Origin of the sequence: Isoptericola croceus, from assembly GCF_029382255.1 — a bacterium.
Classification (GTDB): Bacteria; Actinomycetota; Actinomycetes; order Actinomycetales; family Cellulomonadaceae; genus Isoptericola; species Isoptericola croceus.
The window spans coordinates 1-56664 of record NZ_JARLLG010000009.1; the positions used below are offsets into that span (position 1 = coordinate 1).

Genomic DNA, 56664 nt, shown 5'->3' on the forward strand with positions numbered 1-56664 from the left:
GGCCGCCGATTGGCGGGTGGGGGGGGGGGGGGGCGGGGCGCCCCCCCCCCGCCCCGCCCGCTCACCGCACACCGACCGACCAGCACGGAGGACATCCCCCATGGCGAACTACACCGCCGCTGACATCAAGGCCCTGCGCGAGCGCACCGGCGCCGGCATGCTCGACGTCAAGAAGGCGCTCGACGAGGCCGACGGCAACGCCGAGAAGGCGCTGGAGATCATCCGCGTCAAGGGACTCAAGGGCGTCGCGAAGCGCGAGGACCGCACCACGTCCGAGGGTCTCGTGGCCGTCAAGATCGCTGACGTCGACGGTGGCCAGGCCGCGACCATGATCGAGCTCAACTCCGAGACCGACTTCGTCGCGAAGAACGAGACGTTCGTCTCGCTCGCCGAGTCCGTGCTCGAGGCGGTCGCCGCGTCCGGCGCCGCTGACCTCGAGACCGCTCTCGCGGCGGCCGCCGGCGACGACACCGTCCAGACGCTCATCGACGGCCAGGCCGCGACGCTGGGCGAGAAGATCGTCCTGCGCCGGGTCGCCCGCGTCGAGGGCCCGAAGGTGACGGCGTACCTGCACAAGACCGCCAAGGACCTGCCGCCGTCGATCGGCGTCCTGGTGGTCACCGACGCCGCCGCCGAGCCGGTGGCGAAGGACGTCGCCCAGCACGTCGCCGCCATCGCGCCGACGTACCTCACGCGTGACGACGTCCCGGCCGAGACGGTCGCGAAGGAGCGCGAGATCGCGCTGGAGACCTCGAAGAACGAGGGCAAGCCCGAGGCGGCTCTGCCCAAGATCGTCGAGGGTCGTCTGAACGGCTTCTTCAAGGAGGTCGTCCTGCTCGACCAGCCGCTCGCGAAGGACCCCAAGACGACGGTCGCCAAGCATGTCGCCGCCACCGGTGGCGAGCTGCTCGGCTTCGTCCGCTTCCGCGTCGGCAACTGACGCGCCCCGGCCCGGCCGTACTCTCGTGGTACGGCCGGGCCGTCGCATGCTCGCTCGCGCCCGGCGGTGGAACGTCGGGGAGCGGGCGGGCGCATCCGGTGCCAGGATGCGCGAGGAAGACCGACCCGGGCCGACTGCCGCCCGGGCAGCACAGAGACGGACGGTGGCATGACCCAGATCGACCAGGACCAGCTCGCCGCGACGGACGTCCCGTTCAAGGACTCGGGAACCCGCCGTGTGCTGCTGAAGTTGTCCGGAGAGACGTTCGGTGGCGGGAAGGTCGGGCTCGAGACAGACGTCGTGCGCCGTGTCGCCCAGGAGATCGGTGACGCGGTCCGTCAGGGCGTCCAGGTCGCCATCGTCGTCGGTGGCGGCAACTTCTTCCGTGGTGCCGAGCTGTCGCGCGCCGGTCTGGACCGTGCCCGCGCCGACTACATGGGCATGCTGGGCACGGTCATGAACTGCCTGGCCCTGCAGGACTTCCTCGAGCAGGACGGCGTCAAGACGCGCGTGCAGACCGCCATCACCATGGGCCAGGTCGCCGAGCCGTACATCCCGCTGCGCGCCATCCGGCACCTCGAGAAGGGTCGTGTGGTCATCTTCGGTGCGGGCGCAGGCATGCCGTACTTCTCGACGGACACCGTCTCCGTGCAGCGTGCCCTGGAGACGCACTGCGACGAGGTGCTCATGGGCAAGAACGGGGTGGACGGGGTGTACACCGCGGATCCGCGCACCGATCCGGCCGCCGAGAAGATCGATCACATCACCTACACCGATGCGCTGGTGCGGGGTCTGAACGTGATGGACGCCACCGCGCTGTCCCTGTGCCGCGACAACGACGTGCACATGCGCGTCTTCGGGCTCGAGGAGACCGGTAACGTGACCCGTGCACTGCTCGGCGACCAGATCGGGACCTCGGTCACGACCCGCTGAGCCGTCCTGACGAAGCCACACCTCACGAACAAGGAGCACCGGGTGATCGACGACACCCTCCTCGAGGCCGAGGAGAAGATGGACACGGCGATCGAGTTCGCCAAGGAACAGTTCGCGGGCATCCGGACAGGCCGCGCGAACGCCGGCATGTTCGCCTCGCTCGAGGTGGACTACTACGGGGCCCCCACGCCGCTGCAGCAGCTCGCCTCCTTCAACATCCCGGACGCGCGCACGGTGCTGATCACGCCGTTCGACAAGGGTTCGATGGCGGCGATCGAGAAGTCGCTGCGCGAGTCGGACCTCGGTGTGAACCCGTCCAACGACGGCAACGCGATCCGTATCGTCATGCCGACGCTGACGGAGGAGCGCCGGCGCGACTACGTGAAGCTGGCCAAGACGAAGGCGGAGGACGCCCGCATCTCGGTGCGTGGCGTGCGTCGCAAGGCCAAGGAGCAGATCGACCGCCTGGTCAAGGACGGTGACGTCGGGGAGGACGAGGGCTCGCGCGCGGAGAAGGAGCTCGAGTCGCTCACCAAGAAGCACGTCGATCTCGTGGACCAGCTCCTCGCCGGCAAGGAGAGCGAGCTGCTCGAGGTCTGATGTCACCTGTCGAGGCGCAGCGCGGCCCGTCCCGCGCCGGGCGCAACCTTCCGGCAGCCGTCGCGGTCGGTGTCGGCCTGCTCGTGGCGCTGGGCGCCTCGCTCTGGTTCCGGCCGGAGCCGTTCGTCGCTCTCGTGGTCGTGGCGCAGAGCGCAGCGCTCTGGGAGCTGCGCACCGCGTTCGCCCGGCGCGACATCGCGATCCCGTTGACGCCGCTGCTGGTCGGGGGCGCGGGGATGTCCGTGTCGGCTTACGCGGCCGGCTCGGAAGCACTGCTGGTGGCGTTCGTGCTGACCGTCGGCGCCGTGGTGGTCTGGCGGGTGCTGGACGGGTCGGGCCCCCGGGCCCTGCGGGACGCCGCAGCGGGCGTCTTCGCCGCGACGTACCTGCCGTTCCTCGCCGGCTTCGTCCTGCTGATCCTGGACGGGCCCGACGGCGAGCTGCGCGTGGTGCTCTTCGTCCTCCTGGCGGTGGCGAACGACGTGGGCGGCTACGCCGCGGGCGTCTTCCTCGGGCGTCACCCGCTCGCGCCGTCGGTCAGCCCCAAGAAGAGCTGGGAGGGACTGGGCGGCTCGGTCGCGCTGGCTGTGGCGGTCGGCGTCGCCGGATCGTTGCTCGTGCTGGACGCGCCCTGGTGGGTCGGTGTCGGTCTCGGGGTGCTCACCGCGGTCACGGCGACGGCCGGGGACCTGGCCGAGTCGCTCATCAAGCGCGACCTAGACTTGAAGGACATGGGTTCGCTGCTCCCGGGCCACGGGGGCGTGCTGGACCGACTCGACTCGCTCGTGGTCACCGCACCGTTCGTCTATCTCGTCCTGCAGGCGACCGTCTGAGCCCCGAAGGAACTGTCATGGCCACACCCCCCGTCCGCACCGCGACCGAGCTCGGCGTCCCCGCTGTCAGGCCTTCGGATGAGACGAAGCCCATCCCGCTGCAGATGGCGCCGAGGCGCCGCGGCAAGCCGCCGAAGCACTTCGCGGACCTCACGCCCGACGAGCGGGTCGCGTCCGTCGTGGAGATGGGGGAGAAGCCGTTCCGCGCCAAGCAGCTCGCGGCGCACTACTTCACCCACTTCACCTCGGACCCTGCCGAGATGACGGACCTGCCGAAGGCCACCCGCGAGAACCTCGCCACGACGATGTTCCCGCCGCTGATCCGCCCGACGCGGCGCATGGAGGCCGACGGCGGCACCACCGTCAAGACGCTCTGGCACCTCTTCGACGAGGCCAAGGTCGAGTCAGTGCTGATGCGCTACCCGAACCGGACCACCCTGTGCGTGTCCTCCCAGGCGGGGTGCGGCATGGCCTGCCCGTTCTGCGCCACGGGTCAGCTCGGGCTGACCCGCAACCTGTCCACCGCGGAGATCCTGGAGCAGGTGCGGGCGGCCTTCCGGTCGCTGGACCGCGGGGAGATCCCGGGTGGCCCCGCGCGGTTGAACAACCTCGTGTTCATGGGCATGGGTGAGCCGCTGGCCAACTACAAGGCGGTCGTCGAGACGGTCCGGGCGCTCGTGGCGCCGGCGCCGCAGGGGCTGGGCATGTCCGCCCGCAACATCACCGTCTCGACGGTCGGCCTGGTGCCCGCGATGCGCAGGCTCACCGACGAGGGCATCCCCGTGACCCTGGCCCTGAGCCTGCACGCGCCGGACGACGACCTGCGCTCGGAGCTGGTGCCGATCAACACGCGCTGGAGCGTCGACGAGACGCTGGACACCGCCCGTCGGTACTTCGAGGTGACCGGGCGGCGCGTGTCGATCGAGTACGCGCTGATCAAGGACATGAACGACCACGGCTGGCGCGCCGACCTGCTCGGCGAGAAGCTCAACGCCCGCGGCCGGGGCTGGGTGCACGTCAACCCGATCCCGCTCAACCCGACGCCCGGCTCCATCTGGACTGCGAGCGAGCGTTCCGTCGAGGACGAGTTCGTGGCACGATTGCGCGGGCACGGCATCCCTACCACGATCCGTGACACCCGCGGGAGCGACATCGATGGCGCCTGCGGACAGCTGGCCGCCGAGGAGGACGACGAGTGAGCAGCACGCTCTTTTCCACCGTCTCGAAGATGCGTTCCGGGTACGACCCGGACGAGGTCGACGAGTTCTTCGACCACGCCCGTCAGGCGTACGAGGGGCGGACGCCGGAGCCGATGACGAACGCCGACATCGCGACGTCGACGTTCGAGCTGGTCCGCGGTGGGTACAACACGCACGAGGTCGACGCCGCGCTCGACCGGCTGGAGGGCGCATTCATCGCCCGGCAGCGGGCCGACTTCGTCAACCAGCACGGCCAGGAGGCGTGGATGGGCGCGCTCGCCGAGCGCGCCCGCACGCTGTACGGCCGCCTGGGCCGCCCGGACGGTGCCAAGTTCGCACCGGCGGAGCGCGGCAAGCAGGGGTACGACGTGGACGACGTCGACGCGCTGTGCGATCGCCTGGTGGGCTACTTCGACCGCCAGGAGCCGCTGACCGCGGCTGAGGTGCGGTCGGCCACGTTCGGCCGGGCGAAGGGCGCCGACGCCTATGCCGAGGCGCCCGTGGACAAGTTCCTCGCGCGAGCCATCGAGGTGCTGCTCGGCGTCGAGTGACTGCGAGGATGACGCCCATGACTTCCTCGCGCACCGTCACGCTCCTCGGGTCCACCGGATCCATCGGCACCCAGGCGATCGACGTCGTCACCGCTCACCCCGGCCGCTTCGTGGTCGAGGCGATCAGCGCCGGGGGCTCCGACGTCGGACTGCTCGCGGAGCAGGCCGCCGCCCTGGGTGTGCGGACCGTCGCCGTCGCCGATGCCTCGCGTGCGGAGGACCTGCGCAGCGCCCTGGCGGCCCGCCTCGGCCGCGCGGACGCCGTCGAGGTGCTGGCAGGGCCGGATGCCGCCACGCAGGTGGCGGGCCGGGGTGCTGACGTGGTCCTGAACGGCATCACGGGGTCGGTCGGTCTGCGGCCGACGCTGGCGGCGCTGGAAGCCGGCTCGACCCTGGCGCTGGCGAACAAGGAGTCGCTCGTCGTCGGCGGCTCGCTGGTCAAGGCCCTCGCCGCCCCGGGTCAGATCGTGCCCGTGGACTCGGAGCACTCCGCCATCGCACAGGCGCTGCGGGGTGGCGTCCACTCGCCCGTCGACAGCGAGGTGCGCCGCCTGATCCTCACCGCCTCGGGGGGGCCGTTCCGTGGTCGCAGCCGCGACGAGCTCGAGGCGGTCACGGCCGAGCAGGCGCTCGCCCACCCGACCTGGGCGATGGGCCCGGTCGTCACGGTGAACTCGGCGAGCCTGATGAACAAGGGCCTCGAGCTCATCGAGGCGCACCTGCTCTTCGACGTCCCCACCGACGACATCACCGTCGTCGTGCACCCGCAGTCGGTGGTGCACTCCATGGTCGAGTTCCACGACGGGTCCACCATCGCGCAGGCGTCGCCGCCCGACATGCGCCTGCCCATCGCGCTGGGCCTGTCCTGGCCGGAGCGGCTCGACGTCGTGTCGCCGCCGTGCGACTGGTCGCAGGCCGCGAACTGGACGTTCGAGCCGCTGGACGACGCCACCTTCCCGGCCGTCGGGCTCGCGCGTGCCGCCGCCGCGGCGTCGGGCACCCACCCGGCGGTCTACAACGCGGCGAACGAGCAGGCCGTGGCGGCGTTCCTGGGTGGGCGCGTCGGCTTCTGCGACATCGTCGACACGGTCGAGCGCGTGCTGGGTGAGCACGACGGCGTCGCCCCGGCCGACGTGACGCTCGACGTCGTCGAGGACGTCGAGCGCTGGGCCCGTGCCCGTGCGGACGAGCTCCTCGCCCTGCGCTGACGAGCGCGCTGACCAGCCGGGCCGACGGGCCGGCACCGTCACTCAGGAACGTCGCCTACCCTGACGTTCGTGGACTTCCTTCCCGTCGTCGTCGGCATCGTCGTCATCGTGCTCGGCATCCTCGTCTCGATCGCGCTGCACGAGGTGGGGCACATGGTGCCCGCCAAGAAGTTCGGGGTGCGCGTCAGCGAGTACATGGTCGGCTTCGGCCCTACGCTGTGGTCGCGCACGAAGGGCGAGACCGAGTACGGGCTCAAGGCGATCCCGCTCGGCGGCTACGTGCGCCTGGTCGGGATGATGCCGCCGGCGCGTCCGGGTGCGCGGAACCGAGGAGGGTTCTTCGGCCAGGTGATCGCCGACGCCCGGGACTCCAGCGTCAGCGAGATCCGGCCCGGCGAGGAGCACCGGGCGTTCTACCACCTCTCGATGCCCAAGAAGCTGGTGGTGATGCTCGGCGGGCCGGTGATGAACCTCGTCATCGCCGTCGTGCTGCTGGCCGTCGTGTTCCTCGGTATCGGGATGCCGGCCGCGACGACGACGGTCGCGGACGTCGGCGACGACTCGGCGGCGGCGAGCGCCGGTGTGCAGGTCGGCGACGAGGTCGTGGCGTTCGACGGTGCGCCGATCGAGGACTGGTCGCAGCTGGTCGGCATGGTCAACGACCGGGCCGGCCAGGAGGTCCCGCTCACGGTGCTGCGCGACGGCGAGCAGGTCACGCTGACGGTCACCCCGACGCCCGCCGAGCGCCCCCTGACGGACGACGAGGGCTACGCCGTGACGGACGACGACGGCGAGCCCGTCATGGTCGACGGCGCGCTCCTGGGCGTGTCCTCCAGCGTGGAGCGGCAGCCGCTCCCGGTCTCGACGGTGCCCGAGGCGGTGTGGATGCAGGTGTCCGGCACCGCGCACGCGATCGCGACCCTGCCGGTGCGCATCTACGACGCGGCCTACCAGGCGTTCACCGACGAGCCGCGGTCCCAGGATTCGGTGATGTCCGTCGTCGGGGTCGGGCGCGTCGCGGTCGACTACGCGGGCGCCGAGGACTACACGGTGCTGGCCCGCGTGCAGCTCATGCTCATGCTGCTGGCGGCTCTCAACATCGCGCTGTTCATGTTCAACATGATCCCGCTGCTGCCGCTGGACGGCGGCCACGTCGTCAACGCCCTGTACGAGGGGGCCCGGCGCACCGCCGCGCGCGTCCGCGGCCGCGTGCTGCCCGGTCCTGCCGACGTGGCGAAGATGATGCCGGTGGCCTACGTCGTCTTCGTGGTGCTCATCGGAGTTGGCGCGGTCCTGATCGTCGCCGACCTCGTGGATCCCGTCAGGCTCCTGTGAAGTTCGTGTGAGCGCTCGGCCCTGACGGGGTGAGGTGCGCCTCCCGCGTGCGTACCACACCGCCGGACGCGCGATACTGGGCACGTGACTGCAGTGAACCTCGGCATCCCTGCCGCTCCCGCCCCCGTGCTCGCCCCGCGCCGCAAGACCCGGAAGATCAAGGTGGGCAAGGTCGAGGTCGGCGGTGACGCGCCGGTCAGCGTCCAGTCGATGACCACGACCAAGACGACCGACATCAACGGCACCCTCCAGCAGATCGCCGAGCTCACGGCCGCGGGCTGCGACATCGTCCGCGTGGCGTGCCCGACGCAGGACGACGCCGACGCGTTGCCGATCATCGCCAAGAAGTCTCAGATCCCGGTGATCGCGGACATCCACTTCCAGCCGAAGTACGTGTTCGCGGCGATCGAGGCGGGCTGCGCGGCGGTGCGCGTCAACCCCGGCAACATCAAGAAGTTCGACGACCAGGTCAAGGAGATCGCCCAGGTCGCCAAGGACCACGGCACCTCGCTGCGCATCGGCGTCAACGCGGGCTCGCTCGACAAGCGGCTGCTCGCCAAGTACGGCAAGCCGACCCCGGAGGCGCTCGTCGAGTCGGCCGTCTGGGAGGCGAGCCTCTTCGAGGAGCACGACTTCCACGACTTCAAGATCTCCGTCAAGCACAACGACCCCGTCGTCATGGTGCGCGCCTACGAGCTGCTCTCGCAGCGCGGCGACTGGCCGCTGCACCTCGGGGTGACCGAGGCGGGGCCGGCCTTCCAGGGCACCATCAAGTCCGCCACGGCGTTCGGTGCGTTGCTGAGCCAGGGGATCGGCGACACCATCCGGGTCTCGCTCTCCGCGCCTCCGGTGGAGGAGGTCAAGGTCGGTACCCAGATCCTGCAGGCGCTGAACCTGCGCCCGCGCAAGCTCGAGATCGTCTCGTGCCCCTCCTGCGGGCGCGCCCAGGTCGACGTGTACACGCTGGCGGAGAAGGTCACCGCGGGCCTTGAGGGCATGGAGGTCCCGCTGCGGGTCGCCGTCATGGGCTGCGTCGTCAACGGCCCGGGCGAGGCGCGCGAGGCCGATCTCGGTGTGGCGTCCGGCAACGGCAAGGGTCAGATCTTCGTCAAGGGCGAGGTCATCAAGACCGTACCCGAGGCGATGATCGTCGAGACGCTGATCGAGGAGGCCCTGCGCATCGCCGAGACGATGCCGGCGCCCGAGAACGACACGCAGGCCGGCGCCCCGGTCGTCTCGGTGTCCTGACACAGACCTGGGAGGCGGAGCGATGGGCTGGCGACCGGCGTTGCGTGACCAGCGCGCGGCGCTGCCCGACGGCTTCCGCCGAGGCCCCGCCGCCCGCGTCCTGGGACCGGCCGACCTGGCCGCCGCGCGGCGCGTCTGCGCGGCTGACCCCGTCTCCTCCGTGCTCGCCGCGGCACGCATCGACGTCGCCGACCGCTCGGGGCTCGCGGCCGCGGGCGGCGAGCTGTGGGGATACCCTGAGTCGGGCCCGTTGGTGGCGGTGTGCTGGGCGGGCGCGAACCTCGTCCCGGTGGTCCCGGCCTCCCTCGGCCGCGAGACGGTCGACGAGGCCGTGGCCGCCTTCGCCGCCGCTGCGCGCGTCCGCGGGCGCCGGTCCAGCTCGATCGTGGGCGAGAAGGGCGTGGTGCAGCACCTGTGGGAGCTTCTGTCGCGGGTCTGGCCGGCGCCTCGCGAGGTGCGGACCGACCAGCCTTCGCTGGTGATCGACCGCGATCCCGACGTCGAGCCCGATCCTGGTGTGCGCCGTTCCCGCACCTCGGAGTTCGACCTCGTCCTGCCTGCCTGCGTGCGCATGTTCACCGAGGAGGTCGGCTACTCGCCGGTCGTCGGTGGGGGTGGCGCCTATGCGGCACGGGTGCGTTCGCTCATCGCCGACGGACGGTCCTACGTGCGGGTGGGTGCCGACCCGGACGTCGAGGGCCCGGCCGTCCTGTTCAAGGCGGAGCTCGGGGCGGTCGCCGGGGAGGTCGCCCAGGTGCAGGGGGTCTGGGTCGACCCGCGGCGGCGGGGGGAGGGGCTCTCCGTGGCCGGCATGGCCGCCGTCGTCGCCCTGACGAGGCGCGACGTCGCCCCGACGGTGTCGCTATACGTCAACTCCTACAACGCCCCGGCGCTCGCTGCCTACCGCCGGGTCGGGTTCGAGCCTGTCGGCACCTTCTCCACCGTGCTGTTCTGAGGCTGTCGCCCCCGGTCTCGGCAGCCGTCTCAGCGCAGGAACTTCGAGGTGCGCCGGTCGGCGAGCACCTGGCCACCGGTCTGACAGGTCGCGCAGTACTGCAGCGAGCTGTCGGCGAAGCTCACCTCGCGCACGACGTCGCCGCACACCGGGCACGACTCGCCGGCCCGGCCGTGCACCCGCATCTGCGTGCGCTTGACGTCCTTGAGCTGGGCCGCGGGGCGGCCTGCCGACGCCTCCACCGCCGCCCGCAGCGTCGTCACGGTGGCCTCGTGCAGCGCGGCGACGTCGTCGTCGGCGAAGGTCCGCGTCAGCCGGAAGGGTGACACGCGGGCCACGTGCAGGATCTCGTCCGAGTAGGCGTTGCCGATCCCTGCGATCGCGTGCTGGTCGCGCAGGAGGCCCTTGACCTGCTGGTTGCGGGCACTCATCAGCCGTCCGAGCGTCTTCGGGGTGAAGTCCGGGGACAGCGGCTCGACGCCGAGCGTGCGTACCTGCTCGACGTCCTGGGGGTCGTGGACCACGTGGACCGCGAGCCTCTTGCGGGTCCCCGCCTCGGTCAGGTCGACGCCGGTCCCGTCGTCGAACCGCAGCCGCAGGGCCAGCGCCGCCCCCTTGGACGAACCGCCCAGCCGCGGCCGCACGGGCGTCGTGGGGGCGGACTCGTGCCAGCGCAGCCACCCGCCGCGCGCCAGGTGGAAGACGAGGTGCAGGCCGCCGTCGTCCGGCGACGACGCGGCGCCCGGCACGACGGCGAGGTCCAACCACTTGCCCTGCCGCGCGGCACCGCTCACCGTCGCGCCGACGAGGTCGGTGACCGGCGGGTGGTGGGTCTTCAGCGCGGCGATCGCCGCGACGTCGGCCGCCACCAGCGTGCGGCCGGACGTCCGTTCGTCGAGGAACCGCGCCAGCGCCTCGACCTCGGGCAGCTCGGGCATGGTCCCAGTGTCGCCGAACCACCCTGCGCACGCCGCTAGGCTTGGCCGCATGTCGATCGTGTCCGCCCGCAGTGCCGCTCGCCGCGGCGACCTGCTGAGGCTCTCCTCCCTGTTCGTCCGCACCCTGCGCGAGGACCCGGCCGACGCCGAGGTCGCCAGCCACCGGCTGCTCGTGCGGGCGGGCTACATCCGCCGCGCCGCGCCCGGCGTCTACTCCTGGCTGCCGCTCGGGCTGCGCGTCCTGGCGAAGGTCGAGGCCGTGGTGCGCGAGGAGATGAACGCGATCGGGGCGCAGGAGGTCCACTTCCCGGCCCTGCTGCCGCGGGAACCGTACGAGGCGACCGGCCGCTGGTCGGAGTACGGTCCCAACCTGTTCCGGCTGCAGGACCGCAAGCAGGCCGACTACCTGCTGGCGCCGACGCACGAGGAGATGTTCACGCTCCTGGTCAAGGACCTGTACTCGTCGTACAAGGACCTGCCGCTGACCCTGTTCCAGATCCAGACGAAGTACCGCGACGAGGCGCGGCCGCGGGCGGGGCTCATCCGTGGGCGCGAGTTCGTCATGAAGGACGCCTACTCGTTCGACATCGACGACGACGGGCTCGCTCAGGCCTACGAGCGCCAGCGGGGTGCGTACCAGCGGATCTTCGACCGGCTCGGCCTCGAGTACGTGATCGTCTCGGCGACCTCCGGCGCCATGGGCGGCTCGCGCTCCGAGGAGTTCCTGTCGCCGTCGCCGATCGGTGAGGACACGTTCGTGCGCTCGGCCGACGGCTACGCCGCGAACGTCGAGGCCGTCGCGACGCCCGTCCCTCCCGCGGTGCCGTACGACGACGCACCCGCGGCGCACGTCGAGGACACCCCGGACACCCCGACCATCGCCACGCTCGTCGATTTCGCGAACGCCCACCACGCGCGCGGAGACCGGCCCTGGACGGCCGCCGACACCCTGAAGAACGTGGTGCTCGCCGTGACGCAGCCTGACGGTGCGCGCGAGCTGCTCGTCGTCGGCGTGCCCGGAGACCGTGAGGTCGACGTCAAGCGGCTCGAGGCCGCACTGGCCCCCGCCGAGGCCGAGGCTGCCACCGACGCGGACTTCGCCGCGCACCCCGAGCTCGTCAAGGGCTACATCGGGCCGGGGGTGCTCGGGCCCCAGGGCAAGCAGCTGCTCGACCCGGCCACGGGCACCACCCGGTCGGCCGTGCGCTACCTGCTCGACCCGCGCGTGGTGGCCGGGACCCGCTGGATCACCGGGGCCGATGCGCCGGGGCAGCACGTCTTCGACCTCGTCGCGGAGCGCGACTTCACCGCGGACGGCACGATCGAGGCGGCCGAGGTGCGCGCCGGCGACCTCGCACCGGACGGGTCCGGCCCGCTCGAGCTGGCGCGGGGGATCGAGATCGGTCACATCTTCCAGCTCGGTCGCAAGTACGCGGAGTCCCTCGGGCTGAACGTGCTGGACCCCCACGGCAAGCAGACCACCGTGACGATGGGTTCCTACGGGATCGGCGTGACCCGGGTGCTCGCCGCGTTGGCCGAGGCCCACCACGACGACAAGGGTCTGGCCTGGCCCGCGCATGTCGCTCCGGCCCACGTGCACGTGGTCGCGACCGGCAAGGGTGCGGAGATCTTCGACCAGGCTGCCGAGATCGCCGAGGGCCTGGCGGACCGCGGCGTCGAGGTGATCTACGACGACCGCCCCAAGGTGTCGCCCGGCGTGAAGTTCAAGGACGCCGAGCTGTTCGGGGTCCCGCTGCTGGTGGTCGTGGGCCGCGGTCTCGCCGACGGCGTCGTCGAGGTCCGCCCGCGGGCCGGCGAGGCCGAGCAGGTGGCCGTGGCGGACGTGGTCGACGTCGCTGCCACGCGGGTCGCCGAGCTGCTCGCCTGACGGTCCTGCGGCCCGTCGGGAGGGCGGTGCCGAGGGGCGTGCCAGGGGCTGTGCCCGCCGGCGCGGGCCGCGGGGTTCAGTCGTCCTGCTGCTCGGGCATCCCGGGGAAGGCCGCCGGCTCGGCGCCCCAGTCGTCGAGCGTGATCGCCGACTCCACCAGGAGGTCCACCAGGACCGTCCTGGTGCCCGGTGCCGTCGTGCCGACGAGGGTGGCGTAGGTGGTGGCGAGGCTGCTCTCCACCGATCGCACGAGCACGGCATCGCGGAGGCCGCGCGGTACGGCGTACGCGACCTGGCGGGGGTCCTGGTCCGTGCGGCTCGTGCCGGCGACCAGAGACCACGCCTGGCCGCGGGCCGTGTGGGCATCGGCCCGCTCGGCCAGGCGTTCGCGGGCGTCGCCCGAGGTCAGGGCGGCGCGCAGCCGCAACGCGTACCCGGCCGAGTCCTCTGTCTCGACGAGGGTCCGCAGGTCGGCGGCCGACAGCCCCCGAGGGACCGCGGCGGGCTCGTCGGAGTTGGGCACCGTGCTCGACACACCGTCCTCGGCAGGCTCCGGGCCGGGGTCCTCGTCCTCGTCGGCCGGTGCCGCGAGCAGGGAGAGCGAGGAGGACGCCGCCTCGTCGGCCGAGGCGTCGTCGCCCTCGCTGTCGTCGTCCGTGGCGGCGTCGGGCTCGGGGATGACGGGGACCACCGGAGCCGGGAAGTCGCCGTCGGTGAAGGTCACGACCCGTCGCGCCGAGACGGCCTGGGAGGCGCCGACGGAGGCGAGCAGCCGGGCGAGGGGACCGTCCACCGTGGTGCCGGCGGCGGTGCGGCTGCGGCCCGAGGCGTCCACGAGCGCGTCGACGACGTCCTGCGGCACGACGGGCGTCTCGCTGGGGGAGGCCTCCGGTGTCCCGTCGGCGCCCTCCTCGGGCTCCAGCCCGGAGTCGTAGACGCCGCCCAGCTCGGTCGCCTGGTCCCGGGAGTGCTCGGCGACGCGCTCCAGCTCGGCGGTGAGCTTCGGGCGCCTGCCGTCGAGCGTCTGGATCGCGGCCTCGGCCTGCTCGGCGACGTGGAGCGCGTCGGACACGGCGGTGCGTCGGACGATCTCCACGGTGTCCGGGACCGGCTCGGCGGGGGGTGGTGTCTCGAGCCGCAGCCCGCATCCCGCGAGGAGCACGGCGGCGACGATGCCGACGACGGCGGCCCGGTGGCGGCGTCGGCCCGCCGGAGCAGGAGCAGGAAGCGGTTCCATCGTGCCTGATCTTGCCACGTCGTGGTGTGACGTTCCTCCACCTGTCCGCGCGGGTCGTTCGGCACGCGAGCCGCGCGGCGTTCGTTACGCTGGACGACGCACCACAGACAACGACACACCGGCCGCGGGACGTCCCGGCGCGGGAGAACCCACGGGAGGCATCCATGCCAGCAGAGCGGAGCCGTACCTCGGACGACCGTGTCCGGTCGGTGGTCTCGCCCGTCGTCGAGACCGCCAGTCTGTACCTGGAGGACGTGCGGGTCGTGCGCGCCGGGAACCAGTCGATGGTGCGGGTCACGGTCGACCTGCCGGACGACGAGGTCGGCAGCCTGGACTCGGACCGCCTCGGTGACGTCTCGCGGGGGATCTCGGCGGCGCTGGACGACGCGGAGGTGGTGCACGGCCAGTACACGCTGGAGGTCTCCACGCCCGGGGTCTCCCGTCCGTTGACCGAGCCGCGGCACTTCCGCCGCGCCCGGACCCGGACGGTGCGCCTCACGCTGGCCGACGGCGGCACGACGACGGGCCGCCTGCGCGAGGTCGTCGACGACGCGGACGGCCCGGTGCTGGTGCTCGACGACGGATCGCGCGTCGCGCTGGCCGGGGTGCGCAAGGGCAAGGTCGAGGTCGAGCTGAAACGGCTCGAGGACGAAGACGCGGGCGCTGCCCGCGACGACGAGGAGGGCTGACGATGGACATCGACATGAGCACGCTGAGGCTGTTGGAGCGCGAGAAGGAGATCAGCCTGGACGTCCTGGTCGAGGCCATCGAGCAGGCGCTCCTCTCGGCCTACCACCGCACGCCGGACGCCTACCAGCACGCCCGGGTCGAGCTCGACCGGAAGTCGGGTCACGTCACGGTGTACGCGCAGGAGTCGACCCGCACGCCGGACCCTGAGGACCCGGAGGGCCGCGACCTGGTCGAGCTCGGGCCGGAGTTCGACCACACACCGGCGAACTTCGGTCGCATCGCGACCGCGACGGCTCGTCAGGTGATCGTGCAGCGGCTGCGCGACGCGGAGGACGACCAGGTCCTGGGCATGTTCCGGGGCAAGGAGGGCGAGGTCCTCGCGGGTGTCATCCAGCAGGGCCGCGACCCACGGGTCGTCCTCGTGGACCTGGGCGGGACCGAGGCGGTGCTGCCGCCGCACGAGCAGGTCCCGGGGGAGGACTACTCCCACGGTGAGCGTCTGCGCGGCTACGTCGTCGAGGTCTCGCGGGGGATGCGGGGCGCGCAGGTCGTGCTGAGCCGCACCCATCCCGGGCTCGTCCGCAAGCTCTTCGAGCTGGAGGTGCCGGAGGTCGCCGACGGTTCGGTGGAGATCACGGCGGTGGCCCGTGAGGCGGGGCACCGGTCGAAGGTGGCCGTGCGCTCCCGGGTGACCGGGCTCAACGCCAAGGGCGCCTGCATCGGTCCGATGGGATCACGGGTGCGAGCGGTGATGGCCGAGCTCCACGGCGAGAAGATCGACCTGATCGACCACAGCGACGACCCGGCCCGGTTCGTGGCCAACGCGCTGTCACCGGCCCGTGTGAGCTCTGTCACGGTCGTGGACCCCGATGCCCGCGCCGCCCGCGCCGTCGTCCCGGACTACCAGCTCTCGCTGGCGATCGGCAAGGAAGGGCAGAACGCCCGTCTTGCCGCGAAGCTCACCGGGTGGCGGATCGACATCCGCTCGGACGAGGGCGACCCCGGGTCCGCGGCGGAGGCGACACCGGGCGGGGACGCCTGAGCTGGTCGAGAGCCGTGAGCAGTCGCGTTAGACTGGGAGGGACCGGGCCACGCGCCCAGGACTCGGCACGCCCGCACAAGCCCTCGCCCACCGTGGCAGGGCCCGTGCGTACCTGTGTCGGGTGCCGGGCCCGTGACCTGCGGTCGGACCTCTTGCGGCTGGTGCTCGCGGCGTCTGACGGCGCCACCCGGGGAGGTTCCCGGGTCGTCGTCGACGTCCGTGGGAGCCTGCCGGGGCGAGGAGCCTGGATTCATCCGGACCTCGCCTGCCTGGACCACGCCGTGCGGCGGAGGGCCGTGCCGCGCGCTCTGCGCGCGGCCGACCCGCTCGACCTCACGGCCGTCCGGACATATCTCGAGGAGCAGGACCGTTGAGCCCCGGGTGGTGCCGTGCGCACCACCCCGACACGACCGGACGCCATCGTCCGGCCGCACCACGCGTACATCGACAAGGAAGCGGGTCAGAAGCCGATGGGCACCCGATGAGTCCCCAGCGATGAGTACTCGGTACTAACGACGGTCCTGCCTGTCTCGGTGGGGCCGAGACAGGAGAGATGTGGCGAAGATCCGCGTCCACGAGCTGGCGAAGCAGCTCGGTGTGGAAAGCAAGACCCTGATGGCCGAGCTGAAGGCTTCAGGAGAATTCGTCCGTTCGGCGTCCTCGACACTCGAGGCGCCGGTCGAGCGCACCATGCGCGACAAGTTCCAGGGAGCCGGCGGCGGCGACCAGGGCGCCAAGAGCGCCCAGGCCGCACCGAAGAAGCCGGCCGCGCCGAAGCCGGGTGCACGGAACGCGCCGACGAAGCCGGCCCCGGCCGAGGAGCCTCGGACCGTCGAGGCCGCCCCGCCGTCGGCACCGGAGGCTGCGACGCCGGCCCCCAGCGCGCCCACGCCGGAGGCTGCACCCCCGGCCGACGTCGCGCCCTCCCAGGAGGCGCCGGCCCCGGCCGACACCACCTCGAAGCCGGGTGCCGCGCCGAAGCCTGGTGCCGCCCCGAAGCCGGGTGCCGCGCCGAAGCCTGCTGCCGGTCCGAAGCCGGGCTCCAAGCCGGCGGGTCAGCAGCGTTCGGGCGGTCGCGGCGGTCAGCCGCGCCCCGGCAACAACCCCTACGCCCCGAAGCAGGGCATGCAGCGCCCCGGGTCGCCGCGTCCGGGCAACAACCCGTACGCCCCGAAGCAGGGCATGCAGCGTCCGGAGCGCGGGGAGGGCAACCAGACCCAGGGTGAGCGTCCCGGTGGTCCCCGCCCGGGCGGTCCTCGTCCCGCAGGCCCCGCGGCCCCGCGTCCGGGCGGTCCGCGCCCGAACCCGGGCATGATGCCCGGCAAGACCAGCATGCCGCGTCCGGGTGAGCGCCCGGCAGCAGGTGGTCGTGGTGGTGGCGGCGGCGGTCGTGGGCGTGGCGGCCAGGGCGCTGGGCCTGGTGGGCCCGGCGGTCCCGGTGGTGCTCCTGCCGGCGGCGGTCGCGGTGGCTTCCGTCCCGGTGGCGGTGGCGGCGGCGGGTTCCGCGGTCGTGGTGGCGCCGGCCGCGGCAGCACCCAGGGCGCGTTCGGTCGTGCCGGGGGGCGCCCTGTCCGGGGGCGCAAGTCGAAGCGGGCGAAGCGCCAGGAGTTCGAGGCGATGCAGGCGCCGTCGCTCGGCGGCGTCAGCGTCCCGCGCGGCAACGGCCAGACGGTCGTGCGCCTGCGGCACGGTGCGTCGCTCAACGACTTCGCGGACAAGATCGATGCGAACCCGGCGTCCCTCGTCACGGTGCTGATGCACCTCGGCGAGATGGCGACGGCGACGCAGTCTCTCGACGAGGACACGTTCGCGACGCTGGGGGCCGAGCTCGGCTACCGGATCGAGATGGTCTCCGCCGAGGAGGAGGACCGCGAGCTGCTCGGGACGTTCGACATCGACCTCGAGGCCGAGGAGGCTTCCGAGGGCGACGACGAGCTCATGCCCCGTCCGCCGGTCGTGACCGTCATGGGTCACGTCGACCACGGTAAGACGAAGCTGCTGGACGCCATCCGCTCCACGGACGTCGTCGCGGGCGAGGCCGGCGGGATCACCCAGCACATCGGCGCCTACCAGGTGCACACCGAGCACGAGGGCTTCGAGCGCGCCGTCACGTTCATCGACACCCCGGGTCACGAGGCGTTCACCGCCATGCGTGCCCGTGGCGCCAAGGTCACGGACATCGCGATCCTCGTGGTGGCCGCGGACGACGGGGTCATGCCCCAGACGATCGAGGCGTTGAACCATGCCCAGGCGGCCGACGTGCCGATCGTCGTCGCGGTGAACAAGGTGGACAAGGAGGGCGCGAACCCGGACAAGATCCGTCAGCAGCTCACCGAGTACAACCTGGTGGCCGAGGAGTACGGCGGCGAGACGATGTTCGTCGACGTCTCCGCGCTGCAGCGTCAGGGCATCGACAGCCTGCTCGAGGCCGTGCTGCTCACGGCCGACGCGGCGCTCGACCTGCGTGCCAACCCTGAGAAGGACGCTCGCGGTGTGGCGATCGAGGCCCACCTCGACAAGGGCCGCGGTTCCGTGGCGACGGTGCTGGTGCAGTCCGGCACGCTGAACGTCGGCGACGCGATCGTCGCCGGCACGGCTCACGGCCGGGTCCGCGCGATGTTCGACGAGCACGGCGAGGCCGTCCAGCAGGCGACGCCTGCCCGCCCGGTCCTCGTGCTCGGTCTGGCGTCCGTGCCGGGCGCCGGTGACACCTTCCTGGTGGCACCGGACGAGCGCACCGCCCGCCAGATCGCCGAGAAGCGTGAGGCCGCCGAACGCGCCGCCCTCCTGGCGAAGCGCCGCAAGCGCATCAGCCTCGAGGACTTCACCAAGGCGCTCGAGCAGGGCAAGGTCGAGACGCTCAACCTGGTCCTCAAGGGTGACGTCTCCGGTGCCGTCGAGGCGCTGGAGGACGCGCTGCTCAAGATCGACGTGGGCGACGAGGTGGACCTGCGAGTCATCCACCGCGGCGTCGGCGACATCACGCAGAACGACGTGAACCTGGCCACGGTCGACAACGCCGTGATCATCGGCTTCAACGTCCGCTACGGCGAGCGTGTCGAGGACCTGGCCGAGCGCGAGGGTGTGGACGTCAAGTTCTACTCGGTCATCTACAAGGCGATCGAGGAGATCGAGGCCGCGCTCAAGGGCATGCTCAAGCCGGAGTACGAGGAGGCGAAGCTCGGCAGCGCCGAGATCCGCCAGGTCTTCCGGTCCTCGAAGTTCGGCAACATCGCCGGTTCGATCATCCGGTCCGGCACGATCAGGCGGAACTCCAAGGCGCGCGTCCTGCGCGACGGCAAGGTCGTCGGCGACGACCTCACGGTGGAGTCGCTGCGTCGCGAGAAGGATGACGTGACCGAGGTCCGCGAGGGCTTCGAGTGCGGTATCGGTCTCGGGTCGTACAACGACCTCACCGAGGGTGACATCATCGAGACCTTCGAGATGCGGGAGATCCCGCGCGACTGAGGTCCGCACCACCGGCGGCGTCGCGCCGCACCGCTGGGCTCAGCGGTGCGGCGCGACGCCGCCGGCGCTATGAGAGGAAGTACGGATGAGCGAGAACCCACGGGCACGCAAGCTGGCCGACCGCATCAAGGAGATCGTCGCGCAGATGCTCGACACCCGTATCAAGGACCCACGTCTCGGGTTCGTGACCATCACGGACGTCCGTGTGACGGGCGACCTGCAGCAGGCGTCGGTGTTCTACACGGTCTACGGCGACGAGGAGGAGCACGCCGGCACGGCTGCTGCCCTCGAGAGCGCCAAGGGCATGATCCGGTCCGAGGTCGGCCGTCAGACGCAGACGCGCCTGACGCCGAGCATCGAGTTCCACCTGGACTCCGTGCCCGACACGGCAGCCCACCTCGACGCGGCCCTCCTCGAGGCCCGCCGACGCGACTCCGAGCTGGCCGCGCTGCGTGAGGGCAAGGAACCGGCCGGTGAGGCCGACCCGTACCGCACCGCCGACGACGACTGACGTGGCCGAGCAGCGCCCGGAGCGGCCGCCGCGCCGGCCGACGGCGCCCGACGGCTTCCTCGTCGTCGACAAGCCGGCAGGGCTGACGAGCCACGACGTCGTCGGACGCTGCCGCCGGCTGGCCGGCACGCGCAAGGTGGGTCACGCCGGGACGCTCGACCCGATGGCGACCGGCGTGCTCGTCGTCGGCGTCGGTCGCGCGACACGGCTCCTGACCTACGTCGTGGGGGCCGACAAGGCCTACGACGCCACGATCCGGTTGGGGGTCGGCACGAGCACGGACGACGCCGAGGGCGAGATCCTGGCGACGCCTGGTGTCGGAGCGGACCTCGACCGTGCCGTGCTGGACCGCGAGGTCGGTGCCCTGACGGGCGACATCCGCCAGGTGCCCACGACGATCAGCGCGATCAAGGTGGACGGCAAGCGGGCCTACGCCCGTGCCCGTGCTGGTGAGGAGGTCGAGCTCGCCGCACGTCCGGTGACGGTGAGCCGGTTCGACGTCCACGCCGTCCGCCAGGGAACGACGGGGGAGGGAACGCCGGTGATGGACCTCGACGTGAGCGTCGTGGTCTCCTCCGGCACCTACGTCCGGGCGCTGGCTCGGGACCTGGGAGCGGCTCTCGGGACGGCTGGTCATCTCACGTCGCTGCGTCGTACCCGGGTGGGCGGCTACGACCTGTCGGACGCGCGCACCCTGGACGAGATGGAGGCGCAGGCCGACGCCGACGGTGTCCTGGCCACGCTGTCCCCTGCACAGGCCGCGCGGGCGACCTTCGCCGTCCGCGACCTCACGGACGCGGAGACGACGGGGCTGGGGTACGGACAGTGCGTCGCGCCGTCGGGCCGTGCGGGCACCGTGGCCGGGATCGGCCCGGACGGCAGCCTCGTGGCGCTGCTGGAGGACACCACACGCCGGGGCGAGCGCCTGGCGCGACCGGTCCTGGTGCTCGCCCCGGCTGGCTGAGGCCTCGTCCCTGGCCGGCCGGGACTATCCTGGTCCGTCGGCGCCGCCCGCGGCGTCCCCCCGAGTCTTCGAGCGAGGAGCACGATCCAGTGCAGGTGTTCACGGACCTGGCCCAGGTCCCCGACGGGTTCGGCCCGTCCGCCGTGACGATCGGGAACTTCGACGGCGTGCACCGCGGCCACCAGGCGGTCCTCGGGCGGCTCGTGCGACTCGCTCGGGCCGATGACTACGTGGCCGTCGCGGTGACGTTCGACCCGCACCCCGCCGTCGTGCACCGGCCGGCGACCGCGCCGGAGCTCCTCACCGGCCTCACCGACCGTCTGGACCTGCTGACGGACACCGGGCTGGATGCCGTCCTGGTCGTCCCGTACTCCCTGGGGTTCGCGGCCCAGGATCCCGAGGAGTTCGTCACGCGATACCTCACCGGCGCCCTCGGCGCCCGGAGCGTCGTGGTCGGCCACGACGTGCGGTTCGGACGGGACAACTCGGGGACGCTCGCCACGATGGTCGAGCTCGGCGGGGCGCACGGGTTCGAGGTGGTCGCCATCGACGACGTGGGGGAGTGCCAGGCGGAGGCGACCGGGTCGCGCCAACGCTGGTCCAGCTCGGCGGTGCGCGCCCTGCTCGCCGAGGGCGACGTCGCCCAGGCGGCCGACATCCTCGGCCGGCCGCACCGTGTGCGGGGCACGGTGGTCCACGGAGACGCTCGTGGTCGTGAGCTCGGCTTCCCGACGGCGAACCTCGGTGCGATCGCCGGGTTGGTGCCCGCGGACGGGGTCTACGCGGGCTGGCTGCGACGCCCCGCGCTCGCCGAGCAGGAGCCGGGACACCCGGACGTGCGGCTGCCCGCCGCGATCTCCATCGGGACCAACCCGACCTTCGACGGCGTCGAACGGCGGGTCGAGGCGTACGTGCTCGACCGCACCGACCTGGACCTGTACGACGAGCAGGTCGTCCTCGAGTTCGTCGAGCACCTGCGACCCACCCTGCGGTTCGACGGGATCGAGCCGTTGGTGCACCAGATGCACGACGACGTCGCGCGCGCCCGCGTGGTCCTCGGCCCCTGAGGCAGGGCGAGTGGCGGGATGGTGGGGGGCGCGGTGGTGACGCCGGTCACCGTTCCCGGGCCTCGAGCCCCACGCTGCTAGGATGGCCGTGCCGTAGTTCGGCCGCGGAACCAGAGCGCCCGGTGAAGAAGTCCCGGAGCACCGCGCAACGACACCAGAAGGAGAGCCATGCCGCTCGACGCTGCCACCAAGCAGTCCATCATCACCGAGTACGCCACTCACGAGGGCGACACCGGCTCGCCGGAGGTGCAGATCGCGCTCCTCACCCAGCGCATCAACGACCTGAACGAGCACCTCAAGGAGCACAAGCACGACCACCACTCGCGTCGTGGCCTGCTCCTGCTGGTCGGCCAGCGCCGCCGCCTGCAGGGCTACCTGCAGAAGATCGACATCGCGCGCTACCGGGCGCTCATCGAGCGCCTCGGTCTGCGCCGCTGACATCATCCCGCCGGCCCGGCCCCCTCGCAGGGGCCGGGCTGGTCTGGTGTGATGTCCTGGTAAGACACCCACCACCGCGCCGCCGGGCCGTCGTCCGGTCCTCGGTAGTGGCCCCCCGAACCGCCCGGTACGCCGGTGCGTGGTTCCGTGGGCCTCGATCGAAGACCGTCGCTCGGATGGCGGCGCCTTCGAGAATCAGGAGGGCACCCATGGAGGGTCCCGAGATCACTTCCGCCGAGGCTGTCATCGACAACGGCCGCTTCGGCACCCGCACCATCCGTTTCGAGACGGGCCGGCTGGCCCGTCAGGCCGCAGGTTCCGTCGCGGCCTACCTCGACGGCGACACCATGCTGCTGTCGACCACCACGGCCGGCAAGCACCCCAAGGACCACTTCGACTTCTTCCCGCTGACGGTGGACGTCGAGGAGCGCATGTACGCCGCGGGTCGCATCCCCGGCTCGTTCTTCCGCCGTGAGGGTCGGCCGTCCACCGAGGCGATCCTCACCTGCCGCCTCACGGACCGCCCGCTGCGTCCGCTGTTCGTCAAGGGGCTGCGCAACGAGGTCCAGATCGTCATCACGGTCATGGCCCAGCACCCGGACGACGCCTACGACGTCCTGGCGATGAACGCCGCGTCGGCGTCGACCCAGATCTCCGGCCTGCCGTTCTCCGGCCCGGCCGGTGCCGTGCGCATCGCGCTCGTCGACGACCAGTGGGTCGCGTTCCCGAAGCACTCCGACAAGGAGCGCGCCGTCTTCGAGATGGTCGTCGCGGGCCGCAAGGTGACCGCGGCCGACGGGTCCGAGGACGTCGCCATCGCGATGATCGAGGCCGAGGCCACCGACGACGCCTGGAACCTCATCAAGTCCGAGGGCGCCACCGCCCCCACGGAGCAGGTCGTGGCCGAGGGCATCGAGGCGGCCAAGCCGTTCATCGCCGCGCTCTGCGACGCCCAGTCCTCCCTGGCGCAGCAGGCCGCCAAGGAGGTCCAGGAGTTCCCGCTCTTCCCGGACTACGCCGACGACGCGTACGCCGCGGTCGAGTCCGCGGTCTCGGCCACGGCCGCCGAGGCCCTGGCGATCGTCGACAAGCAGGAGCGCGAGAGCCGCCTGGACGAGATCAAGGCCGGCATGGTCGCGGATCTCGCCGGTCGGTTCGAGGGGCGCGAGAAGGAGCTGTCTGCCGCGTACCGCTCGCTGCAGAAGCAGCTCGTGCGCCAGCGCGTCCTCACCGAGGGCGTGCGCATCGACGGTCGCGGGCTCGCGGACATCCGCACCCTGTCGGCCGAGGTCGAGGTGCTGCCGCGGGTGCACGGTTCCGCGCTGTTCGAGCGCGGAGAGACCCAGATCCTGGGCGTCACGACGCTGAACATGCTGCGCATGGAGCAGCAGATCGACTCGCTCGGGCCGGTCACGCGCAAGCGCTACATGCACAACTACAACTTCCCGCCGTACTCGACGGGCGAGACGGGCCGCGTCGGCAGCCCGAAGCGTCGCGAGATCGGCCACGGTGCGCTCGCCGAGCGCGCCCTGGTGCCGGTCCTGCCGAGCCGCGAGGAGTTCCCGTACGCCATCCGCCAGGTCTCCGAGGCGCTCGGGTCCAACGGCTCGACGTCCATGGGCTCGGTCTGCGCCTCGACGCTCTCGCTGCTCAACGCCGGTGTGCCGCTCAAGGCCCCGGTGGCGGGCATCGCGATGGGCCTCGTCTCCGACACGGTCGACAACGAGACCCGCTACGCCGCGATGACCGACATCCTGGGCGCCGAGGACGCGTTCGGCGACATGGACTTCAAGGTCGCCGGTACCCGTGAGTTCGTCACGGCGATCCAGCTCGACACCAAGCTGGACGGCATCCCGGCGTCGGTCCTGACGGCCGCGCTCGGCCAGGCCCGCGACGCGCGCCTGACGATCCTCGACGTCCTCGCCGAGGCCATCGACGTGCCGGACGAGATGTCACCGAACGCCCCGCGCGTCATCGCGGTGAAGGTCCCCGTGGACAAGATCGGTGAGGTCATCGGGCCCAAGGGCAAGATGATCAACCAGATCCAGGAGGAGACCGGCGCCGACATCTCGATCGAGGACGACGGCACGGTCTACATCGGCGCGACCGACGGTCCCTCGGCCGAGGCCGCCCGGGCGGCGATCAACGCGATCGCCAACCCGCACGTGCCGGAGGTCGGCGAGCGGTTCGTCGGCACGGTCGTCAAGACGACGTCGTTCGGCGCGTTCATCTCGCTCTCCCCGGGCAAGGACGGGCTGCTGCACATCAGCCAGCTCCGCAAGCTCGTGGGTGGCAAGCGGGTGGAGAACGTCGACGACGTGCTGTCCATCGGCCAGAAGATCCAGGTCGAGATCGGTGAGATCGACCCGCGGGGCAAGCTCTCGCTCGTCGCGGTCACCGAGGACGACGAGAAGGCCGAGGCCGACGGGGCCGACGCCGCTGCCGAGCAGACCCCCGAGGCCTGATCGACCGCATGAGCCAGCACCTCCCGCTCGTCGGAGCGGGCCAGCCCGGTGCCGAGCTGACCGCCGGGCAGGACGGCGCGACGATCCGTCGCAGCATCCTGCCCGGCGGTGTGCGTGTGCTCACCGAGCACATGCCCGGCCTCCGCTCGGCCACGATCGGGGCGTGGGTCGGCGTCGGGTCCCGGGACGAGACCGACGGCCACCACGGCTCCACACACTTCCTCGAGCACCTGCTCTTCAAGGGCACCCGCACCCGCTCCGCGCTGGACATCGCCGAGGCGTTCGACGCCGTCGGCGGGGAGGCGAACGCCGCCACCGGCAAGGAGCACACCTGCTACTACGCGCGGGTGCTCGACGAGGACGTCCCGATGGCCATCGAGGTCATCGCCGACATGGTGACCTCGGCGCGCCTGGACGCCGAGGAGCTCGAGACCGAGCGCGGCGTCATCCTCGAAGAGCTCGCGATGACGGACGACGACCCGTCCGAGGTGGTCCACGAGGAGTTCGCCACAGCCGTGCTCGGTGCGCACCCGCTCGGCCGCCCCATCGGCGGCACGCCGGACACCATCCGCGCGGTACCTCGTGAGGCCGTCCTGGAGCACTACCGGTGGCACTACCGCCCCGAGACCCTCGTGGTCGCGGCAGCCGGCGGAGTGGACCACGACGCGATCGTGCAGCAGGTCGGCGAGGCGCTCAGCGCCGGCGGATGGGATCTCGACCCGGCGGGGGTGCCGCGTCACCGCCGGTCCGGTGCGCCCGAGCGGGCAGGCGTCCCGACCGCAGGCGTCGAGCTGACGGTCCACCGTCAGGTCGAGCAGGCCAACGTGATCATCGGGGGGACCGGTCTCAGTGCTTCCGACGACCGTCGGTTCACGTCGACCGTGCTGCACGCCGTCCTCGGCGGCGGCATGTCGTCCCGGTTGTTCCAGGAGGTCCGCGAGAAGCGAGGCCTGGCGTACACCACGTACTCGTTCGCGCAGGGGCACGGCGGCCTGGGCCTCTTCGGTCTCTATGCCGGGTGCACCCCGGCCAAGGTCGACCAGGTCACCACGCTGATGGTGGCCGAGCTCGAGCGGCTCGCCGCCGACGGCATCACCGACGCGGAGCTGGAGCGTTCGGTCGGCCAGCTCTCCGGCGGACTGGTGCTCGGCCTGGAGGACTCGAGCTCGCGCATGAGCAGGCTGGGCCGTGCCGAGCTGGTCCTGGGCGAGCTCCTCACCGTCGACGAGTCGTTGGAACGTGTCCGTGCCGTCACCGCTACCGACGTCCGCGAGCTGGCCGCCGACCTCGCGTCGCGTCCCCGCTCGATCGTGCGGGTCGGCCCCTTCGGAGAGTGAGGATGTGACTGTGAGCACCACCATCAAGGTCGCCGTCATCGGCGCGGCCGGGCGCATGGGTGCCCAGACCTGTGCCGCCGTCGAGGAGGCGACGGGCCTCGAGCTCGTCGCTCGCCTCAATGCCGGGGACGACGTCGGCGCCGGTGTCCGTGACTCCCGCGCCGACGTCGCGGTGGACTTCACCGTCCCCGCGGTGACGGAGGACAACGTGCACGCCGTGCTCGACGCCGGCGCGCACGCCGTGGTCGGGACCACGGGCTGGGACGATGCCTCCCGGGGGCGGGTCGTCGACCATCTCGAGCGGGTCAACGCCGGACGCGGTGCCTCCGGTCTCGGGGTGCTCATCGCCCCGAACTTCGGGCTCTCGGCGGTGCTCGCGATGACGTTCGCCGCGAAGGCGGCGCGCTACTTCGAGTCGGCCGAGGTCGTCGAGCTGCACCACCCGAACAAGGTCGACGCCCCCTCCGGCACCGCCCGCCACACGGCGGCTGCGATCGCCGCGGCACGGGCCGACGCCGGGCTCGGTCCGTCGCCGGACGCCACCGAGGACGGGTGGGAGGCCCGCGGCGCGGACGTCGACGGCGTGCGCGTGCACGCGGTGCGGTTGCGCGGGCTGGTGGCGCACGAGGAGATCCTGTTCGGCAATGCCGGCGAGCAGCTCACGATCCGTCAGGACTCGTTCGACCGGGCCAGCTTCATGCCGGGCGTCCTCCTCGCCGTGCGCGAGGTCGGGGCCCGACCGGGGCTGACCGTCGGGCTCGAGAACGTGCTGGACCTGTCGTGACCGACGACGGCGCGCCGTCGAGCGCTCGGCGACGCGTGCCGCGCGGGTTCGTCGGCGCCCTGGCCGTCACGGCGCTGCTCGCGCTGTACGTGTGGGCGATCGCGGGTCGAGGCGCGGCCATGCTCGGGAGCGGAGAGCCGGTACTGATCGGCATCGGTGCGGCCGTGCTGATCATCCCGCTGCTGGTCATCGGTCTCATCGTCCGCGAGTTCTGGCTGGCGGCCCGGGTACAGCGCATGGCCGACGAGCTGGCCGCGGCAGGCCAGCTCCCGGTGGACGACCTTCCGCGCTCGCCGGGCGGCCGGATCGACCGCGCGGCGGCGGACGAGGCGTTCGCCGCGGTCCGCCACGGCGTCGACGACGCCCCCGAGGACTGGCGTGCCTGGTACCACCTGGCCTTCGCCTATGACGCCGCGGGGGATCGCCGTCGCGCCCGCGAGGCCCTGCGCCGGGCTTCGTCGCTGTTCACACCGCGGGACTGACGTCGTCGGGCAGCAGGACCCAGCAGTACAGGGCGTGCCGCACGGCCAGGGCTCGTCCGGCCAGCTCACCGAGCCGGCACAGCACGTCGGCGAGCGGTTCGGCACCGATCTGCCCCGGACCAGATGACCGCGCCCCGCTGCGGGCGACGTCTCCGAGGCGGACAGGGGTCGCCGCGGCGAGCTCTGCGGTGACGACGTCCGAGACGGTGACCACCCACGGGCCGTCCGAACCGCCGCTGAGCAGCGTGCCGTGGCGCGGGTGCGCCGTGACCTCACCGTAGGGGCGTGCGCAGAGCAGCCCGCCGAGGACGCCGAGCGTGACGAAGGGATCGATCGTCGGTGCCCGGACGGAGTCGAACAGCGCCTCGCCGGAACCTCGTGCCCAGCTCGACGGGCCGTTCACCTGGTGGGCGACCGTCGCGGCCAGGGCGTCCGTGGGCGCGGCGAAGTACTCGGTGACCATCGGCGCGCCGCCGGCTGGGTCCTCCCGGCGCGCGCCGGCCCCGCGAGCCTCGGTGCTCCTGCCCACGTGCCCCATGGGCACATGCTGGCACTGCCGTGCTACGAGGCGGTCACGGGGCCGTTACCGTGTGGGGTCGGTGCGGCCGGTCGCCGCCGGGTCGCGAGGGAAGGCGCCCCGCGAGATGACGACGGCCGCGCAGGCCACGGCCACGACGCCGGCACCGACCAGGGCCAGTGCGCCGGTGCCCGGTCCGGCCACGACGACGGCTCCGAGCGCGGCGCCGAGGCCGATCCCGAGGTTGGACGTCGCGTTGACGAACGCCCCGGCGAGGTCCGCCGTCGTTCCCTGGGCACGCAGGGCAGCCGCCTGGAAGGTCGCGGGGATCGCGCCGAAGGCGGCGAGCCATAGGCCGCCGGCGACGAGCACACCGACCGGTTGGGGCATGGCGACCGCGAGGAGGGCCAACGAGGCGACGATCGTGGCCATCGAGGTGATCGTCAGGGCTCGCGGTCTGCGATCCAGGTACCGGGCCGCGGCCCACAGCCCGACGAGCCCCAGGGAGCCGAACAGCAGGAGCACGGGCCCGACGGCCGCCTCGGAGAGGCCGGTGGCGAGCAGCAGCACCGAGACGTAGGTGTACACCGCGTAGTGGCCACCGAACAGGACCGTGTTGGTGCCGACGACGATGCCCAGGCGCTTGCGACCCCGCCGGGCGCCCGAGCCGTCACGTGCCGGGGCCGGCTCGACAGCGACGGCGGGCAGCAGGCGTGCCACGAGGACCGCCGTCAGGGCGCAGACGGCGGCGAGCAGCACGAAGGACCAGCGCCAGCCGACGGCGGTACCCAGGGAGGTGGACAACGGCACGCCGAGCACGAAGCCCAACGTCCCCCCGGCGGTGACGAGCGTCAGTGCACGGCCCGTGTAGAGCGGCCCCACGAGCCGGGCGGCGTACGCGATCGACACGGAGAAGAAGACGGCGTGGCCGATCCCGCCCAGGGTGCGCCCGGCGGCCATGACGGCGAAGGACGGCGCGGCCGCCACGAGGAGGTTGCCGGCCACGTAGATCACGAGCGTGACGAGCAGCAGCGGCTTGCGAGGAAACCGTTGGGTGGCCAGGGTCAGGGGGACGGCGCACGCGGCGACGACGAGGGCGTAGACGGTGACGAGCAGCCCGGCCGTCGACTCGGTGACGCCGACGCCGCGGGCGAGCTGCGGCAGGAGCCCGACGGGCAGCACCTCGGTGGTGATCGCGACGAAGTTCGCGACCGCGAGGACCGTGATGCCCCCGGCGGCGTCGCGGACGGTGCGAGCGGGGGAGGTGAGCGGTGGCACCGGCTCATCCTGTCATCCGCACCAGCCGACACGCAGGCGGCGGGCTGCTCGACCGCCGTTCCCCCGTGCGCCGGACGGGTCGCGATCGTAGCCTGACCGCAGCGGACGAGGAGAGGACCACGCATGGGACACGACGGGGTGGAGACCGAGGCGCAGGACGCCGCCGGCAGCGCGATCCGCAACCCGTTCCGGAGGGTCTGGTGGCTGCCCGTCGTGCGCGGCATCGCCTTCGTGGTGCTCGGGCTGCTGCTGATGATCGAGCCGCTCGGTGAGTTCGAGGTCCTGCGACTGCTCCTCGGTGCGTTCCTCGTGCTCGACGCGGTGCTGGTGCTGGTCCAGTGGTTCGTGCACCGGCGTCAGGTGGGATCGGCATGGTGGCTGGCGCAGGCCGGCGTCAACATCCTCTTCGGCGTCGCGGTCGCGTTCTGGCCGGAGCTCTCCCCGACGCCGCTCTACTACGTGCTCGCCAGCTGGACGATCGTGCTGGGGATCGTGGCCGTGGTCGGTGGTGCGGCCCTCGCCCGCAGCCGGGACCTCGGCTGGCCGTGGATGATCACGTTCGGCCTCACGGCCGGACTCTTCGGCCTGCTGCTCGTGACGCGCCCCCTCGACGCTCTGGAGGTGCTGCGGCTCGTGACGATCGTCTTCGCGCTGTTCGCGTTCGTCGCCGGGGCGATCCACCTGGTCTCCGGCTTCGCCGTCCGCTCGGTGTCGCGTGAGCTGTGGGGGCTGCGGGAGCAGGCCGAGAGGGTCGGTGTCGTCGTGACCGGGGGCTCGGTCCTGGGCGCCGCCAACCCCCAGGCCGCTCCGGCCGCGGCGGCGGGACCGGCCGGCCGCCCGGCCGACAGCCCCGCGTCGCCGGACGCCGCGCCCGCCACCTCGACCCCGGTGGACGGCCCGGACACGCGGTAGCCGCGTCCGACAGCCGCAGCGACGTCAGATCGTGGCGGACCAGCGGCGCTCGACGACGTCGCGCACACCGGTCGCGAGCGATCGTTCGGTGCCGTCGGGCCCCAGCCCTGAGGAGGACAGGAAGCGCTCGCGGCCGTCATCACCGTCGAGCACCCAGGTCACGACGTCTTCGGAGCCGTCGGTGCGCAACCGGTCGACGGCGGCGGCGAGCAGACGGGAGCCGTGCCCCGCGAGCCGGTGCTCCGGGGAGACCTCCAGCGCCATGACCTGCCCGGGGGCGACAGCGGCGAAGCCGACGACCCGCGGCCCGTCCAGCGCCACGAGCACGCCGAAGCCCGGGCCGGGTGGGCGGGTGATCGCCTCCGCCCACCGTTGCCGCATGGTCTGCTCGTCCAGGGCGTCTACGGCGTCGCCGAGCGTCTCGCCATGGGTGGCGCGCCAGGCCTCGACCTGGACCTGGGTCACCGCGTCCTCGTCACCGGGGACGGCGGGCCGGACAGAGACGTCGGCGGTCTCGCGGAACAGTGCCATGGGCCCACCCTAGGGCGTGCCGGTCACCCGGCGGCGAGCAGGAGAGCGCTCAGCCCCAGCCGAGCGCCCGTAGCGCGGCGGCCGCCGCGGCGGCGAGGACGACGACCACGACGAACGGCGCCCGGAGCGCCAGCGCGACCGCTGCCACGCCCAGGGCCGGGACGCGGGCGTCGACCACGATCGCCTGACCGTCGGCGAACGCCTGCACGACCACCAGGGAGACGAGCAGGGCGACGGTGACGAGCGTCGAGGTGCGCTGCACCCGTTCCGTGGCGAGCCAGTGCTCGGGGATCAGGTGACCGGCGAGCTTCAGGCCGAAGCTGGCGAGCGAGGCGAGCAGCACGGTCACCCAGAGCACGGTGGCGGTCATCGGCCTACCTTCCCTGTCGCCGCGGCGGACGGTGCCACGAGCCCGACGACGATGGCGACGGCGGCCGCGGCCAGCACCGGTATCCCGGCCGGGGTGACGGGGACGAGGGCGAGCGTGACGACCACGGCGAGGCCGGCGACGGCCTGGGCGCGTCGTGCCGCCAGGCGTGGCCACACCAGGGCGAGGAAGGCCGCCCCGGCGGCGGCGTCCAGGCCCCAGGCGCGTGGGTCGCCGAGCGCGTCGCCGGCCAGCGCGCCCACGAGCGTGAACACGTTCCACAGGACGAAGACACCGATGCCGGCCGTCCAGAACCCTGCGCGGACCGCCTCGGGCGTGCGCTGCCCGACCGCCACCGCGGTCGACTCGTCGATCGTGAGCTGCGCGGCGGCCGCCCGGCGCCAGCCCTGCACCGACAGCAACGGCGCGACCACGGCGCCGTAGAGCATGTTGCGTGCCCCGAGCAGCGTCGACGTCGCCACGGCCGCGACCGGCGAGCCGCCCGCGGCGACGACGCCGATGAGGGCGAACTGCGAGCCGCCCGAGAACAGCAGCAGGCTCAACGCCGCGGTCTGGGCCACCGACAGGCCGGCGACGACAGCGAGCGCGCCGAACGAGATCCCGTACAGGCCGGTCGCGACGGCGACGCTCATGCCCTGCCGGGCGGCGGCGGTGACCCCGGGGGAGGAGGGACGCTTCACGTGGCCCAGGAAACCATGAGGCGGCTCACGGCTCACAACGCGACGTAGACGGTCTCCAGGTACTCCTCGAGGCCGGCCTCGCCGCCCTCGCGGCCGAGGCCGGACTGCTTGACACCGCCGAACGGGGCGCTCGCGTCCGAGACCATCCCGCGGTTGATGCCGATCATGCCGGCGTCGACCTCGTGCGCGGCCCGCATCGCCAGGTCCACGTCGCGGGTGTAGGCGTAGGCGGCCAGGCCGTACTCGGTGGCGTTGGCCAGGGCGATGCCCTCGTCCACGTCGTCGAAGGCGACCACGGGCGCGACCGGCCCGAAGATCTCCTCGGTGACGCAGCGTGCGTCGGCCGGGGTGCCGGCGAGCACGGTGGGCGGGTAGAAGTAGCCCTTGCCGCCGGGGCGCGAGCCGCCGACGACGACCTGCGCGCCGCGGTCGGTGGCGTCCGCCACGAGCTCGTCGACCTTGTCGACGGCGCTCGCGGCGATCAGCGGGCCGACGTCGTGGCCCTCCGCGCCCGGTCCCACGGACAGGTCGGCGAACCGTGCGGAGAGCCGCTGGGCGAACTCGGCCGCGAGGGAGCGGTGCACCAGGAAGCGGTTGGCGCCGACGCAGGACTGCCCGCCGTTGCGCAGCTTGGCGACCATGGCCCCGTCGACGGCTGCGTCGAGGTCCGCGTCGGCGAACACGATGAACGGCGCGTTGCCACCGAGCTCCATCGAGCAGTTCAGCACCTGCTCGGCCGCCTGACCCAGCAGGACGCGTCCGACGCCGGTCGAGCCGGTGAACGACAGCTTGCGCAGCCGACCGTCCGCGATGACGGGTCCGGTCACGGACTTCGCCGACGACGTCGGGACGACGTTGACCACGCCGGTGGGCAGGCCGCGCGCGGACAGCTCGGCGCGCAGGATCTCGGCGACCGCCATCGTGGTCAGCGGTGTGAGCTGGGCTGGCTTGATCACCACCGGGCAGCCTGCTGCCAGGGCAGGGCCGATCTTGCGCGTGGCCATGGCGATCGGGAAGTTCCACGGTGTGATGAGCAGTGCGGGCCCGACGGGACGCCGATGCACGAGCTGGCGATTGGCCCCGGCCGGCGCGGTGCGCATCAGGCCCGGCGCCCGGACGGCCTCCTCGGCGAACCAGCGGAAGAACTCGGCGCCGTACGCGACCTCGGCCCGTGACTCGGCGAGCGGCTTGCCGCCCTCCGCCGTGATGAGGGAGGCCAGCTCGTCGGTACGCTCCAGGATCGCCTCGAAGCACGCCCGCAGCAGCTCGGAGCGGTCTCGCGGCGCGACGGCGGCCCACGCCGGGGCGGCGTCGTGCGCGGCCGCCAGTGCCGCCAGGCCGTCGTCGCCGGTGCCGTCCGCGACGCTCGTCAGCACCTCCTCTGTGGCGGGGTCCACGACATCGAAGGTCGCGCCCCCCGAGGCGGGCCGCCACTCGCCACCGACGAGGACCTGGGTCGGGACGTCACGCACGGGGGAAGGGCTCGTCGTCGCAGTCATACCGCCCAGTATGTGTCGGTCCCGGTTCCCCGCAACAGCCCTGTCCGCCGGCGGTGCGTACGGTGGGACGACGTCTCAGTCCGCAGGCCCGCGGTAACTGGACAGCGGCGCCGGGACGGTGCGCAAAACGGTACGGTGTTCCCATGACGCTGCCCGGTATCGCTGCGCGCCCGTTCGGCGCCGTTCTCACCGCGATGGTCACTCCCATGACGAGCTCGGGGGAGATCGATCTGGAGGCTGCCGCGTCGCTGGCGCGCCGCCTGGTCGCCGAGGGGAACGACGGCCTCGTGCTGTCGGGGACGACGGGCGAGGCGCCCGCCACCCACACGCCCGAGAAGGCGGCGCTCGTGCGCGCCGTCGTGGACGCCGTCGGTGACCGCGCGGCCGTGCTGGCCGGGGCGGGCTCGAACGACACCGCCCACGCGGTGCGTATGGCCGAGCAGGCAGCCGAGGCCGGCGCCGACGGGCTCCTCGTCGTCTCGCCGTACTACTCCCGCCCCACGCAGGAGGGCCTGTACCGGCACTTCGCCGCGGTCGCGGACGCGACCGAGCTCCCCGTGATGCTCTACGACATCCCTGGCCGTGCCGGCGTGCGCATCGCCCCGGCGACGTACGAGCGCATCGCCGCCCATCCTCGCGTCGTCGCGACGAAGGACGCCACCGGTGACCTGACCGACGTGCCCGCCCTGCGCGCGGCGACCGGTCTCGCCTGGTACTCGGGCGACGACACGCTGCTGCTGCCGTTCCTGGCGCACGGTGCCGCAGGGATCGTGTCGGTCTCCGCGCACGTGGTGGGTCGCGCCTTCGCTGAGGTCGTGCGCCGTTTCGACGCGGGCGACCACGCCGGCGCGCTCGAGGTCTTCAGCACGACCCTTCCCGTGGTCGCCGCCATCAACGGTGCCGGCGCGCAGGCCGTCATGACCAAGGCCGCCCTCGAGCTGCTCGGGGCCGTGGACAACCGCGAGCTCCGCCTGCCGAACGTCGCCGCCACCGACGACGACGTCGCGGTCGTGCGTGCCGCCCTCATCGCCGGCGGCGTCCTGGACGCAGCTCCGATCCTTCCGTGACACCCACAGGCAAGGAGGCCATGTGAGCCACCCTCACCCCGAACTCCCTCTTCCTCCCGAGCTGCCCGCGGGCGGACTGCGTATCGTGGCGCTCGGCGGGCTCGGTGAGGTCGGACGCAACATGGCTGTCCTCGAGTACGACGGCCGGTTGCTCGTCATCGACTGCGGGGTGCTCTTCCCCGAGGACCATCAGCCCGGCGTCGACCTGATCCTGCCGGACTTCGAGTACATCGCCGATCGCATGGACGACATCGAGGCCGTCGTCCTCACGCACGGCCACGAGGACCACATCGGTGCGGTGCCCTACCTGCTGCGCCGCCGACGCGACATCCCCATCTACGGCTCCCAGCTCACCCTGGCGTTCATCGAGGCCAAGCTGAAGGAGCACCGCATCAAGCCGGTGACGCGCGTCGTCGCCGAGAACGACACCGTCCGGGTCGGGGCGTTCGGCCTCGAGTTCGTCGCGGTGAACCACTCGATCCCCGACGCGCTCGCGGTGGCCGTGACCACGGGCGCGGGCACCGTGCTGCACACCGGCGACTTCAAGATGGACCAGCTCCCGCTCGACGGCCGTGTGACCGACCTGCGTGCCTTCGCCCGTCTCGGCGAGCAGGGCGTCGACCTGTTCATGGTGGACTCCACCAACGCCGAGGTCCCGGGCTTCGTCACCCATGAGGTCGAGATCGGCCCGGTGCTCGACAGCGTGTTCGCCCAGGCGGAGAAGCGCATCGTCGTCGCGTCGTTCTCCTCGCACGTGCACCGCGTCCAGCAGGTCCTCAACGCCGCTCACGCGCACGGCCGGAAGGTCGCGTTCGCCGGCCGTTCGATGATCCGCAACATGGGCATCGCGGCCGAGCTGGGCTACCTCGACGTCCCCCCAGGGATCCTGGTCGACCTCAAGCGGACCGGGGACGTCCCGGACGACGAGCTCGTGTACATGTGTACGGGATCGCAGGGCGAGCCGATGGCGGCGCTGAGCCGGATGGCGAACGGCGACCATCGCGTCGAGATCGGCCACGGCGACACGGTGATCCTCGCGAGCTCCCTCATCCCCGGCAACGAGAACTCCGTGTTCCGGGTCATCAACGGCCTGACCCGGCTCGGTGCCCGCGTGGTGCACTCCGGGAACGCCAAGGTCCATGTCTCGGGTCATGCCAGCGCGGGAGAGCTGCTGTACTGCTACAACATCCTGAAGCCGAAGAACGTCATGCCGGTCCACGGTGAGGTCCGTCACCTCGTGGCGAACGCGGCGCTCGCGGTGAAGACGGGCGTCCCGGCCGACCGTGTGGTGCTCGCCGAGGACGGTGTCGTCGTGGACCTGGTCGACGGGCGTGCTTCCGTGGTCGGCGCGGTGCCGTGCGGTTACGTGTTCGTCGACGGCTCGTCGGTCGGCGCGGTCACCGAGAACGAGCTCAAGGACCGTCGCGTCCTCAGCGAGGAGGGCTTCGTGTCCGTCTTCGCCGTCGTGGACTCCGCCACCGGCAAGGTGCTGGCGGGTCCGCAGATCCTCGCGCGCGGCATGGCCGAGGACGACGCCGTGTTCGAGGAGATCCAGCCGGACGTCGTCAAGGCGCTCGAGGACGCCATCGCGGGTGGGGCGACGGACACCCACCAGCTCCAGCAGGTGATGCGGCGTGTCATCGGCCAGTGGGTCAACCGTCGGCTCCGGCGTCGTCCGATGATCGTCCCCGTCGTCGTCGAGGCGTAGCGCTCCGCCGGCCGGTCCGTGCGGTGCGGGTCGGGGGTTGGCGCCGCTCGTGGGGCGGCGTCGGCTCAGGGCAGGGCGAGCAGCCCTGCCGCGGCCGCGACGCGCTCCGCGACCTCGGCCGGAGGCAAGCCGTCCGTCATGACGAGATGGTCGGCGGCGACGGACTGCGCCTGCCGGTACCGCTCGAGGTAGAACGGGTCGTCCTCGGTTCCGGGCCGGCGGCCTGCGATCCGCGTGGCCCACGTCTCGGGCGACGTGAGGAGCTGCACCGTGGTCGTGGCGACGTCGGCCGGCGCGAGCGAGCGCAGCAGGTCGTGCATGCCGGCATCCTGGAAGACCCAGGTCACGACCATGTGGTCGACCCCGGCGTCGCGCGCGTTGGACAGGACCGCTCGGATGTTCGCCCGCACCATGGCGACGGTCTGCTCGTCGACGCGCCAGGGCTGGTGCCGCCACAGGGCGTCGATGTCCGCCCACTGCACGAGCGGCCCACCGCGCGAGCGGGCCACGAGTTCGAGGATCTCTTCCGCAGCCGTCGTCTTCCCGACGCCTGGCGCTCCACCCAGCAGCACGAGATGCATGCGGCGAGCCTCGCGCCGGGTCCCGGTCAGAGTCCAGCGAAAATCGGTTGATCCAAATCAGCCGCCCAGCAGTGCCGGTCCGACGGCGGTCGCCGCGGCCGCGTACCCTGCCGTTCGCTCGGCCTCGTCGCCCGGGAGCAGGCCGGCGATCTCGAGCGAGACGAGCCCGTGCACGAGCCCCCACAGCCCGACGGCGGCGGCCTCGACGCGCTCGTCGGGCGCGCCCGGCATCAGGCGGGCGACGGCGTCGCGCAGCACGCGGAAGGTCGGCTGCTCGAGGGCAGGCGGTGCGGCTGCGGACGGGCGGACGGCGCGGTCGAACATGACCCGGTAGAAGTGCGGGTCGGCGAGCGCGCTGGTCCGGTACGCGAGGCCGAGCGCGCGCAGGTCGGCCAGCGCGTCCTCGGTGGGTGGTACCGCGGCGAGGTGCGCCGCGAACCGGCGGAAGCCCTCGGCGCTCACGGCCGCGACGAGGTCGTCGCGCGAGCCGAACAGCGCGTAGACGGCGGAGGCGCTCGTGCCGGCCGCCGCGGCGACCGTGCGGACGGTCACGGCGGACTCGCCGCCCGTGGCCACGGCCTCGGACGCGACCTCGAGCAGGCGGGTGCGCAGTGCGTCGTCGTGCGCGCGCGGTCGAGCCATGCGGTGAGCCTAGACCTCTTGACGGGGGGTTTGCGAACGGTGTTCTATAACAGTGTTCGCAAACCTTCGCCGCGAACTCGACCTCAGGAGGCCATCGTGCTCGAGCTCACCGACGCCGCCCGCATCACCGCGGGCATCGTGCTGCTCGCCGTCGTGACGATCGAGTCCGGCGGGGCGTTCATGGTCCGCGTCGTCACGGGCCGGGTGGCGGCCACCGACTTCCAGGCGTCGTTCTTCCGCGCCGGCCACGCTCACGCCGGGGTGCTCGTGATCCTGGGGCTGCTGTGCTTGCTGCTCACCGAGGCGACGGCGCTGGGCGGGTTCGTGCGGTGGCTCGCCGCGACCGGCGTGCTCGTCGGGGCGATCCTCATGCCCGCGGGGTTCTTCTTCTCCGCCATGGGCACCGGGCGCACCCGCCCGAACCGGGCCGTCGTGCTGCTGCCGCTCGGAGGGCTGGCCATCGCCGCCGGGGTGGTGACCCTCGGTGTCGGGCTGCTGACCGCCTGAGAGCTGACCCGTCGTACCGCGGGGCTGCCGGACACCCAGGACACGCTACCGCCCACCTGCGGCGTCGTGTCCTCTCTCGCGGGTACGGTAGGGACATCATGGCGACCCGGACGACCGCCCGGAGGAACACCGGGAACTCGCGAGGTGCGGCACGGTCGGGGCGAGGTGCTTCGGCGTCCGCGCCCCGTCGCAGCGCGTCCTCGGCCCGGACGGGCACGGCAACGTCTCGGGTGCAGAAGAGCTCTGGACGGGCCGGGTCAGCTGGACGGCGACCGGTGCGCAAGGGCCCGCCCTGGCCGGTCCGGATGGTGCGCGGTGCCTACCTGGGTGTCGCGCACGGCCTGGGCGCCATGACCCGCACGATCACCAAGGGAGCGAGAGACCTGGAACCGGAGCACCGCCGAGACGGCGTGGCCTTCTTTCTCATCGCTGTCGCGCTCGTCGTGGCAGCGCGTGAGTGGTGGGGGATCCCTGGGACGTTCGGCACCGTCGTGCATGCCGTGGTGGCGGGCACGGTCGGGCTGGCCGGCGTCGCCGTCCCCGTGCTGCTGCTCTGGCTCGGGGTGCGTGTCATGCGGCACCCGGAGCGTGGCCAGGCGAACTCCCGTGTCGCCATCGGTCTGAGCCTGATCGTCGTCTCCGTCTGCTCGCTGGTGGCGATCGCGGAGGGGACGCCCTCGCCCCGTGACGGGTTCGCGCTCGTGCAGGACGCCGGTGGCATCATCGGGTACCTCGCCGCGACGCCTGTCGTCATCGGCGTCACCGAGTGGGTGGCGGTCCCGCTGTTCCTGCTGCTGGGGTTCTTCGGGCTTCTCGTCGTCACGGCCACGCCGGTGCACCGCATCCCTGAACGGGTACGGGGCCTGTACGACCGGTTGACCGGGAACCACCATGCCGACGACGAGGAGCCGGGCAGCGGTCTGCGGCTCGCGGACGGCGTCTCCGCGCACGACGGGTCGGACGCATCGACGAAGCCCCGGAAGCGCCGCAAGCGCCGTACCAAGGCCGAGAGGGCGGCGGACGCGGCCGCCGCGGAGCTGGACCAGTACGCCGGCGACGAAGCGTTCGAGAAGGCGGCCACGCTCGATCCGGTCGGCGAGCCCGAGACGGGCGGACGCCGGAGGGTCGACCGCGCGGCGGCCACCCAGCTCGTCCCCGCGGGGACGAAGCCGGCGCCGGTCGAGGCCGTCGTGCCGGCCGAAGGTGCGGAGGCGTTCGTGCGCGCCGCACCCGAGCCCTCACCCGCCCCGCCCGGGCGGGCAGAGCAGCCGATGCTCTCGGGTGACACGGTGTACCTGCTGCCCAGCGAGGAGTCGCTGGTCGAGGGGGCGCCGCACAAGACACGCTCGGCGGTGAACGACCGAGTCGTCGAGTCGCTGACGAAGGTCTTCGCGGACTTCGGCGTGGACGCCGAGGTCACGAACTTCACCCGTGGCCCGACGGTCACCCGCTACGAGGTCGAGGTCGGGGCGAAGACCAAGGTCGAGCGGATCACGTCGCTGTCGAACAACATCGCCTACGCCGTGGCCAGTGCCGACGTCCGGATCCTGTCGCCGATCCCCGGCAAGTCGGCGATCGGCATCGAGATCCCGAACTCCGACCGCGAGACGGTGGTCCTCGGCGACGTGCTGCGGTCCTCGGCCGCCCGCCGCACGGAGCATCCGATGGTCATGGGTGTCGGGAAGGACGTCGAGGGTGGCTTCGTCGTCGCCAACCTCGCGAAGATGCCCCACATCCTCGTCGCCGGGGCGACCGGCGCCGGCAAGTCGAGCTTCATCAACTCGCTGATCACCTCGATCCTCATGCGGGCGACACCGGAGCAGGTGCGTCTGGTCCTGGTGGACCCCAAGCGGGTCGAGCTGACGATCTACGAGGGGATCCCGCACCTCATCACGCCGATCATCACCAACCCCAAGAAGGCGGCGGAGGCGCTCGAGTGGGTCGTCCGGGAGATGGACGCCCGCTACGACGACCTCGCGGCCTTCGGCTTCAAGCACGTCGACGACTTCAACGCGGGCGTCCGGGCGGGAAAGGTCAAGCCCTTGCCCGGCTCCGAACGGAAGATCGCCCCCTACCCGTACCTGCTCGTCGTGGTCGACGAGCTGGCGGACCTGATGATGGTCGCGCCGCGCGACGTCGAGGCGTCGATCCAGCGCATCACCCAGCTGGCGCGCGCGGCGGGGATCCACCTCGTGCTGGCGACGCAGCGTCCGTCGGTGGACGTCGTCACCGGGCTGATCAAGGCCAACGTGCCGTCGCGGCTCGCGTTCGCCACGTCGTCCCTGGCGGACTCGCGCGTCGTCCTCGACCAGCCCGGCGCCGAGAAGCTCATCGGCCAGGGTGACGCCCTGTTCCTGCCGATGGGCGCGTCCAAGCCGATGCGTGTGCAGGGCGCGTGGGTCACGGAGTCCGAGGTGCACTCCGTCGTCGAGCACGTGAAGTCTCAGCTCAAGCCGGTCTACCGGCAGGACGTCACGGCTCCGGCCGCGGCGACGAAGAAGATCGACGAGGACATCGGCGACGACCTCGATCTGCTCCTCCAGGCGGCCGAGCTGGTGGTCTCCACCCAGTTCGGGTCGACCTCGATGCTGCAGCGCAAGCTGCGGGTCGGCTTCGCGAAGGCGGGGCGTCTGATGGACCTGCTCGAGTCCCGCGAGATCGTCGGGCCTTCGGAGGGTTCCAAGGCCCGGGAGGTCCTGGTGCAGCCGGACGACCTGCCCTCTGCGCTGGCCCTCATCCGCGGGGAGTCGACACCGGCTGCCGCCTACGACCAGGAGTCCGACGGCGCCGGGACGGACCGCTACGCGGACGGTACGGACTCGCACCGGCCACCGGTGGCCACCGAGTACCACGACGGGGCGGACACGGACGCCGAGAGTCCCGTGCGCTGACGCCACCCTGGGGCCAGGTGGCCTCAGCCGTCCTCCGTGGTGCCTTCACGAGGCAGGACCACCGGCTCGGGGCCGGTGGCCTCGGGTGGGCCGGTCCGCTCGGGAGCCGCGTCGCTGACCGCGTCGGCGACACGGTCCTGGCGGGCGGCCAGCTCGGCAGCGGAGAGGTTCGTCGCCCCGGGGTCGTCGAGCACGTCGGGCAGCGCGTGCACCCGGTGCCCGGCGGAGATGTCCACGGTCGTGCCGGTCCACCCGACGTCGCTCACCAGGGTCGGGCCGGTGGGCCCTGCCTGGGTGAAGTCCGCGGACAGGAGCACCCCGTTGCTGGTCCGGGCGTCACAGCACGCAGCGCTCTGGTTCGACAACAGGTTGCCCAGGCCGTAGGCGACCCACATCCCCGCGCCGTCGGGTCCGCCGTCGACCCGGGAGAGGCGTTGTGGCACGTGGGCGTGGTGGCCGATCACGAGGTCCACGACTCCGGACGCCCCGAGCGCGGCGGCGACGTCGACCTGCTGGTCGGTGAGGTTCTCGGTGTACTCGACACCGGCGTGCAGGCTGACCAGCACGACGTCGGCACCGTCGTCGCGTGCGCGCTCCGCGTCGGCGACCAGCCTGTCCGTGTCGATGAGGTCAACGGCCCACGGTGCCTCCGGCGGCATCGGCAGCCCGTTCAGGCCGTAGGTCGCGGACAGGTGTGCGACGGTCAGGGTGCGTCCGGACCGCTCGAGCTCGTACAGCTGTGCGGCGAGCTGCTCGGCCTCCGAGCGAGCGGTGCCCACGTGGCCCAGGCCTGCGTCGTCGAACGCGTCGAGAGTCGCGACCACTCCGGCGTACCCGCGGTCGACGGCGTGGTTGGAGGCCGTGGAGCAGCCGTCCCAACCCTGGGTGGCGACGGCCTCGACGAGCTCGGCGGGCGCGGCGAAAAGGGGATAGCCGCTAGGTGCCGTCCCCGGCGGAGCGACGGGTACCTCCATGTGGCACAACGCCAGGTCCGCACCGTCGACCCACGGATCGAGGCCGGCCAGCAGGGACGCGAAGTCCTTGCCGCCGTCGGCGGAGCGCACCACCGGTGCGTGCGGGAGCAGGTCCCCGGCCGCCAGCACCGTGAACGTCGCCGACGGCGCAGGCTCGGGCGGGGAGACCTTCGCGACGGTCGGCTCCGGCGACGCCGTGACGGTCGACGCCGGGCCGGGTGGGTCGTCGGTGAGCGCCTGGCACGCCGTGACGGCCCCCAGCACGGCCGCCGCGACCGCGACACCCAGGGAGCGGGCCGTTGAGCGCGGCTTCGGGGTGTGCTGCACCCGTTCGAGACTACCGGGCCGAGACCGGGCACCGGCAGGTAGGCCGGGCGTCGAGGCCCCCGTGGCCCCAGTAGGCTGGACGGATGACCGACGCCACACCCTCACCGTGGAACATCGCGAACTTCGTGACCATGGTGCGCATCGCTCTCGTCCCGGTCTTCGCGTGGGCGCTGCTCGTGGACGACGGCCAGTCCGTGGTCTGGCGTCTCGTGGCGACCGGGATCTTCGCGGCGGCGGCGCTGAGCGACAAGATCGACGGGCACCTCGCCCGGTCGCGGGGCCTGGTCACCGATCTGGGCAAGATCCTCGACCCGATCGCGGACAAGGCGCTCGTGGGCGCGGCCCTCGTCCTGCTGTGGTGGCCGCTGGGCGAGCTGCCGTGGTGGGTGCCGGCCGTCATCCTCGTGCGGGAGCTGGGCATCACGGTGATGCGGATGGGCATGCTGCGATACGCGGTGATGCCGGCGTCGCGGGGCGGTCAGATCAAGACGGTGCTGCAGATCGCGGCGATCCTGCTCTTCCTCCTGCCGCTGGCGCACCTGCCCCCAGCCGTCCTCGTCCTTGCGTGGGTGGCCATGGGTGCTGCGATGGCCGTCACGGTCGTCACGGGCGTCGACTACCTCGTCCAGGGCTGGCGCATCCGCCGTGACGGGCAGCGGTCGGGGGCTCGCGGGTGAGCGCGCGGACGTTGCTCGGGCTGGCTGCGGACCGAGGCTGGACGGTGGGGACCGCGGAGTCACTGACCGGAGGGCTCGTCACGGCCGCGCTGGTCGAGGTGCCGGGCGCGTCGTCGGTGGTCCGTGGTGGCGTGGTGGCCTACGCGACCGAGCTGAAGGGCGCGCTCCTCGGCGTCGACGCCGACCTGCTCGCCGAGCGGGGCGCCGTCGACCCGGACGTCGCCCGGGAGATGGCCGCGGGTGTGCGGCGGACGGTCGGGGCGGACGTCGGCCTTGCCACGACCGGCGTGGCCGGGCCCGAGCCGCAGGACGGCCGGCCGCCGGGACTGGTCTACGTGGCGGTGTCCACCCCCGCGACGACGCAGGTGCGACGGCTCGACGTCGACGGCGACCGCGCAGCCGTCCGGGCCGGCGCCGTCGGCGCGGTCCTGATGCTCGCCGTGGAGCTGCTCGAGTGGTGAAGGATCCGTGCTGGTCGGGCGACGATCCGGCACCTGGTGGTCGGCCGGGAACACCGGCGACCGGTCGGGCGTTGGGCAGGTGTGATCGCAGACAGGCCACGAACTCGTATCGATGCGCGTCCCGGTCGACGCGCCCTTCACGGCACGGGGTACGGTAGTGCCACCCCTCGATACGGGGTGGCGGAAGAAGGAAGGGGGCGCGACATGATCGTCCTACGACGAGAGATCGGTGACGTGCTGCGCGACGCGCGGCAGCGTCAGGGGCGCACCCTGCGCGAGGTGTCTTCGGCTGCACGGGTCTCGCTGGGATACCTCAGCGAGGTCGAGCGCGGTCAGAAGGAAGCCTCCTCGGAGCTGCTCGCCTCGATCTGCGAGGCGCTCGACGTACCGCTGTCGCTGGTGCTGCGTGAAGTGAGCGACAAGATCGCCGTCGCCGAGGGGCTGCACGTGCCGGACACGATCCCGGCCGACGTGCTCGCCGGGATGTACTCCCGTGCCGCTGCGTCCCGCGAGGACCTGACGCCGGTCGGCTGAGCCGCAGGCGGAGGGGCCGGCTCAGCCGACCGAGTCCGTCCTGTGCGTGGCCTGGCACGTCGGGCACCAGAACACCGGCCGTTCGTACGGCGGTTCGTTCGCCTGCCCGACCGCGATCGGTGTGCGGCACCGGCGGCACGGCCGGCCGAGCTGGCCGTGCACCGCTCGCGGCACGTGCTGCAGCCCTCGGGCTCGACCCACGTCGACGCTGCGTCCCATGAGGCGGCGTGCCGTCGACAGCAACCGGCGCAGTGCCGCGTCGTCGAGAGTGCCCGTCGGGGTCCAGGGGTGGACCGCGAGGGCGTGCAGCGTCTCGGCCATCCAGATCGTCCCGAGGCCCGCGACGACCCGCTGGTCGAGCAGCACGTCGCACAACGGTCGGTGGCCCTGCTCGCCGAGCCGGCGCACCCCCTCGTCGATGCCGTCGCCCGGGAAGTCGTCGCCCAGGACATCTGGGCCCAGGTGGCCGAGGAGGTGCGCCTCGTCGTGCGTGCGGCCAAGGTCCAGCATCCCGAGGCGCCATCCCACGGCCGTCCAGCGTGCCGTCGCGAGGACAGCACGCACTTCGGGCCGGTGGGCGGCGGCAGCGCGGTCACCCGTCCGTTCGACCCGCCACGAGCCGTCCATGCGTAGGTGCGTGTGCAGCGTCCTGCCGTCGTCGAACCGTGTCAGCAGGTGTTTGCCGTAGGCGACGCACGAGACCACGGTGCGTCCGGTCAGGTCCGCGCCGGCCGCACTGGGCCAGCGCAGCTCTGCGCGGACCAGCGGAGCACCGCGCAGCGCCTGTTCGAGCCGTTCGGCGGTGAGCCGCAGCACGTCGCCCTCGGGCACAGGAGGTCTCCGTTCGTCGATCCTGGTCCGATCAGGGTCCCACGAGGACGGATCAGGGACCGCCCAGGGCGATACCTGATGGATTCATGCCGACTTTTCGGACATCCTTGGAGCCATGCCTCACACTGCTGGACAACTGCGCGCTGACCAGGCCAGACGCGACAGCGTGCGAACCGTGGGCTGGTCGGGTGCGTTGGCGCTCGCCGCGATGGTCGCGGCGCACGTGCTGGGCGCCGCCGTCGTGGACCCCGTGCTCGATCCCGTGAGCTTCTATGCCTTCGTTCCGGGCGGTGGCGAGGCAATCCTGCTCGGCGGCACGGTCCTGGCCGTCGTCGGCATGGTCCTCGTGGCGCGGGCGTACCGGACCGGGCTGGCGGCCGGCCCGCTCCCCGGGGTCGCGATGATCGTGTTCGCGGTGGCGATGGTGCTGGTGGGGGTCTTTCCCACCGACCCGCCCGGGGTGGCGACGACCCTCTCCGCGGCCGTGCACCGCACGAGTGCGGCGGCGGCGTTCGTGGTGCTGCCCGTGGTGGGTCATTGCGTAGCGCGGCGGGTCACGGTGCCCCGATCCGCGTCGCCCCGCCGGTTGCAGCGGGCGACGGTGTCGTTGGCAGTGCTCGTGATGGCCTTCCTGGCAGTTCATCTGCCGCTCGCCGCTGTCGGGTCGGGCATCGCCGCCTTCGGGCTGCTCGAGCGCATCGGGTTCGTCCTCATGATCGGGTACCTGCTCCTGCTGGCCGACACGATCGACCGCGAGGCGCCGGGCACGACGTCCTCGTCCGGTTCGATCGAGCTGGCTGTCAGCGAGCCGCGACCCGTAGACCTTGCGGCGTGATGCCGAATCCCTGATCCAGCAGGGCCGCGACGACCGGTCCACGCTCTCGTGCTGCCGTCAGTGCGGGTGCCCCGTCGACGCGCTGCACCAGCACCTTGCCCAGTCGCCCCGCGCGAGCGGCGTCGGCGAGCTGTGCCGCCGCGGGCGCGAGCTCGGCCGGATCGTCGGTGAACGACAGCAGGGTCCGGCCACCACGTTCGACGTAGAGCGTGAGGGAACCGGCGGTCAACACGACGACGGATCCTGCCTTGCGCCCCGGTCGGTGCACGGGCGCGTCGCCCGACCCGCGCGAGGGCCGTGGCCAGGCCAGGGCGGCACCGTAGGGGTTGGCGGGGTCGGTGGCCGCGAGCAGCACGGCGGAGCGGGGCGCATCCGGGTCGGCGCGCAGCCGGTCCCGCTCGGCGGCGTCGACCCGCAGCTGGTCCACGGCTCCGGGCAGGGCGAACTGGGAACCACCGAGACGTTCGACGAAGTAGCCGCGGCGGACGGCTCCGCGCTCCTCGAGCCCGGACAGGACCCGGTAGACGTCGCGGAAGCGCCCGGCGACACCCTCGGAGGGGGCGACGGCGCGAGTGAGCACGCCGTGCCGGTCCAGCAGCACCTGGGTCAGTGCGTGCGTGCGCAGCGTGGGGTCCGCCTCGCGGACGGGCAGGGCGGACCACCGTCCGCCACCACCGCGCGGAGCCGCAGGTCGGGACAGAGCGAACCGCGACCGGCGGACGGGCCGTGCGCGCGCCGGGCTCCGCGGCGCGCGATGCGCTCCGCCGCCCGCACCGACCCGTTCGCGGAGCACGGCGAGCCCGTCGTTGGTGACGTGGCCTGCCCACACCAGGTCCCAGAGGGTCTCGAGGGTGTCGTGGGGTGAGGCGTCGGCGAGCTCGGCCAACCTGGGCAGGAAGTATCCGCCGGAGCCGGAGAGCAGGTCCAGCACGACGCGGTGCAGGTCCGAGTCGAGCGGGCCGTCCGGCGTGAGCTCGGACGGCGTGGCGAGCGTGAGCGGCGCGTCGTCGGACAGGTGCAGGCTCACCAGCCCGTCACCGCCGCCACCACCGGTGAGCGACCCGTGCCCGGCCCAGAGGACCTCGCCCGTGGTCGTCAGGTCGTCGAGCAGCGCGGGGGAGTAGTCCGCCACGCGCGCGGGCAGCACGAGCGTCTCCAGGGCGGAGGCCGGCACGGCGGACCCGGCCAGCTGCTCGACGGCTCGGAGCACGCCGTCGGTGCCGCGCAGGGAGGCCGAGGTGATGCCCTGCCAGCGGGGCAGGAACACGCCGAGCGACTCCGGCTCGACCGGTTCGACCTCCGCTCGCAACGTGGCGAGGGAGCGACGGCGCAGGGTGCGCAGGACCCGCGGGTCGCAGAGGTCGTCCCCGGTGCCGCCGAGCACCTCGGGCCTCAGGGCGCCACGCACCAGCAGGCCGTCGGCCTCGAAGCGCGAGAGGACCACGGCCACGACCGCGACGCCGAGGCCGAACCGGCGTGCGACGTCGGCGGCGGAGAACGGGCCGTGCGTCCGTGCGTGCCGGCGGACGAGATCGCCCAGCGGGTCGGGGACGGGGGTGGTGTGCGCGTCGGCCAGCCCGGTGGGCAGGGCGGCACCGAGGGCGTCGCGCAGACGTGCCGCGTCCTCGACCACGGCCCACTGCTCGCTCCCGGCGACCCGCACGCGCCAGACCCGTCGCGTCCGTTCCAGCTCGTCGAGCCACCCCTCGACATCGTCGCGTGCGTCCTCGCGGGTACGGGCGCGCAGCGCCGCGACCGGGTGCGGGCCGGTCCGCCGCAGCAGGTCCCACACCCCCTCGGCATCCTTGGCCTGCCGTTCGGGTGCCAGACCCTGCAGCTCGGCCTCGGTGCGTTCGACCGCGGCCGGGTCGAGGAGGTCGGCGAGGTCGGTAGCCCCCTGCTCGCCGAGCAGCTCGGCGAGGAGCGCGGGGTCGAGGGAGAGCGCCGCCGCGCGTCGTTCCGCGAGGGGGGCGTCGCCGTCGTACAGGAACTGTGCCGTGTAGCCGAACAGCAAGGAGCGGGCGAAGGGCGACGGTTCCGGCGTGGTCACCTCGACGAGGCGGACCCGCCCGGCGGCCAGGTCGGCCATGAGGATGCGCAGGGCCGCGACGTCGAAGTCGTCCTGGAGGCACTCGCGGGCCGCCTCGAGCATGATCGGGAAGTCGGGGTGCGCGGACGCCACCTGGAGGAGCTGGGCGGCACGCTGGCGCTGCTGCCACAGGGGCGACCGCCGGTCGGGGCGACGGCGGGGCAGCAGCAGGGCGCGGGCGGCCGCCTCGCGGAACCGGGCCGCGAAGAGGACCGAGGAGCCGAGCTCGGTGCGCACGGTGTCGGTGACCTCGTCAGGCTCGAGGAGCAGGTCCTCGGTCGTGACGACGGGCTCGGCGCCTGGCGCCCCGGCGTCGTCGAGGTCCCAGGGCGAGTCGCCCGGCAGTCGCAGCACGATGCCGTCGTCACCGGGCATCGCCGAGACGTCGGCGCCGAGACGTTCGCGCAGCCGGGCCGCCACGGCCAGGGCCCACGGGGCGTGCACGCGCGCGCCCAGCGGCGAGTGGATGACCACCCGCCAGTCGCCGAGCTCGTCTCGGAAGCGTTCGACGACGACGGTCCGGTCGTCCGGCAGCCGGCCGGTGGCGGTGCGCTGTTCGGTCAGGTAGCCGGCGACGTTGTCCGCGGCCCACGCGTCCAGCCCGGCGGTCCGCAGGAGGGCACGACCTGCCTGCGGGTCCGCGACCAGGGCGCTGTCCGCCTCGCGGACGAACGCCCCGACGGCGCGGCCGAGCGGCGCCGGACGTCCGGGGGCGTCGCCCTTCCAGAACGGCAGCCTGCCGGGCAGCCCGGGGGCAGGCGTGACGACCACCCGGTCGGGGGTGATGTCCGCGATGCGCCAGGTCGAGGAACCCAGGGTGAACGTGTCACCGACCCGGGACTCGTAGACCATCTCCTCGTCCAGCTCACCGACCCGCTTGCCGCCCCGGCCGCCGTCGTCCCCGGCGAGGAAGACGCCGTACAGGCCGCGGTCGGGGATGGTCCCGCCGCTGGTGACCGCCAGGCGCTGGGCACCGGGACGGGCGGTGAGCCGGCCGGTGACCCGGTCCCAGACGATCCGGGCGCGCAGCTCGCCGAACTCCTCGCTGGGATAGCGGCCGGCGAGCATGTCCAGCACGGCGTGCCAGGTGGCGTCCCCGAGGCCGGTGAACGGCGCGGAGCGGCGCACGAGAGCGAGCAGCTCCTCGGCATGCCAGTCGTCCATGGCGAGTGCGGCGACCACCTGCTGGGCCAGCACGTCCAGAGGGTTGGACACCACGTGGAGCGGCTCGATCTCGCCGTCCTGCATCCGCTGCACGACGACGGCCGCCGGCACGAGCTCGCCCCGGAAGGTGGGCAGCACCACGCCACGCGACACCGCGCCGACCTGGTGGCCCGCTCGCCCGATGCGCTGCAGCCCGCTGGCGACCGACGGCGGCGATCCCACCTGGACCACGAGGTCGACCGCACCCATGTCGATGCCGAGCTCGAGGGACGACGTCGCGACGACGGCCGGCAGCAGGCCCGCCTTGAGGTCGGACTCCGTGCGGGTGCGCTCGGCACGGCTCATGGAGCCGTGGTGAGCACGGGCCAGGACGGGCGCGCCGTCGGGCGGAGCGGCGGCCGTGCCCGACTGCCCGGGGGCCTGCGCGGCCTGGTCCGCACCGGGGTCCGCGAGGGGGTGCCCTTGTCGTTCGGCCCACGTCTCGTTGATCCGCGCGGTGAGCCGCTCCGCCCCGCGCCGCGAGTTGGTGAACACGAGCGTCGAGCGGTGCGCCGCGACGAGGTCGACGACGCGGTCCGTGACGTGCGGCCACACCGAGGCCTGGCGCTGGGGCGCTGCCGCGGCACCGGACAGGTCGGGCTCCTCGGCGGCGCCCAGGTCCGTGAGGTCGGGCACGGGGACGGCGACCTGCAGGTCCCAGCGCTTGTCGGCCGCCGGCTGGACGACCACCACCTCACGACCGCCCTCGGCACGGGGGCGGCCGCCGCCCAGGAACCCGGCGACGTCGTCCACGGGACGCACGGTCGCGGACAGCCCGACGCGTTGCGCAGGACGGTCCAGGAGCTCGTCGAGCCGCTCCAGGGTGAGGGCGAGGTGTGCGCCCCGCTTGGTCCCCGCGACCGCATGGATCTCGTCGACGACGACGGTCTCGACGCCGACCAAGCCGGTCCGTGCCGCCGAGGTGAGCACGAGGAAGAGCGACTCGGGGGTCGTGACGAGCACGTCCGGCGGCCGGGTGGCGAAGGCACGGCGCTCGGACGCGGGGGTGTCGCCCGTGCGCATGCCGACGCTCACCTCGTGCGCGACGCCGCCGTCGCGGGCAGCGGCCTGCCGGATGCCCGCGAGCGGGGCGCGCAGGTTGCGCTGCACGTCGGCCGCCAGGGCCTTCAGCGGCGAGACGTAGAGCACCCGGCACCGGTGTGCCGGATCCTGGGGGAGCGAGCCGGAGGTGAGGCGGTCGATCGCCCAGAGGAACGCCGCCAGCGTCTTGCCGGAACCGGTCGGGGCCACCACGAGCGCGTGCTGGTCGCCCTCGATCGCCTCCCACGCGCCCGCCTGTGCCGCCGTCGGGCCGTCGAACGCGTCGGTGAACCACGCCCGGGTGGCGGGCGCGAACCGGGCGAGAGGGTCGTGGGAGATCGGGGCCACCGCCCCATCGTGCACCGCACCACCGACAGGCGCCCGATGCCGTGGCACCCTGGGACCGTGCGCTACTCCGACTTCTCCCAGCTCGTCGACGAGGTCTTCGGCAGGGCCCTCGGCCGGACGCTCGTGGCCGAGCAGGTGCTGCCCCGGCTCGGCGACCGCACGCCGGCCGACGCGCTCGCGGCAGGCGTCGAGCCGCGTGACGTGTGGCACGCGCTGTGCGACGCGCTCGACGTGCCGGAGTCCCGCCGGTGGGGCACCGACCGGAACCGGCAGGCGCCCCCGCCGCGTTGAGCCCTGCGGTCCGGCGGCCCGGCGGCCCGGCGGCTGGAGGCTCCGCGGCTCGTCGGCGGGTCCGGCCGCGACACGCCGACGCCGGCACCCTGCGGATCGAACAGATGTTCGGCTAGAGTGTGTCCACAGCAGGATCTCCGCGGCAGCCGTCCACAGCGAGGCCGGAGCGCGGGTGGTTTGTCGGTGGCGCCCAGTAGCGTCATCGACAACATGAACAGCAAGCCGAAGGCGCGCGGCCGCGCCCAGAACACGAAGGTGACCAACATGCCAGCACCGGAAGACCGCGAGAAGGCTCTCGAAGCCGCGCTCGCCCAGATCGACCGCAGCTTCGGCAAGGGCTCCGTCATGCGCCTGGGCCAGGAGGGGCGCGCCCCGGTCGAGATCATCCCGACCGGGTCCATCGCGCTCGACGTCGCGCTCGGCATCGGTGGACTGCCCCGGGGCCGCGTCGTCGAGATCTACGGCCCGGAGTCCTCCGGCAAGACGACCATCGCGCTGCACGCGGTGGCGAACGCGCAGCGCAACGGCGGCATCGCGGCGTTCGTGGACGCCGAGCACGCGCTGGACCCGGAGTACGCGAAGAAGCTCGGCGTGGACACCGACGCGCTGCTCGTCTCGCAGCCGGACACCGGTGAGCAGGCGCTGGAGATCACGGACATGCTCATCAGGTCGGGGGCGATCGACGTCATCGTCATCGACTCCGTCGCGGCCCTGGTGCCCAAGGCGGAGATCGAGGGCGAGATGGGCGACAGCCACGTGGGCCTGCAGGCCCGGCTCATGTCACAGGCGCTGCGCAAGATCTCCGGCGCGCTGAGCTCCTCGGGCACCACGGCGATCTTCATCAACCAGCTCCGCGAGAAGATCGGAGTGTTCTTCGGCTCACCTGAGACGACCACGGGCGGCAAGGCGCTGAAGTTCTACGCCTCGGTGCGGTTGGACATCCGCCGGATCGAGACCCTCAAGGAGGGGACCGACGCGGTCGGCAACCGCACGCGGGTCAAGGTCGTCAAGAACAAGATGGCCCCGCCGTTCAAGCAGGCCGAGTTCGACATCCTCTACGGCGTCGGCATCTCCCGCGAGGGTGGCCTGATCGACATGGGCGTGGAGCACGGGTTCGTCCGCAAGTCCGGTTCCTGGTTCACCTATGACGGGGACCAGCTCGGGCAGGGCAAGGAGAACGCCCGAGCCTTCCTGCGTGACAACCCCGACCTGGCCAACGAGCTCGAGAAGCGCATCAAGGAGAAGCTCGGCGTCGGCCCCAAGGTCGACGCCCCCGCGGAAGGGGGCGGCGCCGAGCCGGTGGCGGGGGCCGCAGGGTCGGCCGACTCTGCGACATCAGCGGCGGGGCCGGACGACGGCAAGACCTCCGCCAAGGCGAAGTCGGCGACAAGGTCGTCGGCGGCCAAGGCCAAGAAGGCGCCGTTCTGACGAGCGTGCGCTGATGGCAGGCAGGCAGCAGGGCGGTCGCGGCGAGGGGGAGCGCCGCGGCCGCCCGAGCGTGGGCGAACGACTCGAGACGGGTGAGATCACCGTCGAAGAGACCGCGGAGCTCGCTCGCGAGTCCGTGCTGCGAACCCTGACGGCGGCACCCAAGAGCCGCGCCGAGCTCGCTCGTTCGCTCGCGCGCAAGGGATTCCCCGAGCACGTGGCCACCCCGGTGCTTGATCGACTCGAGGAGGTTCGCCTCATCGACGACGCCCAGTACGCCGAGATGATCGTCCGCACACGTCACACCGAGAAGGGCCAGGCGAGACGCGCGATCTCGGCCGAGCTGCACCGCCGCGGGGTCGATGCGGAGACCGCCACCGAGGCCCTGGAACAGATTGACGGCGACGACGAGCGGGTCGTGGCGGCGGAGCTCGCCCGCAAGCTCGTCGCGCGCACGCGAGGGCTGGACCGGGACAAGCGGGTGCGGCGCGCCGTGGGAGCGCTGAGCCGCAAGGGCCACAACCCGTCGGTGGCGTTCGCGGCGGTCAAGGACGCGCTGTCCGCCGAGGGCGACGAGCTCGACGACGTCCTCGTCGACGACTGAGGCGCTCCACGGCCGCGCTGACTCGGTCGCGAGTGGCACCGCACGAGAACGGTCCCGGGTGAGATCACCCGGGACCGTTCTCGTGTCGTCCTGCGCGTCCGATCGGCGATTACACGGAGGTACGCCCGGGATTGGTGGGAATGGCGATCTCGGTGTTGATCTCCAGCTGCTCAGGCTTCTGGCCACGTGCCGCCAGTCGGCGATCGACGATAATGGCCACCCGGGTCAACGCGAAGTTGACCCCGAGGTACAGCGCCAGCGTCACCACGAACAACGGGAACCGGTACTGGTCACCGAAGAACGAGTAGTTGAGCTGCATGGTCCGCAACAGCTCGGGGTACCCGACGATGAAGCCGAGCGACGAGTCCTTGAGCAGCACGACGAACTGGCTGATCAGGCTCGGGAGCATGAGGCGGAGTACCTGGGGCAGCTGGACGATCCGCAAGGTCTGCCAGCGGGTCAGCCCGACGGCCGTCCCGGCCTCGAGCTGTCCCTTCGGCAGTGCGGCGAGGCCGGCCCGGATGATCTCAGCGACGATCGCCGCGTTGTACAGCACCAGGCCGAGCACGACGGCCTCGTACGCGGTCAGGCCGAAGGCCAGGAGCCCGAACAGCATCATGAGCAGCACGGGTACGCCACGCAGGAGCTCGATGACCGCGGTGGCCAGCCCGCTCACCAGCCGCACCTTGCTCGTGCGCAGGACCGCGAGGACCAGGGCGAGCACGAACGCCAGGGGAGCGGCGAGGACGGCGGCCCGGAGCGTAGCGCCGAGCCCGATGACGACGAGAGAGCGCCACACGTCTGCCGCGGTCTGCCCCTTGGGCGGGTCGGTGAAGACCTCCCACCGAGCGTCGAACAGGCCGCGGTCGATCATGCCCTTGATCACCCAGACGAGCAGGGCGACCAGGAGCAGGCCCACGACGATGGATGCGATGCGCTCAATGCGCCGCGTCCGGGGTCCGGGCGCGTCGTAGAGGACGGAGCCGCTCATCGGCTGAACACCACCTTTCGCTCGATGTACCCGGCGAGCGTCCCGCTGGGAATGGTGATCACCAGGTAGAAGAACGCGACCCCGAGGAGCATCCAGATCACGTCGGGCGGGTAGTCACGGGCCAGGCCACGACCGGTGGCGGTGAGCTCGACGACGGCGAATCCCGCGGCGACGGAGGTGTTCTTGGTCAGGGCGATGAGCACGTTGATGAGCGGGGGGACGACGGTGCGCAACGCCTGCGGAAGCACGACGAGGGAGAGCGTCTGGTTGCTGCCGAGCCCGATCGCGCGCGCCGCCTCGGCCTGCCCGACGTTCACGCTGTTGATACCGGAGCGCACGGCCTCGCAGACGAAGGCCGAGGTGTAGACGGTCAGCGCGATGATCGCGGGCACCCGACCCAGCGGAAGGATGTAGCCCATCGAGGGAAGGATGAAGACGAAGAAGATGAAGACGAGCGTCAGCGGGGTGTTGCGGCCGATCTCGACCAGCGTCGCCCCGACGATGCGCAACGACTTCAGCGGCGAGACACGGAACGTCGCGAGGATCGTCCCGAACACGAGGGACAGGACTCCGGAGACGACCGCCAGGAAGAGCGTCGTCGTGAAGCCGTCCCAGAATTTCGGCAGTGCTTCGATCACCGAGTCCATGGAGTGTTTTCCTGCACTTCCTGTCAGATGTGCGGGAAGGGACTCTCGCCCCTTCCCGCACACCGTGGCACGGACACGCCGGAGGGCGTGTCACCGATCTGTCAGCGGTCGAGCGCTCAGTAGCGGTCGACGGCCGCCGGCTCGGGGGTGTCCAGGACCTCGCCCGCTGTCGCCTCCCAGGCGGTAGCCCAGCGTCCGTCCTCGTAGGCGGCCTCGAGCGTGTCGTTGATGAAGGTCCGGAAGTCGTCGTCGCCCTTGGTGAGGCCGATGCCGTACGGCTCCTCGGTGAACAGGTCGCCCACGATCTGGAAGTCTTCCGGGCTCTCTGCGACGTACCCGGCGAGGATGACGTTGTCGGTGGAGACCGCGTCGACCTGCCCGTTGCGCAGCGGGTCGAGGCAGTCGGTGTAGGCACCGAAGGTCACCAGCTCGGCGTCGGGGTAGTTCTGCTCGATGTTGCCGGCCGGCGTCGAGCCGTCCACGGAGCAGACCTTCTTGCCGGCCAGGTCGTCCGGACCGTTGATCTCGGTCTCGTCGGTGCGCACCAGCAGCGACTGCCCGGCCACGTAGTACGGCCCCGCGAAGTCGACCTCCTGCTTGCGTTCGTCGTTGATGGTGTAGGTCGCCACGACGATGTCGACCTGACCCTCCTTGATGAAGGTCTCGCGGTTGGCGGAGACGGTCTCGACCCAGTTGATGCCGTCCTCGGCGATGCCGAGCTCGGCCGCGATCAGCTTGCCGATCTCCACGTCGAAGCCGACGGGGTTCCCGTCGGGGCCGACCAGACCGAACAGCGGCTGGTCGAACTTGGTGCCGATGGTGATCGAGCCGGCGTCGGCGAGCTCGGCCATGGTCGAGCCCTCAGGGAAGTCGGCCGCCTCGACGTCGGCCGGTTCGGTGGTCGTCTCGCCGTCGTCACCGCAGGCGGACAGGGTGAGGGCGGCCACGGCGGCGAGGGCCACCAGTCCGGTGGAACGTCTACGCATGATTTCTCCTTCGTCGGGCGTCCGGCTCGTGACCGGCGCACAGGGGTTACCGGTAGGTCAGTGGGTGAGGATCTTGGACAGGAAGTCCTGGGCGCGCTCGCTCGTGGGGTCGGTGAAGAACTTCTCGGGCTCGGCCTCCTCGACGATCAGACCGTCGTCCATGAACACGACGCGGTGCGCGGCCTTGCGCGCGAAGCCCATCTCGTGGGTGACCACGACCATCGTCATGCCCTCGCTCGCGAGCTGGACCATGACGTCAAGGACCTCGTTGATCATCTCCGGGTCGAGCGCCGACGTCGGCTCGTCGAAGAGCATGACCTTCGGCCGCATGGCGAGCGCACGGGCGATCGCCACGCGCTGCTGCTGCCCGCCGGAGAGCTGGGCGGGCATCTTGTGCGACTGGTTGGCCACCCCTACGCGGTCCAGGAGGCCCATGGCCTCCTCCTTGGCCGCCGCCGTCTTGAGGCCGCGCGCCTTGATCGGGCCGAGCATGACGTTCTGGAGCACCGTCTTGTGCGCGAAGAGGTTGAAGGACTGGAACACCATGCCCACGTCGGCGCGCAGCTGGGCCAGGCCCTTGCCCTCCTCGGGCAGCAGCTGACCGTCGATGTGGATCGTGCCGTCGTCGATCGTCTCCAACCGGTTGATCGCGCGGCAGAGGGTCGACTTGCCGGAGCCGGAGGGGCCGATGACGACGAGCACCTCGCCGCGGCGCACGGTCAGGTCGATGTCCTTGAGGACGTGGAGCTCACCGAAGTGCTTGTTGACACCCTTGAGCTCGACGAGCGGCTTTCCCAGTCGCGAGTTGGCCGCCGTTGCCGATCCACTGTGTTCCATTCCACGAACCTATCCAGTCAATGTTTCTTCCACCAACAGGGTGCGGACCTACATCGGCAACAAATCGGTAACGACCTCAGGCCCGGTCGCCGGTCCTCGTCGACCGGTTCGGGTCGGACGCCCGCCCCGCCGTACCCTAGGAGGCGATGTCCACCACCATGCCTACACCGCACCGCACCGGCTCGCCCACGCTCCCGGACGGTGACGCACGCACGTACGCGGTGCGCACCCTGGGCTGCCAGATGAACGTGCACGACTCCGAGCACATGGCCGGCATGCTCGAGCAGGCCGGCTACACCCGGGCCTCGGCGGCCGACGAGGCGGCGAGCCGTGCGGACGTCGTCGTGATCAACACCTGTGCCGTGCGGGAGAACGCCGCGACGCGGCTCTACGGCAACCTGGGCCAGCTCGCGAGCCTCAAGGCGGCCCGTCCGGGGATGCAGATCGCCGTCGGGGGCTGCCTGGCACAGAAGGACCGCGGCGAGATCGTGACCAAGGCGCCCTGGGTGGACGTCGTCTTCGGCACGCACAACCTCGACGCCCTGCCGGTGCTGCTGGAGCGTGCGCGGCACAACGAGGCCGCGCAGGTCGAGATCGCGGAGTCGCTGCAGGTCTTCCCGTCCACGCTGCCGACCCGGCGCGAGTCCGTCTACGCGGGCTGGGTCTCCATCTCGGTGGGCTGCAACAACACCTGCACGTTCTGCATCGTGCCGCACCTGCGTGGCAAGGAGCGGGACCGGCGCCCGGGCGATGTCCTCGCCGAGGTCCGAGCACTCGTGGACGCGGGCGCCGTCGAGGTGACGCTGCTCGGCCAGAACGTCAACAGCTACGGCGTCGAGTTCGGCGACCGCGGCGCGTTCGCCAAGCTGCTCCGCGCCTGCGGTGACATCGTCGGCCTGGAGCGCGTGCGGTTCACCTCCCCGCACCCGGCGGCCTTCACCGACGACGTGATCGCTGCGATGGCCTCCACGCCCAACGTCATGCCGCAGCTGCACATGCCGCTGCAGTCGGGCTCGGACCGGGTGCTGCGCGCCATGCGGCGCAGCTACCGGTCCGAGAGGTTCCTCGGGATCCTGGACCGGGTGCGCGCCGTGATGCCCGACGCCGCGATCACCACCGACATCATCGTCGGCTTCCCGGGTGAGACCGAGGAGGACTTCGCCGAGACGCTGCGCGTCGTCGAGGCCTCGCGCTTCAGCTCGGCGTACATGTTCCAGTACTCCCCGCGGCCCGGCACCCCGGCCGC

The 56664-nt window shown here is 72.2% G+C and carries 53 protein-coding genes (1 of these 53 only partly in view); 36 read left to right on the forward strand and 17 right to left on the reverse strand.

Translation table 11 applies throughout. The annotated features are described in order from the left end of the window. Positions 1-100 precede the first annotated feature (100 nt). The 10 genes from tsf to PZC42_RS16715 all read left to right on the forward strand — a co-directional run bounded on the left by tsf (position 101) and on the right by PZC42_RS16715 (position 9802). Positions 101-940, forward strand: coding sequence for a translation elongation factor Ts (tsf, locus tag PZC42_RS16670; protein ID WP_277212727.1), 840 nt, complete (start codon positions 101-103; stop codon positions 938-940). A gap of 168 nt (positions 941-1108) precedes the next feature. Further along, positions 1109-1873, forward strand: coding sequence for a UMP kinase (pyrH, locus tag PZC42_RS16675; RefSeq protein ID WP_277212728.1), 765 nt, complete (start codon positions 1109-1111; stop codon positions 1871-1873). Between the two features lie 42 nt (positions 1874-1915). Next, positions 1916-2473, forward strand: coding sequence for a ribosome recycling factor (gene frr / locus PZC42_RS16680; protein WP_277212729.1), 558 nt, complete (start codon positions 1916-1918; stop codon positions 2471-2473). Next, entirely contained in the window at positions 2473-3306 is an 834-nt protein-coding gene (locus PZC42_RS16685; protein WP_277212730.1) for a phosphatidate cytidylyltransferase, read from the forward strand. Before frr ends, PZC42_RS16685 begins: the two co-directional genes overlap by 1 nt. A 17-nt stretch (positions 3307-3323) precedes the next feature. Then, entirely contained in the window at positions 3324-4505 is a 1182-nt protein-coding gene (rlmN, locus tag PZC42_RS16690) for a dual-specificity RNA methyltransferase RlmN (protein ID WP_438802961.1), read from the forward strand. Beyond that, positions 4502-5056, forward strand: a complete 555-nt coding sequence (locus tag PZC42_RS16695; RefSeq protein ID WP_277212731.1) for a DivIVA domain-containing protein — start codon at positions 4502-4504, stop codon at positions 5054-5056. Before rlmN ends, PZC42_RS16695 begins: the two co-directional genes overlap by 4 nt. A gap of 17 nt (positions 5057-5073) precedes the next feature. After that, the gene (gene dxr / locus PZC42_RS16700; protein WP_277212732.1) at positions 5074-6264 is read left to right on the forward strand and encodes a 1-deoxy-D-xylulose-5-phosphate reductoisomerase; all 1191 of its coding nucleotides are present in this window, start codon (positions 5074-5076) and stop codon (positions 6262-6264) included. Between the two features lie 69 nt (positions 6265-6333). After that, on the forward strand, positions 6334-7599 hold the full coding sequence (locus PZC42_RS16705; RefSeq protein WP_277212733.1) for a M50 family metallopeptidase: 1266 nt from the start codon (positions 6334-6336) through the stop codon (positions 7597-7599). Between the two features lie 84 nt (positions 7600-7683). After that, entirely contained in the window at positions 7684-8847 is a 1164-nt protein-coding gene (ispG, locus tag PZC42_RS16710) for a flavodoxin-dependent (E)-4-hydroxy-3-methylbut-2-enyl-diphosphate synthase (protein ID WP_277212734.1), read from the forward strand. A gap of 22 nt (positions 8848-8869) precedes the next feature. After that, positions 8870-9802, forward strand: coding sequence for a GNAT family N-acetyltransferase (locus PZC42_RS16715; RefSeq protein ID WP_277212735.1), 933 nt, complete (start codon positions 8870-8872; stop codon positions 9800-9802). A 29-nt stretch (positions 9803-9831) separates the two neighbouring features. Here PZC42_RS16715 and PZC42_RS16720 read toward each other — a convergent pair whose 3' ends face one another. Further along, positions 9832-10740 (reverse strand): Fpg/Nei family DNA glycosylase, encoded by a 909-nt coding sequence (locus tag PZC42_RS16720; RefSeq protein ID WP_277212736.1) that lies wholly within the window; start codon positions 10738-10740, stop codon positions 9832-9834. 49 nt (positions 10741-10789) lie between these two features. On the opposite strand from PZC42_RS16720, the gene PZC42_RS16725 reads away from it, so the two are divergent. Continuing rightward, positions 10790-12628 (forward strand): proline--tRNA ligase, encoded by a 1839-nt coding sequence (locus PZC42_RS16725; RefSeq protein ID WP_277212737.1) that lies wholly within the window; start codon positions 10790-10792, stop codon positions 12626-12628. A gap of 76 nt (positions 12629-12704) precedes the next feature. On the opposite strand, the gene PZC42_RS16730 is transcribed toward PZC42_RS16725, so the two are convergent. Beyond that, entirely contained in the window at positions 12705-13865 is a 1161-nt protein-coding gene (locus tag PZC42_RS16730; RefSeq protein ID WP_277212738.1) for a DUF4439 domain-containing protein, read from the reverse strand. A gap of 164 nt (positions 13866-14029) precedes the next feature. Here PZC42_RS16730 and rimP point away from each other — a divergent pair, with 164 nt between their 5' ends. The 12 genes from rimP (at position 14030) to PZC42_RS16790 (ending at position 27113) form a co-directional block, all read left to right on the forward strand. Further along, the gene (rimP, locus tag PZC42_RS16735) at positions 14030-14554 is read left to right on the forward strand and encodes a ribosome maturation factor RimP (protein ID WP_277212739.1); all 525 of its coding nucleotides are present in this window, start codon (positions 14030-14032) and stop codon (positions 14552-14554) included. A 2-nt stretch (positions 14555-14556) separates the two neighbouring features. Continuing rightward, a complete protein-coding gene (gene nusA / locus PZC42_RS16740) occupies positions 14557-15597 on the forward strand; it encodes a transcription termination factor NusA (protein ID WP_277212740.1) in 1041 nt (346 codons plus the stop codon). A gap of 104 nt (positions 15598-15701) precedes the next feature. Then, a complete protein-coding gene (locus tag PZC42_RS16745) occupies positions 15702-15971 on the forward strand; it encodes a YlxR family protein (protein ID WP_277212741.1) in 270 nt (89 codons plus the stop codon). Positions 15972-16152: 181 nt separating this feature from the next. After that, positions 16153-19065 (forward strand): translation initiation factor IF-2, encoded by a 2913-nt coding sequence (infB, locus tag PZC42_RS16750; RefSeq protein ID WP_277212742.1) that lies wholly within the window; start codon positions 16153-16155, stop codon positions 19063-19065. 85 nt (positions 19066-19150) lie between these two features. After that, complete coding sequence (rbfA, locus tag PZC42_RS16755; RefSeq protein ID WP_277212743.1) at positions 19151-19576, forward strand: 30S ribosome-binding factor RbfA; 426 nt, start codon at positions 19151-19153, stop codon at positions 19574-19576. Further along, complete coding sequence (truB, locus tag PZC42_RS16760; protein WP_277212744.1) at positions 19539-20540, forward strand: tRNA pseudouridine(55) synthase TruB; 1002 nt, start codon at positions 19539-19541, stop codon at positions 20538-20540. The genes rbfA and truB overlap by 38 nt, the downstream gene beginning before the upstream one ends. Positions 20541-20629: 89 nt before the next feature. After that, positions 20630-21607, forward strand: a complete 978-nt coding sequence (locus PZC42_RS16765) for a bifunctional riboflavin kinase/FAD synthetase (RefSeq protein ID WP_277212745.1) — start codon at positions 20630-20632, stop codon at positions 21605-21607. Between the two features lie 168 nt (positions 21608-21775). After that, complete coding sequence (gene rpsO, locus PZC42_RS16770; protein WP_277212746.1) at positions 21776-22045, forward strand: 30S ribosomal protein S15; 270 nt, start codon at positions 21776-21778, stop codon at positions 22043-22045. Between the two features lie 209 nt (positions 22046-22254). Further along, entirely contained in the window at positions 22255-24510 is a 2256-nt protein-coding gene (locus PZC42_RS16775; protein ID WP_277212747.1) for a polyribonucleotide nucleotidyltransferase, read from the forward strand. Between the two features lie 8 nt (positions 24511-24518). After that, positions 24519-25847 carry a M16 family metallopeptidase gene (locus PZC42_RS16780; protein ID WP_277212748.1) on the forward strand — a complete coding sequence of 443 codons (1329 nt, stop codon included), beginning with the start codon at positions 24519-24521 and terminating at the stop codon, positions 25845-25847. A 10-nt stretch (positions 25848-25857) separates the two neighbouring features. Continuing rightward, positions 25858-26631: a 4-hydroxy-tetrahydrodipicolinate reductase gene (dapB, locus tag PZC42_RS16785; protein ID WP_277212749.1), complete on the forward strand. Its 774-nt coding sequence runs from the start codon at positions 25858-25860 to the stop codon at positions 26629-26631. Further along, positions 26628-27113 (forward strand): hypothetical protein, encoded by a 486-nt coding sequence (locus tag PZC42_RS16790; protein ID WP_277212750.1) that lies wholly within the window; start codon positions 26628-26630, stop codon positions 27111-27113. The genes dapB and PZC42_RS16790 overlap by 4 nt, the downstream gene beginning before the upstream one ends. On the opposite strand, the gene PZC42_RS16795 is transcribed toward PZC42_RS16790, so the two are convergent. Both PZC42_RS16795 and PZC42_RS16800 read right to left on the reverse strand, forming a co-directional pair. Then, positions 27097-27651, reverse strand: a complete 555-nt coding sequence (locus PZC42_RS16795; RefSeq protein WP_277212751.1) for a hypothetical protein — start codon at positions 27649-27651, stop codon at positions 27097-27099. The two genes, PZC42_RS16790 and PZC42_RS16795, sit on opposite strands and share 17 nt — an antisense overlap. A gap of 45 nt (positions 27652-27696) precedes the next feature. Further along, positions 27697-28908 carry an MFS transporter gene (locus tag PZC42_RS16800; RefSeq protein ID WP_277212752.1) on the reverse strand — a complete coding sequence of 404 codons (1212 nt, stop codon included), beginning with the start codon at positions 28906-28908 and terminating at the stop codon, positions 27697-27699. Between the two features lie 123 nt (positions 28909-29031). Between PZC42_RS16800 and PZC42_RS16805 the strand changes: the two genes are divergently transcribed. Next, a complete protein-coding gene (locus PZC42_RS16805; RefSeq protein WP_277212753.1) occupies positions 29032-29820 on the forward strand; it encodes an HdeD family acid-resistance protein in 789 nt (262 codons plus the stop codon). Positions 29821-29844: 24 nt separating this feature from the next. On the opposite strand, the gene PZC42_RS16810 is transcribed toward PZC42_RS16805, so the two are convergent. The 4 genes from PZC42_RS16810 to PZC42_RS16825 all read right to left on the reverse strand — a co-directional run bounded on the left by PZC42_RS16810 (position 29845) and on the right by PZC42_RS16825 (position 32918). Further along, the gene (locus PZC42_RS16810; protein ID WP_277212754.1) at positions 29845-30351 is read right to left on the reverse strand and encodes a GNAT family N-acetyltransferase; all 507 of its coding nucleotides are present in this window, start codon (positions 30349-30351) and stop codon (positions 29845-29847) included. A 49-nt stretch (positions 30352-30400) separates the two neighbouring features. Further along, positions 30401-30721 (reverse strand): AzlD domain-containing protein, encoded by a 321-nt coding sequence (locus PZC42_RS16815; RefSeq protein WP_277212755.1) that lies wholly within the window; start codon positions 30719-30721, stop codon positions 30401-30403. Then, complete coding sequence (locus PZC42_RS16820) at positions 30718-31371, reverse strand: AzlC family ABC transporter permease (protein ID WP_277212871.1); 654 nt, start codon at positions 31369-31371, stop codon at positions 30718-30720. Before PZC42_RS16820 ends, PZC42_RS16815 begins: the two co-directional genes overlap by 4 nt. 80 nt (positions 31372-31451) lie before the next feature. Then, the gene (locus PZC42_RS16825) at positions 31452-32918 is read right to left on the reverse strand and encodes an NAD-dependent succinate-semialdehyde dehydrogenase (RefSeq protein WP_277212756.1); all 1467 of its coding nucleotides are present in this window, start codon (positions 32916-32918) and stop codon (positions 31452-31454) included. Between the two features lie 143 nt (positions 32919-33061). Here PZC42_RS16825 and dapA point away from each other — a divergent pair, with 143 nt between their 5' ends. Continuing rightward, entirely contained in the window at positions 33062-33985 is a 924-nt protein-coding gene (dapA, locus tag PZC42_RS16830; RefSeq protein WP_277212757.1) for a 4-hydroxy-tetrahydrodipicolinate synthase, read from the forward strand. A 22-nt stretch (positions 33986-34007) separates the two neighbouring features. Continuing rightward, positions 34008-35693 (forward strand): ribonuclease J, encoded by a 1686-nt coding sequence (locus PZC42_RS16835; RefSeq protein ID WP_277212758.1) that lies wholly within the window; start codon positions 34008-34010, stop codon positions 35691-35693. 65 nt (positions 35694-35758) lie between these two features. Here PZC42_RS16835 and PZC42_RS16840 read toward each other — a convergent pair whose 3' ends face one another. Together PZC42_RS16840 and PZC42_RS16845 are read right to left on the reverse strand one after the other, a co-directional pair. Next, complete coding sequence (locus tag PZC42_RS16840; protein WP_277212759.1) at positions 35759-36274, reverse strand: P-loop nucleotide/nucleoside kinase family protein; 516 nt, start codon at positions 36272-36274, stop codon at positions 35759-35761. A 57-nt stretch (positions 36275-36331) separates the two neighbouring features. Continuing rightward, positions 36332-36916, reverse strand: coding sequence for a TetR/AcrR family transcriptional regulator (locus PZC42_RS16845; protein ID WP_277212760.1), 585 nt, complete (start codon positions 36914-36916; stop codon positions 36332-36334). 96 nt (positions 36917-37012) lie between these two features. Here PZC42_RS16845 and PZC42_RS16850 point away from each other — a divergent pair, with 96 nt between their 5' ends. Further along, entirely contained in the window at positions 37013-37423 is a 411-nt protein-coding gene (locus PZC42_RS16850; protein WP_277212761.1) for a hypothetical protein, read from the forward strand. A gap of 305 nt (positions 37424-37728) precedes the next feature. Further along, positions 37729-40314: an FtsK/SpoIIIE family DNA translocase gene (locus tag PZC42_RS16855; RefSeq protein WP_277212872.1), complete on the forward strand. Its 2586-nt coding sequence runs from the start codon at positions 37729-37731 to the stop codon at positions 40312-40314. Positions 40315-40337: 23 nt separating this feature from the next. Here PZC42_RS16855 and PZC42_RS16860 read toward each other — a convergent pair whose 3' ends face one another. After that, positions 40338-41615 (reverse strand): CapA family protein, encoded by a 1278-nt coding sequence (locus PZC42_RS16860; RefSeq protein ID WP_277212762.1) that lies wholly within the window; start codon positions 41613-41615, stop codon positions 40338-40340. Positions 41616-41698: 83 nt separating this feature from the next. Between PZC42_RS16860 and pgsA the strand changes: the two genes are divergently transcribed. The 3 genes from pgsA to PZC42_RS16875 all read left to right on the forward strand — a co-directional run bounded on the left by pgsA (position 41699) and on the right by PZC42_RS16875 (position 43287). Then, the gene (gene pgsA, locus PZC42_RS16865) at positions 41699-42292 is read left to right on the forward strand and encodes a CDP-diacylglycerol--glycerol-3-phosphate 3-phosphatidyltransferase (protein ID WP_277212763.1); all 594 of its coding nucleotides are present in this window, start codon (positions 41699-41701) and stop codon (positions 42290-42292) included. Beyond that, complete coding sequence (locus PZC42_RS16870; RefSeq protein WP_277212764.1) at positions 42289-42753, forward strand: CinA family protein; 465 nt, start codon at positions 42289-42291, stop codon at positions 42751-42753. Before pgsA ends, PZC42_RS16870 begins: the two co-directional genes overlap by 4 nt. A 204-nt stretch (positions 42754-42957) precedes the next feature. Beyond that, on the forward strand, positions 42958-43287 hold the full coding sequence (locus tag PZC42_RS16875) for a helix-turn-helix domain-containing protein (RefSeq protein ID WP_277212765.1): 330 nt from the start codon (positions 42958-42960) through the stop codon (positions 43285-43287). Between the two features lie 21 nt (positions 43288-43308). Here the strand turns inward: PZC42_RS16875 and PZC42_RS16880 are convergent, their stop codons facing one another. Next, the gene (locus tag PZC42_RS16880; protein WP_277212766.1) at positions 43309-44118 is read right to left on the reverse strand and encodes a DNA-formamidopyrimidine glycosylase family protein; all 810 of its coding nucleotides are present in this window, start codon (positions 44116-44118) and stop codon (positions 43309-43311) included. Between the two features lie 115 nt (positions 44119-44233). Here PZC42_RS16880 and PZC42_RS16885 point away from each other — a divergent pair, with 115 nt between their 5' ends. After that, on the forward strand, positions 44234-44953 hold the full coding sequence (locus tag PZC42_RS16885; protein ID WP_277212767.1) for a DUF998 domain-containing protein: 720 nt from the start codon (positions 44234-44236) through the stop codon (positions 44951-44953). Here the strand turns inward: PZC42_RS16885 and PZC42_RS16890 are convergent. Beyond that, positions 44919-49625 (reverse strand): ATP-dependent helicase, encoded by a 4707-nt coding sequence (locus tag PZC42_RS16890; protein ID WP_277212873.1) that lies wholly within the window; start codon positions 49623-49625, stop codon positions 44919-44921. The genes PZC42_RS16885 and PZC42_RS16890 overlap by 35 nt on opposite strands. Positions 49626-49691: 66 nt before the next feature. On the opposite strand from PZC42_RS16890, the gene PZC42_RS16895 reads away from it, so the two are divergent. The 3 genes from PZC42_RS16895 (at position 49692) to PZC42_RS16905 (ending at position 51957) form a co-directional block, all read left to right on the forward strand. Then, positions 49692-49925 carry a DUF3046 domain-containing protein gene (locus PZC42_RS16895; protein WP_277212768.1) on the forward strand — a complete coding sequence of 78 codons (234 nt, stop codon included), beginning with the start codon at positions 49692-49694 and terminating at the stop codon, positions 49923-49925. 264 nt (positions 49926-50189) lie between these two features. Further along, a complete protein-coding gene (gene recA, locus PZC42_RS16900) occupies positions 50190-51353 on the forward strand; it encodes a recombinase RecA (RefSeq protein ID WP_277212874.1) in 1164 nt (387 codons plus the stop codon). A 13-nt stretch (positions 51354-51366) separates the two neighbouring features. Beyond that, on the forward strand, positions 51367-51957 hold the full coding sequence (locus PZC42_RS16905; RefSeq protein ID WP_277212769.1) for a regulatory protein RecX: 591 nt from the start codon (positions 51367-51369) through the stop codon (positions 51955-51957). A gap of 109 nt (positions 51958-52066) precedes the next feature. On the opposite strand, the gene PZC42_RS16910 is transcribed toward PZC42_RS16905, so the two are convergent. The 4 genes from PZC42_RS16910 to PZC42_RS16925 all read right to left on the reverse strand — a co-directional run bounded on the left by PZC42_RS16910 (position 52067) and on the right by PZC42_RS16925 (position 55418). Then, positions 52067-52948, reverse strand: a complete 882-nt coding sequence (locus PZC42_RS16910; RefSeq protein WP_277212770.1) for an amino acid ABC transporter permease — start codon at positions 52946-52948, stop codon at positions 52067-52069. Beyond that, positions 52945-53595 carry an amino acid ABC transporter permease gene (locus tag PZC42_RS16915; RefSeq protein WP_277212771.1) on the reverse strand — a complete coding sequence of 217 codons (651 nt, stop codon included), beginning with the start codon at positions 53593-53595 and terminating at the stop codon, positions 52945-52947. Before PZC42_RS16915 ends, PZC42_RS16910 begins: the two co-directional genes overlap by 4 nt. Before the next feature lie 116 nt (positions 53596-53711). Next, positions 53712-54581, reverse strand: coding sequence for a glutamate ABC transporter substrate-binding protein (locus PZC42_RS16920; protein WP_277212772.1), 870 nt, complete (start codon positions 54579-54581; stop codon positions 53712-53714). 57 nt (positions 54582-54638) lie between these two features. Further along, the gene (locus PZC42_RS16925) at positions 54639-55418 is read right to left on the reverse strand and encodes an amino acid ABC transporter ATP-binding protein (protein ID WP_277212773.1); all 780 of its coding nucleotides are present in this window, start codon (positions 55416-55418) and stop codon (positions 54639-54641) included. A gap of 146 nt (positions 55419-55564) precedes the next feature. Here PZC42_RS16925 and miaB point away from each other — a divergent pair, with 146 nt between their 5' ends. Next, positions 55565-56664 carry the 5' portion of a tRNA (N6-isopentenyl adenosine(37)-C2)-methylthiotransferase MiaB gene (miaB, locus tag PZC42_RS16930; protein ID WP_438802962.1) on the forward strand. Its footprint extends 541 nt past the window's final position, so only the first 1100 of its 1641 coding nucleotides appear in the window; the start codon lies at positions 55565-55567; its stop codon lies off the right edge, out of view.

Bases quoted from the DNA above. Each gene is read 5' to 3' on its own strand.
- rlmN (WP_438802961.1), top strand. From the start codon at position 3,324: ATGGCCACACCCCCCGTCCGCACCGCGACCGAGCTCGGCGTCCCCGCT.
- recA (WP_277212874.1), top strand. From the start codon at position 50,190: ATGCCAGCACCGGAAGACCGCGAGAAGGCTCTCGAAGCCGCGCTCGCC.
- PZC42_RS16925 (WP_277212773.1), bottom strand. From the start codon at position 55,418: ATGGAACACAGTGGATCGGCAACGGCGGCCAACTCGCGACTGGGAAAG.
- rbfA (WP_277212743.1), top strand. From the start codon at position 19,151: ATGAGCGAGAACCCACGGGCACGCAAGCTGGCCGACCGCATCAAGGAG.
- PZC42_RS16775 (WP_277212747.1), top strand. From the start codon at position 22,255: ATGGAGGGTCCCGAGATCACTTCCGCCGAGGCTGTCATCGACAACGGC.
- PZC42_RS16810 (WP_277212754.1), bottom strand. From the start codon at position 30,351: ATGGCACTGTTCCGCGAGACCGCCGACGTCTCTGTCCGGCCCGCCGTC.
- PZC42_RS16910 (WP_277212770.1), bottom strand. From the start codon at position 52,948: ATGAGCGGCTCCGTCCTCTACGACGCGCCCGGACCCCGGACGCGGCGC.
- PZC42_RS16905 (WP_277212769.1), top strand. From the start codon at position 51,367: ATGGCAGGCAGGCAGCAGGGCGGTCGCGGCGAGGGGGAGCGCCGCGGC.
- PZC42_RS16685 (WP_277212730.1), top strand. From the start codon at position 2,473: ATGTCACCTGTCGAGGCGCAGCGCGGCCCGTCCCGCGCCGGGCGCAAC.
- PZC42_RS16720 (WP_277212736.1), bottom strand. From the start codon at position 10,740: ATGCCCGAGCTGCCCGAGGTCGAGGCGCTGGCGCGGTTCCTCGACGAA.
- PZC42_RS16805 (WP_277212753.1), top strand. From the start codon at position 29,032: ATGGGACACGACGGGGTGGAGACCGAGGCGCAGGACGCCGCCGGCAGC.
- pyrH (WP_277212728.1), top strand. From the start codon at position 1,109: ATGACCCAGATCGACCAGGACCAGCTCGCCGCGACGGACGTCCCGTTC.
- PZC42_RS16730 (WP_277212738.1), bottom strand. From the start codon at position 13,865: ATGGAACCGCTTCCTGCTCCTGCTCCGGCGGGCCGACGCCGCCACCGG.
- pgsA (WP_277212763.1), top strand. From the start codon at position 41,699: ATGACCGACGCCACACCCTCACCGTGGAACATCGCGAACTTCGTGACC.
- rimP (WP_277212739.1), top strand. From the start codon at position 14,030: ATGCCAGCAGAGCGGAGCCGTACCTCGGACGACCGTGTCCGGTCGGTG.
- dxr (WP_277212732.1), top strand. From the start codon at position 5,074: ATGACTTCCTCGCGCACCGTCACGCTCCTCGGGTCCACCGGATCCATC.
- PZC42_RS16845 (WP_277212760.1), bottom strand. From the start codon at position 36,916: ATGGCTCGACCGCGCGCGCACGACGACGCACTGCGCACCCGCCTGCTC.
- tsf (WP_277212727.1), top strand. From the start codon at position 101: ATGGCGAACTACACCGCCGCTGACATCAAGGCCCTGCGCGAGCGCACC.
- PZC42_RS16885 (WP_277212767.1), top strand. From the start codon at position 44,234: ATGCCTCACACTGCTGGACAACTGCGCGCTGACCAGGCCAGACGCGAC.
- PZC42_RS16795 (WP_277212751.1), bottom strand. From the start codon at position 27,651: ATGGGGCACGTGGGCAGGAGCACCGAGGCTCGCGGGGCCGGCGCGCGC.
- PZC42_RS16725 (WP_277212737.1), top strand. From the start codon at position 10,790: ATGTCGATCGTGTCCGCCCGCAGTGCCGCTCGCCGCGGCGACCTGCTG.
- PZC42_RS16920 (WP_277212772.1), bottom strand. From the start codon at position 54,581: ATGCGTAGACGTTCCACCGGACTGGTGGCCCTCGCCGCCGTGGCCGCC.
- PZC42_RS16815 (WP_277212755.1), bottom strand. From the start codon at position 30,721: ATGACCGCCACCGTGCTCTGGGTGACCGTGCTGCTCGCCTCGCTCGCC.
- PZC42_RS16780 (WP_277212748.1), top strand. From the start codon at position 24,519: ATGAGCCAGCACCTCCCGCTCGTCGGAGCGGGCCAGCCCGGTGCCGAG.
- rpsO (WP_277212746.1), top strand. From the start codon at position 21,776: ATGCCGCTCGACGCTGCCACCAAGCAGTCCATCATCACCGAGTACGCC.
- PZC42_RS16855 (WP_277212872.1), top strand. From the start codon at position 37,729: ATGGTGCGCGGTGCCTACCTGGGTGTCGCGCACGGCCTGGGCGCCATG.
- PZC42_RS16915 (WP_277212771.1), bottom strand. From the start codon at position 53,595: ATGGACTCGGTGATCGAAGCACTGCCGAAATTCTGGGACGGCTTCACG.
- PZC42_RS16820 (WP_277212871.1), bottom strand. From the start codon at position 31,371: ATGAGCGTCGCCGTCGCGACCGGCCTGTACGGGATCTCGTTCGGCGCG.
- nusA (WP_277212740.1), top strand. From the start codon at position 14,557: ATGGACATCGACATGAGCACGCTGAGGCTGTTGGAGCGCGAGAAGGAG.
- PZC42_RS16715 (WP_277212735.1), top strand. From the start codon at position 8,870: ATGGGCTGGCGACCGGCGTTGCGTGACCAGCGCGCGGCGCTGCCCGAC.
- PZC42_RS16875 (WP_277212765.1), top strand. From the start codon at position 42,958: ATGATCGTCCTACGACGAGAGATCGGTGACGTGCTGCGCGACGCGCGG.
- PZC42_RS16825 (WP_277212756.1), bottom strand. From the start codon at position 32,918: ATGACTGCGACGACGAGCCCTTCCCCCGTGCGTGACGTCCCGACCCAG.
- PZC42_RS16840 (WP_277212759.1), bottom strand. From the start codon at position 36,274: ATGCATCTCGTGCTGCTGGGTGGAGCGCCAGGCGTCGGGAAGACGACG.
- dapA (WP_277212757.1), top strand. From the start codon at position 33,062: ATGACGCTGCCCGGTATCGCTGCGCGCCCGTTCGGCGCCGTTCTCACC.